We start from the raw sequence: 55331 nt of genomic DNA on the forward strand, positions 1-55331 counted from the left end.
CGTGTCCTGCAGGCACAGCACAACCGGAAGCGCGGCCATGCGTTGCTGCGTCTGCTGCCAGTGCGGCGCCATGATCGCCTGCCAGTCGACGCTGTCGTTGTCGAAGAAGCGATACGCCGCCATCGTCTCGCCCCAGCCTTGGCACGCCTTCGGCACGCTCGCCGTCGGGTCAGCCGCAAATCGCTCCATCAAGATCCTCGCTCGTTTGTTCAGGCGCGCATCGCCCAGGTCGAGTTGCTCAAATTCCGTCTCGGTCCAAGGTGCAGGTGCTCTCGCCAATTCGTCCACGCAAAAGACGAAAGTAAACCTGAAATGCGGCGAATTTACAAGGGGCGCGTTAAGTCATTGAATGTAAACAGGTTTTCAGCACGGTCGGCACCGCGCGCAAGACTTGTGTATAACGAGGTGCGTTATAGCCCAGCGCAGCCGCGGCAGCGGTAATCTTACGCCAGCCTGTGATCACTTTCTGCACACTGGCCTTTTGAAATTTGACAACATCGCCCTTGTGCAGCAAGGTGACACCTGGATTCAACTCGCGCACACCTGGAGAGTGCTTGAATTTGCTGAAGCGATTTTATCGAAATTGTCGCCAAGACCAACTTTGACTTCCTGGACGCGGGAACCAGGTTCGCGTACGCTGACATGAGCGTAATTCGCCATTCGCAACAACAAAAAGCCGATACCACCACGAATATTATGAGACGGGTTGGTACCGATGGATCCGGCGGTCAGACTTGCGCGGATATTCGGCGGCATAATCAGATTTCCACCCTCCTTTTCCCCCAATAACGCCATCATTCCAGCATCGCCAGGCACGCCAATCTGCATCGGCTTTCGCTTCCATTGAGGGCTTGCGCCGCCTGTTTCGGTCCACACCATCGCCTTGATGAAGCGCCAATCCAGGCGAGAAAAACCCGGTGTCGTTCCAAGGTGGCGATTGTATTCGTTCACTGCAAGCTGAATGTCACAGTCATAGTCGTTCCACGACGGATGTTAGCGGGCTTGTAAAAGCGCGCAAATCTGGGTGCCATTGCGCGTGGCTTTTCGCCATGCGCGCGGCCGTAGACGCCTGCCGCGGGCTCCCACTGGGGGAAGATCGTTCCCCAGCGGGCTTGATGCACAAATCGCGAAATAGTCAAGCTACCCCGTCCCGGGCACGGCGGGGAATTTAACAAAAACCGCGTGCAAAGCCCAAATTTGCGCGCTTTTCAAAGCCCGTTCACAACGGATCGCCGGAAGATGTTTTAATTCCTTTTTTTCGGTGCGGTCGAGTGCCTTTGGCTTTGCCCGCTTAAGGTGCGCATTCGTGTCGGCGACAAAGGCCCACTGAATTATCTCGTGCGGGTCGCCAGCAGTGACGCGCGACGAGGCCACATCCGTGTAATGCACTTGGCGGTAAGTAGTGATCGCCATGCTCGGAGCCTGCGCTTCATCCTTGCGTCATGAATGTATCTGGCGTCGTCCGACTTGACGCCCATGGCGGCGGCCGCGATTGGCGGTCCTGCATGCGCTGCGGCCAGCACGATACATTGCTGCAGGATTGCAGTCCTACGTGGCTGGAGGGCTGTCGGGCGACGAGGCGCGCTTGTCACGGGAAAGAACTTGCCGTGGATGGGAATGTACGCTGTCCAGCATGCAAGTTGCTGCGGAACGCTGTTGCGCCCTGCCCCGTATCAGTCGAGGTCGTCCCAGGCATCCTTCAGCGGCCCGACGACGACATCTTCCAGCAAGGTTTGCTGCGTCAGCCAGGCGCCCACCAGGGCGCGATGCTCATCGCCCAAGGGCGGCGATCCCGCCCCCGCCGACACCCAGCCACTGAACGCGTCGCTCAAGCCGCCACCGAAGACCAGGCCATTGCCCTCGATCGCGATGTCGATGAAATCATCCATCATTGCAAACAGCTTGTCCTTGTCCGGCGCGCCCCGGAAGCGGGCCTCGACGGCGAACGTGAACTCCTGAAACTGAGCGACATGCTGTCCCTTTTTTGTGCGCCGGTGCAGGCGCTCGTTGGCACGAATCATCTTCTCTGCTCTCCATTTGGACCATGGGTCGGGCGCTGGCGCAAGGCGCCTGGCCCAAGCTCACACGGGCTGTTCGAGGACACGCCCGTTTACGGCGTGCACACACTATTGCGGCCCTTGCGCGTGAGCCCTAGCGAAAAATTGAGTTTGCGCGTGTAATGCTTGTCGCCGCCCTTGTAGAACAGCGCGATGGAACCGGTGATGACCTTCCGCACTGTGGCTTCCGGAATCTTGAACACCCGACCCTTGCGCAGCACGCGAACGCCCGCGACGCCCGACGAGTTGATCAGACTGTGCCGCCACTTTGCGTCGCCGTCCACGGCGCTCCTCGTGAAATGTCGTCTGAACAACAAACCGTTTGCAAGCTTACCATTTGATGTGAGATGCATGTCACACTGAACAAAAACCAACAAAGGCGCTCACCTGCGTGCCAATACGCCCGTCTCGCTCGCCAGTTCCTGCACGCGCTTCAGATTCTTTTCGGCCACGCAAGTGAGCTGGGTCGTACCGCGCGCATTGCCGGCGCCGCCACCAATGCTGGCCATGGCGAACGCGCACTGATGCAGGCGGTAGGATGCGAACGCCGTGTTCGATGCCAGCAGCCTGGCCCTTGCCTGCTGGATGTAGCTGTCGTCTTCATCCCACCTGGCGATGGCGCCGGCCGCCTTGGCCTCGGCCTTTTTCAGCGCCCGCGCGCTCTTGATGGCCAACTTCTCAATGCATTCATGCTTGCCGGCCATCGAATACTGCTCGCAGTCGTCGAACGGGTTCACTGGCGGCGCCGCGGTGGCCGCTCGCGCCGGCAGTGACAACAGGGGCGCGGCAAGCAGCGCCAGGACGATCCGGGCCACGCCATGGCGGAGCGTAGCGGGATGTTTCACTTTGGATTTCTGGACATGCATACGACTGCCTTTTCAACAAATGAGTGCCGCCGCCAGTGCGCGCGGTCACGGCCGGATCGCCGCTTCTTGCGATAGTTTTGCCGCGTCGAAGCGCTTAATCCGGCTGAAAATGGTCCGTATAGCGCTTTAACTCCAGCGCCCGCTCGGTATTCGCGGCGCCTAAACAGGCAAGCCGGCTGATCTCGTGCGCGTTGCCGATGGCGCCGCCGCGCAGCGAATCGGCAAACGCGCACTTGGCCTCGCGGTAGCGCACAAAGGCGACGCCGGCGGACCGCATTGTGGTCCTGGCAATGTTTTTGTAACGGTCATTTTCGAACCACTGGGCAATTTTTTGCAGCGCAGCGGCCTCGGCCTTCTTCAAGGATACCGTGCTCTTCGCATGCAATTTACTGAAACAATCATGCCTGCCGGCTTGCGAAAATTCACCGCATTGTTCGTCTTCGACGCGTTGTGGCGCCGCAGCGGACGCTTGAGCCTGTACCGCACTCAACGACGAAGCCAACAGCGCCACCAGAATAATGTGTACTACTGTGCGCATGAGGTTTTTTCCTTTATACAGCTGCTGCCGGGAATGCGCATGGCGATGTCATTGCAGCGCACGCTGGATTGACATCCCAACGCGCAGTAAAGATATCACTTTCCATGATAATAATGCCAACACTTAAGAAACAACCAACAAAATTGAGAGTTGCAACCGCAACAATACAGGCCGCATGTCAGCATACATGTTGTATTCATGACCAACAGTGCAGCACGAGCGCACGGGCTACTTGGGCGGCAAGCCGGCCGTCTCGCGCGCAAGATCGATCACGCGAGCGGCATTCATGTTCGCTACGCACGCCAGCCGGCTGATCTCGTGCGAATCCCCGGCGGCGGCGCCCCTCATCGAGGTGGCAAAGGCGCATTGCGCCCGCCTGAAACGCGCAAACGCGATCCCGGAAGCAGCGAGCCTGGATTTTGCTAACCTGGTGTATTTATCATCCTCATCCCATCCAGCGATCGCGGCGACGGCTTTCGCCTCCGCCTGTTTCAGCACCAGCGCGCTGTCGGCAGCCATCTTATCAACGCAATCGCGCCTGTCCGACTGCGAGAACTGATCGCATTTTTCCGCCGCACCGATCGCCGGTGTCGTCGTCTGCGCTTTTGCCTCCAGCGTAGCGATTGCCCCTGCGAGCAGCGCCACGATGAGAAAATCGCTTACGTAGGACATGACGCTCCCTTTACATCGCGCACCCGATCCAGCGTGAAGTTGATTTTGCGGCCATATGGCGGATCGCCTCGGTACTTATAACGTTCGCAGAGCAGGCTGCTGCTAAATACCCGCCAGCCGATGATGATGTCCTGAACCTTCGTTTTCTGATACTTCACAACTGATAGCCCGCTGTACCGCTCAAGTGACATTTTCCCTTCAACATATTGTTGACCGCCAAAATGATGCAATAATATTATCCATTATACCGCTAAATAACTGCTTTCCAGACATGGTGGACACACCGCGGTTTCATGTTCCAGGGCCTCATCAGTTCAGCCAAGAAAGCAATATGTTGTATTTATGCCTAAGAAAAAGCGCCAGATTGACATTGCCTGCCTACATCTCTAGTTGTTGATTGAGTAATATCCGCAAGGGCCTCATACTCTGTTTCTGCCTGCACGTGACGTGTAGCCATCTAATCGGAGAAAACATGTTCATCATCTGGGGCAAACGCGCCTATGGCGCCGTCCACAAGGTCGGCACGACATCGGTACAAACCGTGTTCGGCCATCTGTACTACCTGCCACTCATCCCGATGAGCAGCCATTACGTCGATTTCAAGACCGGCAGTTATTACCAACTCAATAACCTCGATGGCCGCTCGATCCTGTGCGGCTACCTGCGCATCTGGATGCCGCTGGCGTTCGTGATCGCCCTGGTCGCGTTCGATATGCTTGATAACACCGCCAGCAAGGTGCTGTGCGGGCTGATCATGGCGTTGTCCGCCGTGGCCGGAATCGGCTCGTTCATTTTCGACAAAAAGGTCGTCCGCCACGAAAGCGCCCAGGTGCGCGAGATCATGCACCGCCATTTCGGGGTGGCGCTCGATCCCTACCACTGCCAGGCAAGTTTGCAGGCCGAGATCGAAGACCGGGTGCGTGCGCACAGCGACGAGCCGCTCGACGTGTTCTGGTACAAGAGCACGCTCGATGACGCCGTCAGCCAGCCGCACCTGGTCGACATGGCCGTGCTGCGCGCGCGCTGCGACCGGCACGACAAGCCGCTGCAAGCGCGCGCGCTGCAGCGCCTGCCGGGTGTACGCAAGGTCGCCTGAGTCCTGCCTTTGCCGGCGCCACGCCACGCTTAACCCCTTTTTCCGTACTGAATCGTTTAATGGGTGCGGATGCGTTTCTGGTCCCTGCCCGGCAGTGGGCGCCCTGCCGCCCCGCCGCCGTTTTTAATCGATCAACCCAAGGATTGCCATGATGAACCTGACACCCGCCAAGCGCGTCGCCGGCTGCATAACCGTGCTCGCGCTGATGACGGCATGCGGCAAAAAAGAAGAACCGGCAGAGCACGCGAGCCCCGCCGCCGTCGAGACGGTCGATATTGCAAGTTTGCAAGCTCCGGCAGCGCCGCCACCCCCGGCCGAGAAGGCGAGCGCACGCGCGGCGGCAGCGCCGGCGGCCGCGCCGAACCTGAGCGAGAGGCGCAGCGCGGCCAGCGAAGCGACGCCGGCGCCGCCCAAGCCCCTTACCACGGCCAGTGCTGCCCAGCAACTGGGCGGCGGCACGACCGCCTACAACGATGGCGAACGCAAGTTCATCCGCACGGCCAGCGCGAACTTCCGCGTCAAGGATGTGTACGTCGCCGCGCTCGGCATCGAGGACAGCGTCGCCAGCCATGGCGGTTTCGTGGTCAAGAACGAGATCAGTACCGCCAGCACGCGCACCGAGCGCCAGGCGGTCGGGGACGGCAAATTGATCGAGCTGAACGAATATACGGTGGAGGGACAACTGGTGGTGCGCGTGCCCAGCGCCAAGACCCAGGAATTCCTGCGCGCCATCGCCGGCCACGTGGTGTTTCTGGACGAGCGCAAGTACGCGGCGCACGATGCCCAATTCGACCTGCTGCGCCAGCAGCTCGATGCGATGCGCAGCCAGGAGACCCAGGCCGAACTGGCCGAGGCGGTCCGCGAAGGCGGCAGGTTGATGCAGAAAACCGAGGTGATCGCCATGCGCGGCGATGCCAAGTCCACGCGCGATGCTGCCCTGCTGGCAAAAAAAGTGTTCGAGGACCAGGTGGCGTTCAGCACGATCGCGCTGACGCTGAGCCAGCCATCGCGCGTGCTGCAAAGCGAACGCGTGGACGTCGACAGCATGTACCGCCAGTTGCGCCCGGGCTTTGCCAGCCGGCTGCAAGAGCAGTTGCGCGGCGGCTGGGATGGCACGCTGAACGTGTTCCTGGCGCTCGCAGGCCTGTGGCCATTGCTGCTGATCGCCGGCGCAGGCAGCGCGTTGACGTTGCGCTTCCTGCGCCGGAGCCGGAAAGCCGGCACGGCGCATTAAGCGCCCGCCCCGGCGGCCGCACGCGCATGGCGTCGCGCCGCCATGCATTTTCCGCTGGTGTGTTGCGAAACCACGTCAGGCACATTCGGCACGTCGCCGCCCGAGTACCCGGCGCGGGTGGACTGAACGCCAGGCATGTTGCGGATCAGCTCTTGCATGCCCCAAAAACATCCGCCGGCCAGCATTGCTTGTTCCGTATTGATATGCGCATCAGCGTTATTCAAAGTGAATGTTGCAAAAAAGCATCTTTGGGAGCGGGCCGTTTAGCGCACATTCCCCGTCCGATTGACTTGCTGATGAAATATCTGGGTTAGGCCATCGATCCGGCCGCTGGCGCAAGGCGCCAGGGTTAAGCTCACAAGGACTGTTGAGGATATGCCCGTCTATGGCGCGCACACCCCGCTGCGGCCCTTGCGCACGAGCCCCAGCGAAAAATCGAGTTTGCGGACGTAGTTTTTGTCGCGACGGCCGTTGTAGACCTCGTAGATGTGACTGCTGGTGATCGGACGCCAGCCGGTGATGACCTTTTGCACGGTGGCCTGCTGAGTCTTGACCACCTGACCCTTCTGCAACACGTTGACGCCCGGATTGAGCTCGCGCAGCGTCGCGATCGTACTGTGTTCATTGCGCGCAATCCTGTCGAAGTTATCGCGTTGCTTGACTTTCACCTCCTCCACGGTCGTGCCCGGCACGCGCACAGTGATGTGCGCGTAGGTTGCACTGCGCATCAGCAGGTAACCGATGCCGCCGCGAATATTGTGGGACGGGATGGTGCGGATGGTGCCGCCGGTCAGGCGTGCGCGCAACGCCGGCGGCATGACCAAGTCACCACCTTCTTTGTCGCCCAACAGCGACATCATGCCGGGGTCGCCCAATACGCCGATCTGCATCGGCTTAATCTTCCACTGGGCAGCGGCGGCACCCGATTCGGTCCACAGCATCGCCTTGATTATCTGCCAGTCGAGCAAGACATAAGCCGGCGTGCGGCCCAGGTGGCGGTTGTATTCGTTCACTGCTGCCTGGATATCGCAGTCGTAGAAGTCCCAAGCGGGGTCGCCCGACGATTTGAGCAGCCCTTGCTGCGACTTTTCTAGCCATCCATGAAGTTCCTTGTGAAATATCGATAAACAATAGCCGAATTTGCAAGCATTTCGTCAGATATGACATCAATGCCAAAATCCACTAGAAATATGCAAAAGCGGGCTGGATCATTTGCGTGGCAAGCCGTCCGTTTCGCGCGCCAGTTCCTGCGTGCGCTGCAGATTTTTCTGGGCCAGGCAAGTGAGCCGGGCGGTATCGCGTGAATTGCCGGCGCCGCCGCCGACGGTAGCCACGGAGAACGCGCACTGATGCAGACGGTAGGCGGAGAACATCGCATTCGATGCCTGCAGCCTGGCCCTTGCCTGCTTGACGTCCTTGGCGTCGCCATCCCACCGGGCGATGGCGGCGGCCGCCTTGGCCTCGGCCTTGTCCAGCGCCAACGCGCTGCTCCTGGCCAATTTGGCAATGCAGTCGTGCTTGTCAGCCATCGAATACTGCTCGCAGTCGTCGAACGGATCGACGGGCGGCGCCGGTGTGGCGGCGCCCGCTTGCAGAGCAAGCAGTGGCGCGACCAGCAGCATGAGGGCGATGCAGGCGACTCCATGGCGGAGCGTGAGGAAATGTTGCACTATTGACCTCCAATTAATTGGACAAAAGATCGTCCGTGTCGCGCTTTAGTTCCAGCGCCCGTTCGACATTCATGTCAGCCAGGCAAGCAAGCCGGGTGATGTCGTGGTCGTTGCCGATGGCAGCGCCGCGCCGCGCAGCGCGACGATAAAGGCGCACCTGGCCTCGCGGTAACGCACAAAGGCCGCGTCAGCGGCCCGCATCTTAGTCCTGGCAATGTTTTTGTACCGGTCATTTTCGAACCACAGAGCGATTTTTCCGAGCGCATCGGCCTCGGCCTTCTTCAGCGTCAGCGTGCTCTCCACGAATGATTTTCTGAAACAATCGTGCCTGCCGGCTTGCGAGAACTTATTGCATTTATCGACTGTACCAACGTGTGGAGCAACTGCGGGCGATTGGGCCTGCACCGAACTCATCGGAAACGCCAACAGCGCCGACAAGACAATTTTAGATACCGTGCGCATGATGCTTCTTTCCTTTTATACAGCGTGCCTTGGGAATACGGGCGAGCATTCCCAAGCGACTTCGGCGCGTCTCAATATTAAGCAAATGATATCACGAACAATGATAAAAATACCAACATTTAAGCGCCGGGCGGGCAATTCGAGGAAGACAGTTGCACCAATAAAACCGCTAGGAGTCTGCGCGGCAGAACATCTGCAAACGACGGCCCGATTTTTCGACCGCTCAAAGCGCTCCGGAATCGATTTTTTCGATGTGGGCAAGGGGTCAAGGACCGCTGGAAATATCTGAAATCGTAGCAAAATCGTTCTGCCGCGCAGACTCCTGGCTGGCGGCCTTGCGCAGTGCCGGCACGGGGCCGGCCACGCTGTACCGGGTTGACGTTGCGACGGGCGCGGCGGCGCCGTTCAACGGCACGGCCAATCCGGCGAACTCGGTGATCGGCCCGGGCGGCGTGGCCGTGCCCGATATTGCGGTGTTGCTGAAGTAAAGGGAGCCGGGGCGCAGCCGTCGCCGGGCGACGGCTGCGGTCAGCGCTTAGCCTGCGCTCTGGTCGCGCTGCGGCAGGCGCCAGTCCTTGCGCACGAAGTGGCAGGTGTAGCCGCCCGGATTGCGCTCCAGGTAATCCTGGTGTTCCGGCTCGGCGTTCCAGAACGGTCCGGCCGGCGCCAGCTCGGTCACCACTTTGCCGGGCCACATGCCGGAGGCGTCGACGTCGGCGATGGTGTCGAGCGCGGTTGCCTTCTGCGCATCGCTGGAATAATAGATGGCGGACCGGTAGCTCACGCCGGTATCGTTGCCCTGGCGATTCGGCGTGGATGGGTCGTGGATCTGGAAGAAAAATTCCAGCAACTTGCGGTAGCTCATCACATCGGGGTCGAAGCTGATTTCGATCGCTTCGGCATGCGTGCCATGGTTGCGGTAGGTGGCGTTCGGCACGTCGCCGCCCGAGTAACCGACCCGTGTGGACTGAACGCCAGGCATTTTGCGGATCAGGTCTTGCATGCCCCAAAAACACCCGCCGGCCAGGATTGCTTGTTCTGTTTTCATCTGTGCGTCCTCGTTATTCAAGTAATTGTTTGCATCCAGGCATATACTCAAGCCTGCCTTTCCGATCATAGATGGGACGCCAGCGCCATATTGCAATAGTCGATGCCATGCGACTGGCACGCGGGACGGGGTCGCTTGGTAAAATCTGCATGGATCTGGTCACAAGGCGAGTAATGACACAACAACGAGCATCGGACCACGCTGCATTCGGCGCCTTGCTTGCGACGCACCGCAACGAGCATTTTTTCCGTTTGACCGGCAATACCATCGCCACGCTGCTGGCAGCGGGCGGCTTGCTCGCGTTTTGGTTCAGCACGCAGGACGTGGCGAAGTACGAGTACGCCGGCAACGCGTGGATGCTCGGAGCGGCGGGAATCGGCGCTGTGGTCCTGGGCTTTGCCATCGGCTGGGGTATCCGGCGCGTTTCGCTGGCGCAGCAGACCTACCGGCTGTATCAGTACGGCATTCGCACCAGCGGCCCCCAAGGGCGGCACGCCGTCCTGTATCGCGATATCGAAGACATTCTGTATTTTGATAACGGCACCTGCGCCTTTCGGAGCACGCCGCAGCAGCCCTGGATCCTGATCGGCCATCCCATACGCGACTGCGGCGGTTTAACTTACCGCATGCGCTATCTGCATAGAAAACAGCGGGCGGCCAGGCTATACGACCGGCTGAACGCTGGAGAAACAGTCACGTTCCGCTATCTGGACGACAAGGCCGCGCGCAGCGTCAGTCACAGCGTCGCCCATGTCAAGGATTATCCGACGTCCGTACTGAGCATGGATGAACAGCAGGTGCGCATCGGCCGGAAAGTCATCGACATCGAGCACATCGACACAGTTGGATTCAATCGTTGGACAAAAAACATGACGATAAGGAGCATGAAGGATGGCTCGGATTTTCACAAGATGCATGGGAAGGCGATCCTGTCGGGCGAGGTGCTGCATTTCATGATTTTCGATATGCAGGCGCGACGCCGCACGGAGGCCCGCCGGCTGAAAAAGTTGCGCAAGGGCCATGCGAACGAAGTTTGATAGAATCGGCTTGTCAGATTCTTGATCTTGCCATGCTGCGCTCGATGCAAGCGCAGTCACCATCGATGATGAAAGCGAGCGATGATAGCCACTGAGAAAAAGCCGGATGCGGGAAGCGGCGCCACCGGGGCGCTTGGTCCATTGATTGCCACCTATGGCAAAAGCCGTTCGTTTCTTTTCGTCGGCTGGTTCATGGCGGCGCTGTTCGCCGGGGTCGGCTTGTTCGTGCTGTGGCTCACCACGCGCATCGGCCCCAATTTCCGATTCAACGGCGATGTGTCGCTCCTGTACATGGTGGGGTTCGGCTCGCTGGCGCTGGGCATCGCGACCGCGCTGCTTTTCTGGCGCCTGGCGGCATCGCAGCCGACCTTCCAGTTGTTCGAGAACGGCATCCACGCCAGCGGTCCCGATGGCGGCAAGGTCACCTTGTACCGCGACCTGGAAGACCTGTACAGCTTCTTTTACGGCGGTATCGGCTATCGCGCCGCGCCGGGTGCGCCGTGGACGTTTATCGGCAGCCGCATTCACCGCTTTGCCGAATTGAGCGAACGCTTGAACAGCCTGCAGGTCAAGCATCGGGGCGAGGCCTTGCATCAGCAGCTGCGCGCCGGAAAACCGGTGATCTTCCGCTATTTCGAGGACAGCGTGGCGCAATCGAAAAGCATGGTCGCCACGCGGAATATGGATTTCCCGACGTTCGAGATGATCCTGAGCGCGGACCAGTTACAGATCGGGCAAAAAAGCATCCAGATCGCCCGCATCAGCAATATCAAGACCAATTTGTGGACCGAAAAATCGAGCATCATCGATGTCGATGGCAAGGTGTTTCACAAGATTCATCCGAGTTCGATTTTATCGTTCGCACTGCTGCATGCGCTGATCGCACGGCAGCAGCAATCGCTGCCGACCAACGCATGAACACAGCGCTAGCGGCCGCCTTGCCGATCAGCGCGTGCAGATGCCTTTACTATCGATCAGTACAGTCGGCATCGAATGCCCGGCTTGCGGCTTGCCGATCAGCTGCTGTAATCGTGCGTCGCTTTCGCACTGGCGTGTACCCTTGCCGGGCGAACTGGCTGGCGCAACGACCGCGGCGGCGGCTTCACTCGCTCGCGCCGCGCCCAGCAGCTCCGTCGTGGGCGGCTCGGGGGTGACCGTCGCGCCGGCGCTCACCGGCGTGACGGGCTGGACGTCGCCGGTGGAACAGCCGGCGGCCGACAAGGCCAGCACGGCGGCGCCGGCAAGGCCCGGCAGCCGGCGCCATGGCTGGCGCGCGCCGGCGCGTACACTGTCGGCGCTATCGCTGGAGACCACGCTGCCGTCCTGGCGCTTGTCCATGCGCACGCACAGATCGCCATTGAGGTTTTCCGCGATCAGCGCGGCCCCTTCCACGGCCGGCATGGCCGACAGATTGAAGACGTTCTTGTCGCACCCCTTGCAGTGACGGACACGATGATCGCCCGTCATGCCGTCCCATGAGGCGCTGCAAGGTACCGGAATCTCGACAAGGTGCAGTGCAATGGGCTGGTGCTGTGGGCGTGCTGGTTTCATGGTCGGATCCGTTTCGTCAAGTGCGTGGGAAGCCCGGATGGGCGTTTTTCACATCGGCACAGAATGAAACGGCCGTGTCATGCAAACGGGGTTCATGTTATTTTTCGCCAAGCAAAAACTTGTTGCTGATGGCCTTGAAGCTGACATCCGCGCTCAGGCACTTGAAAACGAACCCTTCACGCTCGGTGCCGGCCTTGAGCACACTCTTGCCTTCGGCGCTGGCCAACAGCGATGCAACGCTCGCGCCGGCCAGGTTGTGCGTTCCCAGCACGGGGCAATGCAAGATGCCGGTGCCGTCGAGGAAGGCCATGCGTTCGGCCGACGTCAGGTAGCCGCCGCGGTCGATGTCGTAGACGTCGAACACATGCAGTTGCGGCGCGCCGACCCCGTAAGGATTGCCCTGGACGTTAGGCCCGATCAGCTCACCTTGCACGGCCAGGTTGCGCCCGCTTGCGCGCAGCAACGCTTCCAGCTTGTTCTCGCGTGCGAGCTTCCAATAGGAATTGTTTTCGGTTTCAAGCAAATCGAGATTGCGGCTGCAAACGCCAAATTCGCCCTGGAAAAGATAGGCGGTCAGGCTGGAGCCGTCGAGCTTTTCGGTCACTTCCCACTCCAGTCCGGCGTCCACCCATTCTTCGAGCTCGGCCACGAGATTCTGGATGCGCTCCTGATTGGTCTTGCGCACGAACGACGGGAACGGCCCTTTCACGATCCCCTGCAGATCGGCCGGAATCGGCGGCTCGTACTTTTGAATGCCGAGCATCTCGCTGAGGTCGTCGCCCTCGCCCGCGCCGTCCGGCACGGGCAGCAGCAGGCCCTGGCTGATCTGTCCGCGCAGTTTAACGGTGCGCAAGCGCGCGCCGGACACGCCATTGAACTCGCGCTTGTCCTTGCACAGGAAAGGCGCGAGCGTTTCCGGCACCCAGGAATCGACTTCGAGATACAGGGCGTTGCAGCCGACCTGGAATTCACCCTTCTTCGATACGACCTTCCAGCCGTCGACCGTGACGCATTCGATCGCATCGGCGCCCGGAATCGGCGCGATATCGATGACCTTGCGAACGGTGGCTAATTTACGCATGTACTACTCCTGACTGTTTCATTATGATTCACTTGCGCAAGTATACAACGCTGCCGGATCAGCAGTCGGCGTTGCCGCATTCCGCATATGCGCGCAAGGTCTTGATGCGCGCTTCGGTCATCGACGACTGGCACGCACGTTCTTCCACGCCGTAGGAACGGGCCTCTGCCGTGCTCGTCGCTTCGTACTCGCAACTGGCGCCCCGAAAGATAATCCACGCCTGCTGCGTCCTGGCCAGCTTGTCGCGGTCGCGCGCCTCGGGCAGACGCTTTTGCGCACGCGCATATTGCGTGCGCATCTGGATTTCGCGCGCGGCCAGTTTGACCGACAGGCACTCTTCCGTCGCGCCGAGCCGCCCTGCGCAATTGTTTTCAGTGACGCTTTTCCTGATCTGGGAGGGGGTTTTCCCCATTTCTTTCGCGACCGCGGCCACCAGCCATTGATTCATCGGCGCTTCCGCACGGGCCGGCGTGGCGCTCAGCAGCGCTAGCAACAGCAGCATGGTTTTCATCGCAGGTGTCGGCTCCGGAAATGTTATCAAAGGAGCATAGTAGTGATCCGGCCAGCCTTGGCCGGACTTCCTGAGACAAGCGTAATGCCCCGTCCATGAAAACTCACAGGGCGGCGCAAACCTTACTTCGCCGGCTGGACCGGGGGAGCACCTTCCCAATGGACGCCATGCTTGCGCTGCGCACCCTTGCCTGCCGGCTCAGCCCGATCGTACGCCGCTGCCACCTTGCCCGTGAGTTCGCGATGTGGCCCGGCAGCGTCTTTTTGCCCGATGGCCTCGCTGGCGGACGCCTCCGGCTCGCGTGACGGGCGGGTTGCCGGCGGCGCGCCCATGGTCACCCGCATCGCCGGCGGCTCGGCGGCCGGCGTTGCGGCGGCCGCCGTAGCGGGGGCTGGGGCGGCGGCGAAGGCGGCGCCGGCGGCGGACAGGGCCAGCGCGGCGGCGCCGGCCATGTGCGGCAGGCCCCGCCACGCCTGGCGCACCGTGGCGCGCTGGCTGTCGCCGCAATCGCTGGTCATCACCGTGCCGTCCTGGCGCTGGTAAAACCGGACGCACAGATCGCCTTGATGGTTGTCCGCCAGCAGCCGGGTGGCGTCGGCCTCGGGCATGGCCGAGAGATTGAAAACGTTCTTGTTGCAGTCGTTGCAGTGACGCACGCGTTCGTCGCCTCGCATGTCATCCCATGAGGCCGTGCAAGGCGCGGCGATGTCGATACGCTGCAGCGGGATGGTGTGCTTGTTGGGATGCTTCATGGGGAGATCCGTTTCGTGAGATGGAGGGAGCCGACTGGACAATGTGTCATCGGCTGCATCGTGAAACGGATCGGGTACGCAAACGGGGTTAAACGGACGAAAAAAAAGCTCCCCTTGGGGAGCTGTTTTTCCTGATACTGGCGGAGAGGGTGGGATTCGAACCCACGGATGGGTCGCCCCATCGCTTGATTTCGAGTCAAGTACATTCGACCACTCTGCCACCTCTCCTGCTTACTTCAAAAAAAATCCCCTGGCAGTAGGGGATTCCTTCTTTATTCCTGGCGGAGAGGGTGGGATTCGAACCCACGGATGGGTCGCCCCATCGCTTGATTTCGAGTCAAGTACATTCGACCACTCTGCCACCTCTCCTTTCTCACATTGCTGCGAGAAGGCAAAATTATAGCCCCCCTCCCAAAAAAAGGGAAGCGCTATTTTCAGGGCGTCAACGCGGCCAGGCCACCCATGTACGGACGCAGCACTTCCGGCACGAGCACGCTGCCATCGGCCTGCTGGTAGTTTTCCAGCACCGCCACCAGGGTGCGCCCCACGGCCAGGCCGGAACCGTTGAGCGTGTGCAGCAGTTCCGGCTTGCCGGCCGCGTTGCGGAAACGTGCCTGCATGCGGCGCGCCTGGAACGCTTCGCAGTTCGACAGCGACGAAATCTCGCGGTAGGTGTTCTGCGCCGGCAGCCACACTTCCAGGTCATAGGTCTTGGTCGCACCGAAACCCATGTCGCCGCTACACAGCGACATCACGCGGTACGGCAGGCCCAGCCCTTTCAGGATGGCTTCGGCGTGCCCGACCATCTCTTCGAGCACGTCGTACGAGGTGTCGGGATGGACCACCTGCACCAATTCCACTTTGTCGAACTGGTGCTGGCGGATCATGCCGCGCGTGTCGCGCCCGGCACTGCCCGCTTCCGAGCGGAAGCACGGCGTGTGTGCGGTCATCTTGATCGGCAAGCTGTCGATGGCGACGATTTCGTCGCGCACGGTGTTGGTCAGCGATACTTCCGAGGTGGGAATCAGGTAGAAGGTCTCGCCCTCGCCTTCCGCGCCGCCCTTTTTGACCGAGAACAGGTCGGCTTCGAACTTGGGCAACTGGCCGGTGCCGCGCAGCGAATCGGCGTTGACCAGGTACGGGGTATAGCATTCGGTGTAGCCATGCTCGCCGGTGTGGGTGTCGAGCATGTACTGGGCCAGCGCGCGGTGCAGGCGCGCGATGCCGCCCTTCATCACCGAGAAGCGCGAGCCGGTCAGTTTGACGGCCGTCACCAGGTCGAGCCCGAGCGCGCTGCCGACGTCGACGTGGTCGCGCACCTCGAAGTCGAATACCGGCGGGGCGCCGACCTTGCGCACTTCGACATTGCCGCTTTCATCGTCCCCGGTGGGCACGGAGGCGTGCGGCAGGTTCGGCACCGCTTCCATGAACACGGCCAGCCTGGCTTGCACGTCGATCAGCGCGCTTTCGTCGGCCTTGAGCTGGTCGCCCAGGCCGGCGGCGTCGGCCATCACGGCCGACGTGTCTTCGCCTTTGCCCTTGAGCATGCCGATCTGTTTCGCCAGCGCGTTGCGCTTGCTTTGCAGCTCTTCGGTACGCGTTTGAATCGCCTTGCGTTCGGCTTCGAGGGCGGTGAAGCCGGCCACGTCGAGCTGGAACTTGCGGGTCGCCAGGCGGGCGGCGACGTTGTCGATATCTTTACGGAGAAGTTGAATGTCTATCATTGTCGGAAGTGCCGGTATGTGGAGGGCGGAAGGACCCGTCGCCGGAATCGCGTCGCCCTGAGAACCGCGCGTGCGGATGGTCCCGCGCACGGTTCAAGCAAAATAAAAGCTTCGTGAGGAAGCCGGTTTCACAACGCTCAAATCAAGGCGATGCACTTGATGAGGCAGCCGGGCGGCAGGCCCGTGCCTGCACAACGCGCACTGGCCGGTTGTTCAATGAACAGTTTAACCGATTCCCTGAACAATGGCACCTTGCCGGGCCTGCATCGCGGCGGCTCTCCCGGCCTTAGTGGCCGGAGACCAATGCGTTGAGCTTGCGTTGCGCCTGTGCCACCTTCGCGTTGCCGGCGTTCATGTCCTTCATGAGCACATTCATTTCATCGAGCACTTTTTGATCGTCGACCTCGGCCATGGCGCCGTTGAGCCTGATCTGTGCTTTATGGGCATCCATGAAAGCCGTCAGTTTTTCCGCGCTGTCGATCATGCTTTCGAGCGCCGTCAGCATGTCCTTGACGCCATTGCCCGGATCCGAGACGATACGGCCATAGGCCTTGTCGAAGACCATGCGCAGGTCGTCGGGCTGCTTGAGGGCGACGCGCTTGACGCCGGCGGCGGCCTGTTCGGTATCGATCGTGTTACGCACTTGCACGCTGGTCTTGCGCAAGGTAAGCATATTCTCGCGCCAGGCCGGCAGGTCGGCGATGGTGCGCGGCATGCGCATGCCGGTGACGTTGCGCAAGGGCTGCTCGACCTTGGTATCGATCGTCTTGTTGTAATCGCTGATCACGGCAAAATGCTTGCTGTAGGCGCCGAACGATTTTTCTTCTTCCGGGGTCAGCCTGGGCACATGCACGCCGGGCTTGTCGATAATGCGCGTTTGCAGGAAGGCGATGAACGCCGCGCGCTCCTTGGGTTCGGAACTGCACCCGGCGATGCCGAGGGCAAGCAGGCCGCCCAGCATCCACAACAGGGAACGTTGCGAAAATTTCATGACTGTTTGCATTAATGACTCCTATGATAAGCCTTTTATCATAGTGTAAAAATGCAAATATGGCAGCAATAAGTTGACGCCAGCCGCGTGCTTACTGCTCACTGCTTACTGTTGCGCGGCTTTTTCGGCGGCGCTCAGGCGCTTGGCGCTGACCACCACGACCGTCATCTTGCTGTCGGCGACGGCGGCGGCATGGGCCGGCGCGGCGGTGGCGCGCACCGGCACATCGGCGGTGGCGTAAGCGGCAAACGTGACCATGACGGTTGCAGCGAGGAAAACGGCTTCGAGGTTTTTACGGACTTTCATGATCTTCTCCAGTGGGTGGGGCGAGTTGGTATGGTGTTACTTTATCCACTCGCCCGCCACCCTTCCAGCGCCTTGCGATGAAGCGCCGGAATGCCGGGACAGGATGCGCAAGCCCGCGACGAGCTGTGTTCGGTGCGCAAGAACGCCCGCCGTTGCAGGCTGTGCGCGTCCTAGTCGCCGGCGTCGGCGTCCAGTCCGCGCAGCCAGGCCAGTTTTTCGGCGATCTTGGCCTCGATGCCGCGCGGGACCGGCTCGTACCAGCGCGGCTCGACCATGCCGTCGGGCAGGTAGGTCTCGCCGGCCGCGTAGGCGTTCGGTTCGTCATGCGCGTAGCGATACTCGTGGCCGTAGCCGAGCTCCTTCATCAGCTTGGTAGGCGCATTGCGCAGGTGGACCGGCACCTCGCGCGACTTGTCCTTTTTGACGAACGCCACCGCCCGGTTGTAGGCGTTGTAGCCGGCATTGCTCTTGGCCGCGATGGCCAGGTAGATGACGGCCTGGCCGAGCGCCAGTTCGCCTTCGGGCGAGCCGAGCCGTTCGTAGGTGGCGGCGGCGTCGTTGGCGATCTGGATCGCGCGCGGGTCGGCGATGCCGATGTCTTCCCACGCCATGCGCACGATGCGGCGCAGCAGGTATTGCGGATCGGCGCCGCCGTCGAGCATGCGGCACAGCCAGTACAGCGCCGCGTCCGGATGCGAGCCGCGCACCGATTTATGCAGCGCCGAAATCTGGTCGTAGAAATTGTCGCCGCCCTTGTCGAAGCGGCGCGAATTGAGGGTCAGCGCGTTGTCGACGAATTCGCCGGTGATGTGCGTCAGGCCCGAGGTGGCGGCCGAGGTCTTGGTTTGTTCGAGCAGGTTGAGGAAGCGGCGCGCGTCGCCATCGGCGTAACCGATCAGGGTGGCGATGGCGACCTCGTCGAACGTCAGGTGGCCCAGCACCTTGTCCTGGGCGCGCTTGAGCAACTGCAACAGCTCGGCGTCGGTCAGGGCCTTGAGCACGTACACCTGGGCGCGCGAGAGCAGCGCCGAATTGACCTCGAACGAAGGGTTTTCGGTGGTGGCGCCGATCAAGGTCACCAGGCCGGACTCGACAAAAGGCAGCAAGGCATCCTGCTGCGACTTGTTGAAGCGGTGGATTTCGTCGATGAACAAAATCGTGTGCTTGCCGGTCGCCAGGTGGTGCTCGGCCTGTTCGATGGCGGCGCGGATATCCTTCACGCCCGACAGCACGGCCGACAAGGCGATGAATTCGCAGCCGAAGGCATTGGCCGTCAGGCGCGCCAGGGTGGTCTTGCCGACCCCGGGCGGCCCCCACAGGATCATCGAATGCGGCTTGCCCGACCTAAATACCAGGCGCAAGGGCTTGCCCTCGCCCAGCAAATGGCTTTGGCCGATGACCTCGTCAATCGTTGCCGGACGCAGCGCTTCGGCGAGGGGCGCTGCGGGTTCGGTCTTGAACAAATCGTCCATGCGAAGTCTTCATCAATAGGAAGCGCGTAGTCTAGCGCATGGCGCGAATCGGCGTTCAAGATAAGACCCGCGCGCCGCGCGACAGTTCCCCTCCGATGCGATTATCTTGGCACGCCCGGCCCGGTGACGATGTTGTGCCCGGCGCCGCCAGCCATGTCCACCTCGGCCTTGCGCAGCAAAATGGCGAACGCGGGCGGGAAAACCAGCCAGAAACCCGAGTCCGGCATCAGCAGCACCCCCAGCGCGGCCAGCCCGAGCAAGCCCCAGCCGAACGACTTGGGCAGCGCCACCCCGGCTTTTTCGAGCGCGTGCAGCGGCACCGCCATCAGCGCCAGCGAGAGGCCGAACAGGAAGAACCAGGTGGTCGCGGCCAAGGTCATGCCCTTGACTGTGTTGAACAGGCCGCCACGCAGCATTTCCAGCATGTACGGCCCCATGACGACAAACGCAAACGCCGTATGCAGTAGTGCAACGCCTTTGACATCCTCGCCTCCCTAAAGGAAAGGGATTCCTACGGCGCCGCGTGATGATCTACGGGTCGCTTCGGTGGGTTCCTGCTTCATCGAGCGGCCTGACTGCGCCGACTCTCCACAGGCTAAGACGCGATGTCCTCGCACTAAAACATTCATCGCGCCGACCACATCGGCGTGATTTTCGTAGCCACAATCGACGCACCGGTACCGATGCTTCTTGAATTCAAGTGAGCTCCACGCGCAACGAGGGATCAGTTATTGACGACGTCGGCCCCTTTGGGAATGACGAATTTGAACTGGCTTGCCGTCAAGGGCGGGTTTTTCTCGAATTTCTTGAACGCGAGCACCGACGTCTGGCCGAAGGCGTCGCGCAGTTCCATCGCTTCGGGCGTACCGTTGCGCAGGCCGATGCTGATCTGTTCGAATTGCGAATCCTTGCCCTTGGGCGCGGCGTTGAGCCACTCCAGGCCGTCGCGCGTGCCGGCTTCGGAGAGGGTGAAGTTCTTTTCCAGGTCGTTACTGCCGAACAAGATGGCGGCCGGCGAAGAACCGAGCGCGTCGCCGAGTTTTTTGGTGGTGACCTGGTTCAGGTCTTTATCGTAGATATACAGTTGCTCGCCGTCGGCCTGCAACAGTTGCTCGTAGGGTTTGACGTAGGTCCAGATGAACTTGCCGGGACGGGCGAACACGAAGGTGCCGGACGATGGCGCCGCCACTTTGCCGGCGTCGGCCTTTTTGACCTGGCGCTGGGTGAACTCGCCGCGCGCGGCTTTGGTGCCGGCGACAAAGGACTTGAATTGGTCGAGGGCGGTGGCGTGGGCCATGCCGGCACAAGCCAGGCTCAGGGCCAGGATGGCGCTGGTTTTGTTGAATGAAAATCGCATTCGTATCCTTATGTAATGACGGGCGCGCTCAGTATCGGGCACCCTTGTTCTTGTAACGGTTAAGCGGATGTATTGGTGGACAGCGGCCCTCGCGTTGGCAGACTATGCATCGTCCCGTGCCACCGGCGCGTCGCCCCCGCGGAGGCGGGGGCGACGGAGCACAGGCCAATGGCCAAACGTGTCCCAATTGCCCCGTATGCGCGACGGGCAATCCCTCACTCCGCGCTGGCCGCCGGCACCAGGATATCGCGGTTGCCATTCGACTGCATCGGCGACACCACCCCGCTATTCTCCATCTGCTCCAGCAAACGTGCTGCGCGGTTGTAGCCGATGCGCAAGTGACGCTGCACCAGCGAGATCGAGGCGCGCCGGTTCTTGAGCACCACCTGCACCGCCTGGTCGTACATCGGATCGGCCTCGCCGCCGGCCTCGCCCGACGCGCCACCTTCCGCGCCGCCCTCGCCTTCGAGCGTGCCGCCTTCGAGAATGCCTTCAATATAGTTCGGCGCGCCCGACAGCTTGAGGTGGGCCACCACCCGGTGTACTTCCTCGTCGGACACAAACGCGCCGTGTACCCGCACCGGCAAACCGGTGCCTGGCGGCATGTACAGCATGTCGCCCATGCCCAGCAGCGCTTCCGCGCCCATCTGGTCGAGAATGGTGCGCGAGTCGATCTTGGACGAGACCTGGAACGCAATCCGGGTCGGAATATTTGCCTTGATCAGGCCGGTAATCACGTCGACCGACGGCCGCTGCGTCGCCAGGATCAGGTGCAAGCCGGCCGCACGGGCCTTTTGCGCGATACGGGCAATCAATTCCTCGACCTTTTTGCCGACGACCATCATCAGGTCGGCCAGCTCGTCGATGATGATGACGATGGTCGGCAGTTTTTCCAGCGGTTCCGGCGAATCGGGCGTGATGCTGAACGGATTCGGAATATGTTCCTCGCGCTTGGCCGCCTCGGCGATCTTGGCGTTGTAGCCGGCCAGGTTACGCACGCCGAGCTTGCTCATGAGCTTGTAGCGGCGTTCCATCTCGTTCACCGCCCAGTTCAGCGCATGGCCGGCCTGGCGCATATCGGTCACCACGGGCGCCAGCAAGTGCGGAATGCCTTCGTACACCGACATTTCCAGCATCTTCGGATCGATCAGGATCATGCGCACGTCGGCCGGGTCGGACTTGTACAGCAGCGACAGGATGGTCGCGTTGATCCCCACCGATTTACCCGAACCGGTGGTGCCGGCCACCAGCAAGTGCGGCATCTTGGCCAGGTCGGCAATGACGGCCTTGCCGGCAATATCCTTGCCCAGCGCCACGGTCAATTGCGAAGTGCTGTCGTTATAGACCTTGGAGCCGACGATTTCGGTCAGGCGCACGATCTGGCGCTTCGGATTAGGCAACTCCAGCGCCATGAAATTTTTGCCGGGAATGGTTTCCACCACCCGGATCGAAGTCAGCGACAGCGAGCGCGCCAGGTCGCGCGCCAGGCCGACGATCTGGCTACCCTTCACGCCCGTGGCCGGTTCGATTTCGTAGCGCGTCACCACCGGACCCGGATACGCCGCCACCACCTTGGCATCGACGCCGAAGTCGGACAGTTTCTTTTCGATCAGGCGGCTGGTGAATTCCAGCGTTTCCACCGACACGGTTTCCTGCACTTCCGGCGCGTCGTCGAGCAGGGACAGCGGCGGCAGCGACGAATCGCCCGGCAGGTCTCGGAACAGCGGAGCCTGCCGTTCGGCCGGCTTCTCGATCTTGATCTCGGGCTTGCTCTCGACCTTGCCGGCGAGCGGGCGTGGCGCCAGTTGCTCCACCGGCTTGTCGAGCTGCTTTTCTTTCAGCGCGCGTTCGGACTGGACCACTTCCATCACCTGCGGCTCGATCCGCACCGGCGGCGCCACCCCATGCTTGGCGCGCTCGTGGACCACCACTTCATCGCGCTTGACGGCCGCCACTTCGCCCTGCTTGCGGTCTTCGCGGTCCTGGTAGCGCAGGCGGAACCAGTCGATGGCGTTTTCGATCGCGCCGCCGATGCGCTCGGCCACGCCCATCCACGAGACGTGGAAGAACAGGCTGAAGCCCAGTCCGAACAGCAACAGCAGCAGCAAGGTCGCGCCGGTGAATCCGAACGCCGAATGGGCCGCGTGGCCGATCAACTGGCCCAGCACCCCGCCCGGCGCGCGCGGCAATTGCACCGACAGCGACCACATGCGTAAAAACTCCAGCCCCAGGCTGCCGGCAAACAAGAGCGCGAAGCCGATCCAGCGGATGGTCGCTTCCTGCTGGTGCTCGGGATCTTCTTCCGTTTCCAGCACAAACTTTTGATTCAGCGAGCGATAGCCTTTCCAGAGGATGCGCAGGAAACAGATGCACCACCACCAGGCCGAAAAGCCGAAAATGAACAGCAGCAGATCGGCCAGGTAGGCGCCCGCGCGCCCGCCCAGGTTGCTCACCTGCGATACCTGCACCTCGTGCGACCAGCCCGGATCGCCTTTGTTATAGGTGAGCAGGATCATGACGAAATACAGGAACACCACAGCCAGCGCGATCCAGCGCGCCTCGGACAGCAGGCGCACCACGCGGTTCGGCAAGGGCTGCCGGGTGACGGGCTTTCGGGTGTAACTGGCGTTGGGAGATTGGCTTGTCTTAGGCATTCTTGTTACTTACAGTGCTGCCGCAATGATGCGACATATAGGACGATGTTGGCGATGCGCTCATTCTAAGCCATCCAGAGGGCATCGGGCCCATGATTCATGCTAGGGCGCATCATGGACTATAATCGAGGGTGCGCAATTGAATTTCCGCGCCACTTGATCTGACCGCAATCGACCCCAGTTTCTCTTCATACACATTTCGATTAAAGCCCGCCCCATGACCACTACCAAACACGCCAAAGTTCTGATTCTCGGCTCCGGCCCAGCCGGCTACAGCGCGGCCGTTTATGCCGCGCGCGCCAACCTGCAGCCGATGCTCGTCACCGGCGTGGAACAAGGCGGCCAGCTGATGACCACCACCGACGTCGAAAACTGGCCCGGCGATCCGATGGGCGTGCAAGGCCCGGACCTCATGCAGCGCCTGCTGCAACACGCGGAGCGCTTTAACACCGACATCGTGTTCGACCACATTCACACGACAAAGTTGAATGAAAAGCCGATGCGTTTGATCGGCGACAGCCATGAGTACACCTGCGACGCGCTGATCATCGCCACCGGCGCCTCGGCCCAGTACCTGGGCCTGGAGTCCGAAACCGCGTTCATGGGCAAGGGCGTGTCGGCCTGCGCCACCTGCGACGGTTTCTTCTACCGCAACCAGGAAGTTGCGGTCGTGGGCGGCGGCAACACCGCGGTCGAAGAAGCGCTGTACCTGTCGAACATCGCCAACAAGGTCACGATCATCCACCGCCGCGACAAGTTCCGCGCCGAACCGATCCTGATCGACCGCTTGAATGCCAAGGCGGCCGAAGGCAAGATCGTGATCAAGTACAACCACACCCTGGAAGAAGTGGTCGGCAACGACAGCGGCGTAACCGGCGTACACATCAAGTCGACCGTCGACGGCGCGATCACGCCCCTGTCGGTGCATGGCCTGTTCGTGGCGATCGGCCACAAGCCGAACACCTCGATCTTCGAAGGCCAGCTCGACATGCACAACGGCTACATCAAGACCCGCACCGGTCTTGAAGGCATGGCCACAGCGACCAACATCCCGGGCGTGTTTGCCGCCGGCGACGTGCAGGATCACATCTACCGCCAGGCAATCACCAGCTCCGGCACCGGCTGCATGGCGGCGCTCGATGCCCAGCGCTACCTGGAAAGCCTGAACGATTAATTAGGTAACGAAAACAATGCCGATGAAAGATTTTTCCGATCTGAAATCCTTGCGCGAACAGCTCAAGGGCAAGGACGAAGCGCGCGCGCGCGAAAAAGCCGAGCGCGAAGAACGCGAACGGGTGGCCGCGCAAGAAGCCAACCTGTTCAACAGCGCCATCGGCGGCGTCAAGAAGCTGCCCGAGTCGAACCGCTTCGTGCCCAACGCCCCGCCCGGCATCAAGCTCAAGGTCAAGCCGGCCAAGGTGTTCGGCAGCCAGGCCGAGGACGATGCGGCGGTGCTGCGCGAGTCGCTCTCGGACCAGTTCGAGGTCGACCACCTGCTCGAAGACGATCCCAGCCTGAGTTTTTCGCGCGCCGGGATCGGCACCGACGTGGTGCGCAAGCTGCGCAAGGGCTACTGGCCGGTACAGGACGAGCTCGACCTGCACGGCCTGCGCCGCGATGCCGCGCGCGACGCCATCGGCGAGTTCCTGCACAATGCCGGCCGGCGCAAGCTGCGCTGCGTGTGCGTGATCCACGGCAAGGGCCTCGGCTCGGCCGGCGGCGAACCGGTGCTGCGCTCGATGGTACACAGCTGGCTGGAACAGAAGGATGAAGTGATTGCCTTCTGCGCGGCGAATGTGGACGGGCGCAGTCACGGCGCCCTGATTGTCCTGCTCAAGTCGGCCATCGGCACCTGATTCGATAGCCCGTATGCGCCCGGTATCTTGCCGGGCGCACCTCTTGCGCTGTCCATCATGCCGGGCGCATGTTAGGCTAGCAATATTCGCCACAGTACAGTGCACCGCATGACCCTCATTACGCTCATCGAAATCATGGCGATCCTGGTCGGCGCTTTCTCCGGCTTCATTGAAGCGCGGCGCAAGCGCATGGATCTGGTCGGCGTATTCACCGTGGCCTTCATCACCGCGTTCGGCGGCGGCACCCTGCGCGACATCCTGCTCGACCGGCGGCCGCTGTTCTGGGTCACGCACCAGGAATACGCGATCCTCATTTTCGTCCTGGCGCTGATGGCCGCGCCGCTGATCCGCACCTTGCGCCAGATCGTGTCGGAACGGTTGATCGTGGTGGCCGATGCGGTGGGGCTGGGATTGTTCTCGATTGCCGGGGTGGCCTCGGCGCTGGAAGCGCACATGCCGATTTTCATCGCCTCGATGATGGGCGTGATTACCGGGATTTTCGGCGGCGTGCTGCGCGATATTGTGTGTAATGAGGTGCCGATGGTATTCCGCGATGGCAAACCTTACGCCATTTGCGCGTTTATCGGCAGCTGGATGTATCTGATAATGAAAAAATTCGGGGCCGATCCCGACCTGGCCTTGTGGTCGAGCGCCACGGTGATCAGCGGGCTGCGCCTGCTGACGTGGAAATTCGACATGCGCATGGGGCGCTCGTAGAACTTCCCGTTCACATAGTTCCTGGCCGGGTCAGCGCGGCTGGCGCTTGTGATGACGCTTTCAAGCGCTGCGCTAAAAGTGATGGTAATAGCCGACAGAAGCGGATGCCTTGCAAGGCGCCCGCTGCCGGAAGCTGGACATGACAAGAATTGATGCGCACTGACTTAGCGGGTGTCGACGAAAGAGGACTGCGATTGACCGGCCGGCACCAGTTTGACGACGCGCACGCGCTGCCAGACGGTCCTTGGTCCGCAGCAGGCGCGCCTCAAGTCCAGCGGGTTTCAATCGATTTGAATGCGTTGTCCTTCACGTGGCGCGCCATCCCATCCCACGTTCCCGCGTTGCGCGCAAGGCGGAACTTGATATGAAATTCATCCCTCTGGAGGTCCATCTTTTCAATATTCTCACGTGAGGAGCGGCTGGGATGCATGCCGGCTCCAAGATAGAAGCCTCTGGCGGTTGCGGCAACATTGAATGCCTCGATACGGCCGAGGCAGTTCATCACCGCCTCCAGCGCAGCAAGATAGAGCAATAGGGACCCCAAGCCCGATCCGTGCGGCAAAGCGGTCATGGTGTGAATTTCCAGGGCATTTTCATTGAGCTTATAGTCGAGGTACCCATGGTAGAGGGCAGCGGCACCATCCACTCCGACATAGCTAATGCGGCTTTCGGACCCCGGAATTGGGTTCCTCTCGATTGAAGTTTGCACTCTGATCCCAGAGGGACTTGAGAAAATTGTCATGCTTAGCCTTATTTAATGATACAGGTCTCTCTGTGCATTTCATGCATTAAATGCATTAGATGCAATCGCCGCAGCATACACTCGCGCTGGCACCGAGGTCAATGCGTGCTGCATGCGCAGCGCCAACGCGCGGGTTCGCGCCGGTGCCGAGCAGCTGGCGACCTGCTTCGGCAGACTGTCAGTAAGCGATCAAGCAAGGGGGGGGAGCACATCGCCGACCGGCGTCATGGAGGTCGGACCGTGGCGGATTGCCGGCAAACATCTCTTTCCAGAGCCGTGGCGTGCGCCGATGCACGAGTGATGCCGCATGCTGGCCGACGCGTTACGGCACATCAACGACGTAGTCGACATCGGTGCAGCGCCCTCTGACCCCGGTGAGGAAATTGATTTCTGAGCAGCCTTAAACTGCTTCCGGACCCGTTTCGCCGGTGCGAATACGGATCACCTGCTCCACATCCTGCACGAAAATCTTGCCGTCGCCGATCTTGCCGGTACGCGCCGCCTTGATGATGGCATCCACCACCTGGTCGGCCATGGCGTCGTCCACCACCACTTCAATCTTGACCTTCGGCAGGAAATCGACCACGTACTCGGCGCCACGATAGAGCTCGGTGTGGCCCTTCTGGCGGCCGAAACCCTTGACTTCGGTGACCGTCAGTCCCGTCACATTCACGTCGGCCAGCGCTTCGCGCACTTCGTCCAGCTTGAACGGTTTGATCACACAAGTAATTTGTTTCATGGCTACTCCTAAATAGTTGCTCGTCACGCGATGGAATTACTGGGGTTCGAGATCCCCGCTGTTGCCGCTATTGTAAACGACCGACTGTGCTATTTCCCGACTTCATCCGGAATCCTGGCCAGGTCGGCTTGCCACACGACCGCCTCGGCGTCGCTCGGGGCGCGCCAGTCGCCGCGCGGCGAGAGCGATCCGCCATTGCCGACCTTCGGCCCGTTGGGCACGCACGAGCGCTTGAACTGGCTGATCTTGAAGAAACGGTATACAAACGTACTCAGGTGCTTCTTGATGTCTGCCAGCGCATATTGATTGCGGCTGGCGTGCAGCGCATCGGGCCAGGCGCCCTGCTCGCGGTCCTTCCAGGCCGACCACGCCAGGAACGCCACCTTCGACGGCGCAAAGCCGTAGCGCAGGATGTAGTACAGATTGAAATCCTGCAGCTCGTACGGTCCGATCGAACTTTCCGTGCTCTGCGCCGGCTTGTCTTCGCCCGCCTTGCCCGGCACCAGTTCGGGGCTGATTTCGGTCGCCAGCACCTGCAGCAGCACGTCCGAGCCGCCGCGACCGATCACGCCCGACTCGGCCACCCAGCGCACCAAATGGCTGATCAAGGTCTTGGGCACGCTGGCGTTCACGTTGTAGTGCGACATATGGTCGCCCACGCCGTAGGTACACCAGCCCAGCGCCAGCTCGCTCAGGTCGCCCGTGCCGATCACGATCCCGTTATGGAAGTTCGCCAGCCGGAACAGATGGCTGGTGCGCTCGCCGGCCTGCACGTTTTCGAACGTGATGTCGTAAGTCTCCTGCCCTGCCGCATACGGATGGCCCAAATCCTTGAGCATCTGGATGCAGCTCGGACGGATGTCGATTTCGTGCGCCTCGCAGCCGACCGCCTGCATCAGCGCGCGCGCCTGGCGCAGGGTGCGCTCGCTGGTGGCAAAACCCGGCATCGTGTAGGCGAGGATATGCGTGCGCGGCAGCTTCAGGTGGTCCATCGCCTTGGCGCAGACCAGCAGCGCGTGGGTCGAATCGAGCCCGCCCGACACGCCAATGACGACCTTCTGCATGCCGCTCTGCGACAGCCGCTGCACCAGCGCCTGCACCTGGATGTGATACACCTCGGTGCAGCGCTCGTCGCGCCGTTGCGGGTCCGAGGGCACGTACGGAAAGCGCTCGAGCGCGCGCTCCAGCGCCAGCGTCTTGCCGCCGCCCGGCGCGCCCGGCAGCGCAAAACGCACCACCCGGAACGCCGCCACCTGCTGCGCATGGTGCCGCACCTGCTGCGCGAACGTGGTGGTGTGCATGCGCTCGCGCGAGAGGCGCTCAAGGTCCACATCGCCGTAAATGATGTGCGAGTCGTCCTGGAAGCGCTCGGCCTCGGCCAGCAAGTCGCCTTTTTCGTAGATCAGGGTCTGGCCGTCCCACGCCATGTCGGTCGACGATTCGCCGTTGCCGGCCGAGGTGTACAGGTACGCCGCCAGGCAGCGCGCCGACTGCTGCGACACCAGCTGGTGCCGGTAGCCGCTTTTACCCACCAACACGTTCGACGCCGACAGGTTGACCAGCACCGTGGCCCCGGCCAGCGCGGCAAACGACGATGGCGGAATCGGCACCCACACATCCTCGCAGATCTCCACATGAAAGCGCAGCAGCGCGATGCCCTCGACCTCGAACAGCAGGCCGGCGCCGAACGGCACGCTTTGACCCAGCAGCTCGACCTGGCCGCACGGCGCGCTGTCGGCGGGGCTGAACTGGCGCGCCTCGTAAAACTCGCCGTAGTTCGGCAGATAGCTTTTCGGGACCGCGCCGAGGATCTTCCCGCCCGCGACCACCACGCCGCAGTTGAACAGTTGATGCCCGACCCGCAGCGGCAGCCCGACCACCAGCGCCAGCGGCAGCTGCGCGCTCGCATCGACGACCGTGCGCAGGCTCGCTTCGCAGGCGTCGAGCAGCGCCCCCTGGTGAAACAGGTCCTCGCAGCTGTAGGCCGACAAGCCCAGCTCGGGAAACGCCACCAGCGCCGCACCCTGGCGCGCCGCCGCTTCGGCCAGTGCGATGGTCTGGGCCGCGTTGAAGACAGGATCGGCGATCTTGCAGCGTGGCGTGGCCACCGCGACCCGGGCGAAACCGTGCGAATAGAGGTTGAAGAAGTCGTTCTGCATGCAGTGTCTTTCGTAGGGTGGCGGCGCGCGCGGCAGGGCATCCGAACGCTTCGTGTCTTTTTGCGTAGAATGCAATGGACCGACCCGAGCCACAGCCGGCGTCGCCCGCCAAAATAATGGAATAGCCGATTCGACAAGAATGAATTATCGCACGCATATCGTATCCTCTCTTTCCGAGATCGGCCAGAGCGCCTGGGACGCCCTGGCGTCCTCCCAGGCCGCCGCCAATCCCTTCCTCTCCTTCGCCTTCCTCGACGCCTTGCACGAATCGGGCAGCGCCTGCGCGGACACCGGCTGGCAGCCCCAGTTCCTGACGCTGTACGACGGCGCCGAGCTGGTCGCCGCCATGCCGCTGTACGTCAAGATGCATTCGTATGGCGAATATGTGTTCGACTGGGCCTGGGCCGACGCTTACCAGCGCAACGGCGTCGATTACTATCCGAAGCTGCTGTCGGCGATTCCGTTCACGCCGGTGACCGGGCCGCGCCTGCTGGCGCGCGACGCCGACGCCCGTGGCGCGCTGCTGGCCGCGCTGGTGGCCACCCAAAACGCGTCCGAGGTCTCCTCGACCCACATCCTGTACCCGCCGGAAGACCAGGTAAAGCAATTGGAGGCGGCCGGCTTCGTGCTGCGCAGCGGCGTGCAGTTCCACTGGCTCAACGCCGGCTACACGGACTTCGATGCGTTCCTGGCCACGCTGGAGCAAAAGAAGCGCAAGAACATCCGCGCCGAACGGCGCAAGGTGCGCGACGCCGGCGTGACCATGCGCCGCGTGCGCGGGGCCGATGCGACGGATATGGACTGGCGCCTGTTCAACCGCTGCTACCAGCGCACCTACGCGGCGCACCGCTCCTCGCCTTACCTGAACCTGGATTTTTTCCAGCGCATCGGGCGCAGCATGCCGGACAATATTTTGCTGGTGATCGCCGAACGCGAAGGCCGGCCGATCGCCGCCTCGCTGGTGATCCACAGCGCCGACACCCTGTTCGGCCGCTACTGGGGCGAACTCGAACACGTACACTGCCTGCACTTCGAGACGGCCTACTACCAGCCGCTCGAATTTTGCATCGAGCAAGGCATCGCCGTGTTCGAAGGCGGCGCCCAGGGCGAGCACAAAATGGCGCGCGGCTTCCTGCCGACCCGCACCTGGTCGGCGCATTGGCTGGCACACCCGGCGTTTTCGGACGCGATCGAGCGCTTCCTGGAGCGCGAAAGCGGCGGCATCGACGACTACATCGATGAACTGAACGACCGCAACCCGTTCAAGGACCCCGCATGATCTCGCACGTGTTCATTGGCGTCGGCGACTTTGCGCGCGCGCTCGACTTCTACGCGGCGCTGATGCCGCAACTGGGCCTGGCGCTCAAGTTCAGCGATCCGGCCAGGCCCTGGGCCGGCTGGATGCAGCCCGGCCACCCGCGCCCGCTGTTCCTGATCGGCGCCCCGTTGGCCGGCCGGCACGAGGCCGGCAACGGCCAGATGACGGCCCTGCTGGCGCCCTCGCGCGCGGCGGTCGACAGCGCCCACGCCACCGCCCTCGCCCGCGGCGCCATCTGCGAAGGCGCGCCCGGCCTGCGTCCCGAGTACCACGCCAGCTACTACAGCGCCTATTTCCGTGATCTGGATGGCAACAAGCTGTGCGTCTGCTGTCACGAGTAAATCAATATAGCGGTGCCATCGGCAAATAGGGGCCATAATCGACCGTGTAGCAACTTCGGACACGGAAGGTTCAGCATGGACATCTCCCAGATTACGGCGCCCGCTGCACGCGGCGCCGGCCTTGTCACCCCCATCGCGACCAGCCGTACCGTCGCCGCCGAGCAGGCCCAGAACCTGAGTTTCCTTGGCGTCGCGCCGACCACGGTGGACCTGTCGAGCTCGGGACGCTTCCTGTCGCTGGCCTCCCTGTTCCGGAAAAAGACGCTGGAACTGCACACCTCGGTCCTTGCCAACGCCGATGCCTCGAAGGCCTTTGCCGACGCCACCGTCGCGGCGGCGGCCGTGGCCGGCGCTTTCGACGAACTCCAGAGCGCTGCGGTCGACAGCAACGGCCTGCCGACCGGCACCCTCGATGGCCAATCGCTGCAATCGCAATTTTTCCAGCAGCTTGGCGGTACGCCGGACGATGCCCAAGCCAGCCTGGCCGCCATCGGCCTGGCCTTTACGCCGGCGACCGGCAGCGCTGCCGGCAAGCTGACGCTGGACGACGCGGTGCTGGAAGAGGCCTTCGGTCGCGACCCGGTCGCCACCTCGGCGCTGCTGGAACGCGCCGCCAATGCCTTCGTGGGCGTGGTCGGCACGCAAATCCAGGCGCAGGTCGCCAAGCTCTCCTTCCTTGATGACGACAGCGTGTTCGGCGCCGCCTTGCCGATTCCCGGCGCTGCACCCCAAGAAATTGCCGCCGCGCCAGGTTATCTGACTGCGCAGCCGGCCAGCTATACGGACAATATGTTCCTCCAGAACCTGGTGAACGAGACCTTGCGCAATGACGAGGACGCGCCTGTTGCCGTGGCCGACTTTGTCGACGACAACGGTGTCCCCGTGCAGCCGAACCTGATTGCCTCGCCGCAAACCGAGGCGCCGCCTCCGGGAGCGCGCGTGGCCGCGCCGGCGGACGCACCCGAGCCGCAGGCAATCGCCGGCAGCGCCGTCCAGGCCGAAGCACGCCAGGGCGCAGCGCCCGTGTCCGTGTCGCCAACGTTGCCAGGCGCAGCGGCAGCGCCGCCGCTTGCCTCACCGCTTGCGTCACCGTTGATGAACCAGGACACGGTCCAATCAGCCGCCACGGCGGCCGCGCCCGTCCTCGCCAGACCCGACATTACGGCCAGCAACGCTGTCGGCGTCGCCCAACAGGCAAGCGTCCTTGCGCAACAGTTGCAGGCGGAGCGCGCGGCAGCACGCGAGCTCGACGAGAAAATCGCCGGCGCCAGCGACGCCGTGCGCGCCGCGCTGGCCGACGACATCGCCCGGCGCGACGCCAGCCGGGCCGGCCAGCTCAACGCCGACAGGACCACGGCCCAGCTGCGCGCGGACCCGCTCGATCCAGCCCTCACCGCCCCAATCGCGCCGGACCGATTTGCGCGGCCGGCGGATGCCGTGCGGACAGCTACGACGGCGCAGTCCGCAAGCGCGCCCCAGGACGCGGACCGGAACCTCACCGCGCAGGCGCCGCCTGTGCCGGCGCCCGACCAGGCCCAGCTGGCCGCGCGCGACCCGGCCATTGCCGCCGCCATCGCCGCCTACAACGTCAATACCGGTCCGTTTGCGGCCCAGAACGGCAGGCCCGAGATGCAGCCACCCAAGGCCAAGCCGGTGGCGCCGGTCGCCGCTGTCACCCGGGTGGACGCCGCCGAGGCGCTCGGCACGCCTGGCGACGGATCGGCGCCATTGCGGTAAAACGACGAAGCGACAGTGCATCCACAGAAGTCTGCGCGGCGGAACGATGTCGCTTCAGTTTCCTGACCGGGCTAAGTAAGTGTGCAGACATGATTGTGATTTATAGCGAACAGAAGCGGATGCCTTGCAAGGCGCACGCCGTGACGCAGTGCGTGTACTGCTAGCGGCGGGCAACACAGCAAGGCGCCGCTGCGCCACCCTGCGTCTTGTAGGTGGCATCCTCGATGCCGTTCAGAAATCTCATTTCCTTGCTTGCCTCGCTGCGAAAGAGGAAATCGCCGTAGCTGCCACTCACTATTTCCGGCGCAACAAATTGATGGGCGCCAGTGCTGCAGGTGTATTGCATCAATTCAAGCTTCATGGCATTGCCTTCCTTATACGTGATGCTGACGGATTGCTTCCAGAACAGGGACGACGGCGCACCCGCGTCCCCGTGCAAGTCGCTCAGGCCAGCCCTTCTTTCACTATCACGCCGGCCAAGGCCGCCACGCGCGCATCGATCTGACAGCCAAAAAAGTACGTCTCCCTCAGTTCAGCCCGGCCAAGGTCGACACCGCGCAAATCGCAGTTGTCAAACGTTGCCCCGACCAGACTCGCTTGCGCAAATGACACCGCCGTCATTGCCACGTCGGTGAACTCGGCCCGGTCGAGATGGCATCCGGCGAAGTCAACGCGTGCAAAAAGGCAGTGAGAAAACTGCGCCTTTACCAAATTGGCGGAATGGAACACACAGTTGCGCACCTCACCGTTACTCACATCCAATCCCTCCAGCGAGGCGCCGGTGAAATCGCAGTCCTCGAAGCGCACGCCGGACGCTACCAGGTCGGGAAAATGCGAGCCCTTAAAGCACACGGCGGCAACGTCGACGTCAACCATCACGACACCAGGCGCAACGAGCGTCTCGCCGCTCCTCAGCGCTTTCAATATCTGACCTACTTCTTCATCCATGTCAGCAAACTCCACGTCAACAAGCTTTCCCCATGAATCTTGCAGTTCAAACAATGTCAGAGTACCGTGTGATGCGCCCCGTTTCCGGCAGGTCGAGGCAGCGGCGCGACCTAGCCTGTACGCAGGGTCGATGCGAAAGTATAACCATGCGGCGCGCCCGGTAGCAGATCGAATCAGCAAAAAAAGTCACTCATAGCTTACTTTTTGTCCGACTCATGGTACATTTCATTCATGCAAACCCATATCCGGAGCCAAACATGCACGCCACCAACCCGACCATCGACGACTGCGCACGACAAGGCCGCAGCGTGCTGACAGTGATGTTTGCCGCCTTGCTGCTCGTGACCGCGCTCGTGCTGGCGTCGACCTTCGGCGCGCTCGGCGCATGGAGCGAACGCCTGGATCGGTCCGCGCCGATGGTGCCGCTGGCGATCATCCTGTTCTGCGCATGGGTTCGGCATAAGCAGCATCACCCAGGCGGCAACGGCGCGCGCAAATCGCTGTGGAATGCGCTGTTCCAGGACGAATTCAGGCAGCAAAGCATCGCCCGTGCCGTGCGCGTTGGCTTTGTCGTTGTGCTGCTGGTTCAACTCCCGCTCGCCTTCACACTTGGGCAACAGACAACGCTGCACATGGCCTGCCTGAGCATGCTCGCCGGCGCCCTCGCTTTCCTTGGCGCGTTCCTGTACCTGGGACGCGCCGAAGCATGAGCGACGCCCCCGTACTGCGCAACACCCTCAAGGTCCGGCGCGCCATGCACGAGCTTACCCAGGCTGGACTGGCCGAGCGCATCAACGTCAGCCGCAAGAGCATCAACGCCATCGAAACCGGCAACATGGTGCCATCGGTGGTGCTCGCATTGAAACTGGCGGCCACTTTTAATGTACCGGTCGAAACCTTGTTCCAGCTGGAAGCGGAAAACCCATAACACTTGCATCGCGACATTCCAAACAGTCCGCGAGTTGAGCCAGGTCGGTTTTAACACTGATGCAGGCGGAACTCCGGCGCGCCGTCCCGGACGATGATGACCCTTCACCTTCATCACCGGGAGATATCATGACGCAAGCTACCGCCAATGCCGAGGAACTGTTTCGCTTCGCCACAACCAGGGCGCCCAACCCGACGCCGGCGCCAGCGGGACTGCTCGAACTGCCGGACCAATCGCAGGTCGCCGCGTGGATCGCCACCGCCGCCGAGCTCGATTTCACCGCTGAGCTGGACATCCTGGCCAAGCACTGGAGCGAGCTGGTCAAGCGCACGCCGGAAGCCATCGCGGCCGACCTGGAGGCCGCACGCCAGAGCCAGCTGACCCTGGTCGCCGAGACCCTGTTCCCGATCGCCCAAAACGTGGTGGGCGACGTCCCCGCCTTGCAAACCGCGCTCTGGCAATATTACCTGCAAGGGATCGCCTCCGGCAAAGCCAGCAGCGCCCAGTTGCAGCGTGCCCGGCAGTTGCTGGGCCAGGTCACCCTGCTGCAAAAACTCCTGGCCGGCGACCAGGCCGCCCTGGCGCCGGAATCGGTGCAAGCGGCGCTCAATCCCAACCTCGCCCTGCCGGCCGCGTTCGAAGAACAGATGCGCCTGCGCCGTGAGCAGCAAAGCGCCCGGCAAAGCGCGGCCGGCGACGACGCCGGCGAACAGGACAAGATCCTCGCCGACCTGCTCAAGCAGATCGACACCCTGGTCCAGCTGGAACGGCGCCTCGTCGCCGCGCTCGACCAGATGGCGGCCGGCGGCACCCACGCGCCCGGCACGCCCGGCATGCCCGGCAGCGGCGACCCGTCGGAATTGCAAAAAGTTTTCCTCACCCAGCCCGCCGCTGATATCGACGAGCAATTCCGCGCCGACAACGCCAACCTGATGCAGGAGCTGGCCGACGCCAGGGTGCCCACCACCAAGCAGTGTACCTTCGACCTGCTCGACGAGGTGCGCCATCGCATTGCGGACGGCGTTGCCACGGCCGCCGCCATGCCCGCCACCGGCCCGGCCGCCGCAGCCGTCCTGGCCGACAATCCCGACCTGGCCAGGCTCATTCCCGGCGCACCGGTGTCCAAGCCGGCCCCCCCCGCCGGCATGAAGTTCGGCATTCGTCCGGTCGGCGTGGCCGACCTGCGCGTGGTGCGCCAGGTGCTGGTGGGCTACGAAAAAGGCGAGCTGGCCAACATCCATAACATCCTGCAAGGTGAAGAGCACGAACACTTCCGCTCGCGCCTGAGCCGCGCCGACGAAAGCGAAGGCAAATACGACGAAGCCGACGCCGAAGTCTCGCAAGAAGAAAGCGGATTCGAGCGTTTCGAAATGGGCCAGAACGCCTTCCAGACCGCGCGCAAGCAGCAAGACCGCAACGCCAGCATCAACCTGACCTCCAACTACGGCACCGTCAACGCGCAGGCCTCGACCTTCATGAACAACTCGAACGGCGGCGAGCAGTCGCGCGGCGCCGACCTGCGCCAGTCGCGCGAGATCGTCGAGCGCGCCGTCGCCCTGGTGCGCGAGCGGGTCGGACGCCAGCGCTTGCGCACCCGCAGCGCCGAAGTGTACGAAAGCGACGTGGTGCGCCACAGCGCGCCGGCGGCCACCATCCGCGCCCAGTATCGCTGGGTCGACAAGGTGTATCAGGCGCAAGTGTTCACCTATGGGGCGCGCGCCATGTATGAGGTGATGGTGCCGGCGCCGGCGGCCATGTTCCGCCACCTGCTGGCCCAGCAACCCGGCTTCGGCGGGCATGCCGGCCCGGCCCCGGTCAAGCCGATCGTGCGCCCCGCCGAGATCACCGACGCCACCTGGCTGGCCATCGCCGAACGCTTCAACGTGACCTTGCCGCCGCCACCGACGGCCGCCATCACCGAATACGCCAGCCTGAGCTATCCGGGCGGCGGCGGCGCAACGACGACCCTGAGCGGCATGTTCAACTCGCCGCGCGCGCTGGAACAGGGCTATGCGGCGGCGGCGGCCGGCGTGTCGATGACGTGGTACGGGGTAGACAAGCAGTCCGGCATCAGCGCCAGCGTCGGCACCAGGCTGTTTTCGAGCAGCCCGGCCGGCGCCACGCCGATTGCGGCCCAGGCCATCGGCACCAACAGCGGCGCGGTCAGCTACAACGCCAGCGGCTGGGGCCAGCTCGACCAGTTCACGGTCAATTTCTACCTGGTCTGGGGGCGCACCAAAGTGACGGTCGAAAAATGGCAGCTGGAATGCCACCAGATCATCATGGACCAGTACGAGAGCGACCTGAAACAGCACCGCGCCCTGCTCGCGGCGCGCACGGAAGAAAACGGCCCGTATGCGGCGCTGGACGAAGAACAGATGCGCACCATCGAACGCACCGAGCTCAAACGCGCGGTGCTCGAAATCGTGCGCAGCGGCAGCGGCCAGGGGGCACCGGCCTCGCCCATCGTGACCGGCAGCGCGCCGGCCATCGCGCCGGAGCGGCTCGAGCAGGCCGCGCGCGAAGTGCGCTTCTTCGAGTACGCCTTCGAATGGGATCAGGTGACCTACAGCTTCTTCCCGTACTTCTGGAGCGAGGGGGCGCAGCAGTGGGCCGCTGCGCGCTTCGAGCAACAGGGCGACAGCGTGTTCACAGCCTTCCTCAACGCCGGATTTGCGTCGGTGATCCTGCCGGTGCGCAGGGGGTATGAGGATGCGGCCGCGCTGTACCTGCAGACCGGGATCGTGGCCGACATCGCCGTGGTGCCGGCCGACCGCGCACTGGCCGACCTGAACCGCGAAGTGCAGCTGCTCAACGCCAGCACGCCGATGGAAGGGGCGGCGGAAGGCGCGGCCTGGACCTATCGGGTGCCGACGATGCTGACGGTGCTCGACGACGGTACCGACATCGCGTTTCCGAAGCTGGCGCAGCCGGCCGACCAGGCCCCGACCATCCTGGTGCCGCCGCTGCTGATTGACGATAATCCGGAGGCGTAATCCACTGACGTCCCATCACCCCCGCGCCAAGATGGGCTTCGGCGGGGACCCAGGTTCGCTTCGCTGCCTGTGGATGATCGAGAAACCTGGCGGGACGACTAAACGCCTGTCGCGTCAGGCAATAACAAGCAAGGCCGGGGACACCTGGCCTTGTTCATTGGGGGCAGTGTCGAACGCGCACAGCCCGGAGCAGGACCATCGACTTCCGTCAGTCTCCGGCTTCCTTCTGGTGACGCAGTGCCAGGATGACCACGCTATCGGGCCTGAGCTGGTAGCGCACAACATACCCGCTGTCGCCGAAGTCGATCTCCCATTCCCGGTATGCCTCCACCATGTCCTGCGCAGGCCGGCCAACGTGCGGTTGATGTCCCAATACCTTTACCCCTTGTCTTATGGCTCGGACAGCGCGCTTCGCGGCGTCGGGATTCTTGCTCGCCAAAAAGCGATAGACGCGCTGCATGTCGCGCAACGCGCGCGGCGACCAGATCAGACGTGACATTCAGGCGGCTCGATGTCGTTTCCTTCTTCGAGATTCTGCAGCCACGCATCGGCTTCATCGGCCGTGACATGCAGCCCGGTGGCTTGATACTCCTCCCACGCCTTGAGTGTATCCTGGCGAAAAGTTTCACGCTTTTCCTCGCGCACGACGTACTGCACGATGGCCTCGCGCAGCATCCAGTGAGGGGTTCGGCGACGCGACTCTGCCAGGCGTTCAAGCCGGGCGCGCGTGTCCGCGTCCAGCTTGACCGACATGGGGCGGACAATAGTGGCAGTCATCATGCAGTTCCCGTCAGTTAGTCATAGGTATTACCTTATCATACTTTTTTGCCGACGAGTCAGCGCCGCTCCTCCCGCCCATGCACAAACAAGGACGGCTGCCGGTCCGAATATTCCCGCAGTAAATTCCACACTGCCCGGACCCGCTGCAAGCGGTACAAATCGGTCGGCGCGGCCAGCCAGAACGAGCGCTCGGCGAAAAACTGGTCGAGCACCGGCACCAGCCGGCCGTCGTCCGGCACCGCGTACGGCGGCGCCATGATCAGCCCCATCCCCAGCGCCGCCGCCTCGACCTGCGCGGTCATCCCGGTGCAGCACAGCCTGCGCCGTGGCGTGAACCCCAATTCGTTGAGATAACTGAGTTCGCGGCTGGCCAGCCGGTCCTGCACATAGTCGACAAAGTCGTGGCGCGCCAGGTCGGCATGCTCGCGGATCGGCGGATGGCGCGCCAGATATTCGGGCGATGCGTACAAATAGAAACGGAACGACGCCAGCCGCGTGATCATGTAGCGCCCGGTGCTGGGCGGATCGAGCATCACGCCCAGGTCCGCCTCGCGGTTGGCCAGGTTGGCAAAGCGCGGCAGCACCAGCAGGTCGATGCTCAGGTCGGGGTGGGTCTGCAGCAGCCCGACCAGCAGCGGCGCCACCACCCGCACCCCGAACACTTCCGGCACGCCGAGCCGCACCACGCCGTGCGCCGCCACTTCGGTGCCGCCCAACTGCTCGGTGGCCGCCAGCGCCGCGCTCTCCATCGCTTCGGCGTGCGGCAGCAGGGCCTGGCCCAATTCGGTCAGCTCGTAGCCCTCGCGGCTGCGGTCGAACAAGGTGGTGCCGAGCTGGATTTCAAGCCGGTCGATGCGGCGCGCCACGGTCGTATGTTCGACCGCCAGCCGGCGCGACGCACCCGACAAGGTACCGGCGCGCGCCAGCTCCAGGAAGAATCGCAGGTCTGTCCATTCAGGCAAGGTATTCATCTGATCAATGTCGGATATTCACGCGGAATATTGTGCACCAGCGCACACCGCACACGCAATCTTTTGATTTTTGTGTATTGATAAAACGCAAACTCGCGCCGGAACCTGCTCGTGCAACAACGATAAGTTGTAAAAACCACCACTGTGCATTTTTGCACAGTGCTTGGGCGTTTCGTTATCTTTCGCGCAAATTCGAATCGGGGCACACTGCAAGGCTTCGCTTCCGGCTTACCGCATTGTCCAAAAAATCTCAGGAGACAACATCATGCGTTTGACCACCGTTCGATACTTTCCCTTACATCGCATTGCCTGCGCCGTGCTGGCCCTGTCCGGCGGCGCGATCGGCCCGGCACAGGCGCAAACCGAGTCGGGCGCTCCCGCCGCCGAGACCATCCAGGACGCCGGCGTGGTCACCGTCAGCGCGCGGCGCCGCCCCGAAAACCTGCAGGACGTGCCGGTCTCGGTCACCGCCTTCGGCGGCGACCAGCTCTCCAAGCAGGGCACGCCCGACATCACCGCCCTCGCCCTGTCGATTCCGAACACCACCCTCAAGGCCTCGCGCGCCACCAATTCGACCCTGACCGCCTTTATCCGCGGGGTCGGCCAGCAAGACCCGCTGGCAGGCTTCGAAGCCGGCGTCGGCATCTACCTCGACGATATCTACCTGGCCCGCCCGCAAGCGGCCGTGACCGACATCTACGACGTCGAGCGCATCGAAGTGCTGCGCGGCCCGCAAGGTACCTTGTATGGCCGCAACACCATCGGCGGCGCGGTCAAGTACGTTACGCGCAAACTCGGCTCGAAAACCGACATTCGCGGGCGCCTCACCCTGGGCGACTACAGCCAGCGCGAAGCGGTGCTCACGGCCAGCACGCCCTTGTCGGAGACGGTGCGCGTGGGCGGCTCGGTGGCCCGCTTCAAGCGCGACGGTTACGGGCGCAACCTGTTCACCGGCGCCCACAACTACGACAAGGACATGAGCGCCGGCCGCCTGTCGGCCGAATTCACGCCCACGCCGCAGCTGTTCATCCGCCTGGCGGGCGATGCCACGCAGGACGATTCGAGCCCGCGCAACGGCCACCGCGTCACGGTCGGACGCACCAGCGGCGCGCCCATCCTGGAGAACGTGTACGACACGCGCGCCAACCTGAACCGCGCGCTCGGGCACGAGCAGGAGGTCAGCGCCCACGGCTGGTCGGCGCTGCTGGAATACACCATCAACCCGCAACTGAGCGTCAAGTCGGTCACCGCCTCGCGCCGCGACAAGTCGTACGCGCCGATCGATTTCGACTCGCTGTCGGTGGTCGACTTCGAAGTGCCCGCGCTGTACAAGAACAAGCAGTTCAGCCAGGAATTCCAGTTTACCTACACCGGCGACAAGGTCCAGGGCGTGGCCGGCGTATATTACATCGACGCCAACGCCTTCAACGTCTTCGACACCGTCCTGGCCGGCGCCTTCCCCAGCTCCACCTACACCTTGGGCGATATCGACACCAAGGCCTGGGCCGCCTTCGCCGACGCCAACTATAAAGTCAACGATGCGCTGAGTTTCTCGCTGGGCGGGCGCTACACGGTCGACAAGCGCGACGCGACCATCCTGCGCCAGATCTACCTGGGCCTGAATGGCTCGCCGGCGCTGGGCAAGCCGGACGCCGTACTGTTCCGCACCGACACCGACTTCACCCATGGCGAGCTGAAACGCGAAGACAAGAAGTTCACCCCGAAAGTCGGCATGGCCTACAAGGCTGCCGCCAACCAGAACATTTACGCCAGCTGGGCGCGCGGCTTCAAGGGCGGCGGCTTCGACCCGCGCATGAATGTGGCCGGCACCAAAATCAGCGCTGCCACCGCGCGCGCCGGCTACCTGCCGGAAACCATCGACACCCTGGAGCTGGGCCTCAAATCGTCGTACAACAACAAGCGCATCCTGACCAACATCGCCCTGTTCGACAGCAAATACAAGGATGTCCAGATTCCCGGCTCGGTGGAGGTCGACACCAACAACGACGGCCGCCCCGACAGTTTCGCCGGGGTGACCACCAACGCCGGCAAGGCCAAGATCCGCGGCGCCGAAATCGAGGCCAGCGCAAAATTGAGCGACGCCCTGAGCGTGACCGGGATGTATAGCCACATCAACGCCGAATACACCCAGTTCCTGACCTCGCAACTGGTCGGCGGGGTGCCGGCCCTGGTCAACGTGGCCGGCGAGCGCTACTTCCAGAACACGCCGAAGAACTCGGCCAACCTGCGCGCCACCTACGACCTTGCCCTGCCGCTGATGGGGCGCGGCGGCAGCGCCAGCATCAGCGCCAGCGCCGCCTACAAGGACGACACCAGCCAGTTCGAATACGTCTCGGTGCTCGACCAGCCAGCCTATACCCTGTACGACCTGAGCCTGACCTGGACCAGCAGCGACAACAGGATCCGCGCCGGCCTGCACGGCAAGAACCTGGGCGACAAGCGCTATCGCACCGGCGGTTACGTCTTCCCCAACCTCGGCAAGGAGGGCGTGCTGACGGCCTTTTACGGCGCCCCGCGCACCGTCTCGGCCACGTTCGAATACCGGTTCTGAGCATGGGAGTCCAGGTGCATGAACACGATGGCGTCCACGCCGCCCACTTCCCCCCGGCCGCCAACGAAGCGCCCGGGGCCCGGCCATTCCAGGACGTCAGCTACCTCAGCGACGACGGCCTGACCCTGTACGCGCGCGACTACCCGGGCCACGGCGCTCGCGCGCGCCTGCCCGTGATCTGCATCCACGGGCTCACGCGCAACTCGGGCGACTTCGACGAGCTGGCGCCGTGGATCGCCAGCCTCGGGCGGCGCGTGCTGGCGCTCGACGTGCGCGGGCGCGGCCAGTCCGCGCGCGACCCCGACCCGGCCCACTACAACCCGATCGTCTACGCCGGCGACGTGATCAAGCTGGCGCACGACCTGGGCATCGAGCGCGCCGTGTTCGTCGGCACCTCGATGGGCGGCATCATCACCATGACGCTGGCGCTGCGGCGCCTGAAACTGATCGCCGCCGCCATCCTCAACGATGTCGGCCCGGTGATCTCGCAAAAAGGCTTGTCGCGCATTGCCACCTACGCCGGCAAGGGCGCCACCATGCTCAGTTGGGAACAGGCGGCCGAGTACATGCGCGACATCAACCAGCCGGCCTTTCCATCGAACGACATGAGCGAATGGAACAAGTGGGCGCGCCGCGCTTTTTCCGAAAACGATGCCGGCCACCTGGTGCTGCGCTACGACCCGAACATCGCCCTGCCCCTGCAAAACGGCAAGCTCAAGCCGTCGTCGTGGACCGCGCGCCTGGCGTTCCGGCGCCTGGCGCGCAACCGCCCCACCTTGCTGGTGCGCGGCAGCCTGTCCGACCTGGTCGAGCCGGAACAGGCCAGCTACATGCAGCGCGCCGCGCCAGCCATGCAATACGCCGAGGTGCCCGGCGTGGGCCACGCGCCGATGCTGACCGAGGCGCCGGCGCGGCAGGCGATCGAACGCTTCCTGGCGCAGGTCGACTGACCCGCATCAAGCCCACCATATAAAACAAGACAGCCATCCCAAGAGGAGACACGATGTACAAACCGAACACCCTGGCAGCGGCCGTCCTGGCCACCCTCGCGAGCACCCTGGCAACGTCCGCGCTGGCCGCGGCCGACCTGAAAATCGCCCTCATCGCGGGCAAGACCGGGATACTTGAATCGTACGCCAAGGAAACCGAAACCGGCTTCATGATGGGCCTCGAATACCTCACCGGCGGCAAGATGGAAATCAACGGCCGCAAGCTGAAGGTGATCGTCAAGGATGACCAGAGTAAACCCGACCTGGGCCGCACCCTGCTGGCCGAAGCCTACGGCGACGACAAGGCCGACATTGCGGTCGGCACCACCTCGTCCGGCTCGGCCATCGCCATGCTGCCGGTGGCGCAGGAGTACAAGAAGGTCCTGATCATCGAGCCGGCCGTGGCCGACGCCATCACCGGCGACAAATGGAACCGCTACATCTTCCGCACCGCGCGCAGTTCGATGCAGGATGCGCTGGCCGCCGCCAGCACGCTCAAGGCCGGCAGCGTGGCCTTCCTGGCCCAGGATTACGCCTTCGGCAAGGATGCGGTCAAGGCCGGCCGCGAAGCGCTGGCCGCCACCGGCAGCAAGGCCCAGGTGGTGCATGAGCAATATGCGCCGCAAAGCACCAGCGACTTCACGGCGCCAGCCCAGCGCATCTTCGACGCCCTGAAAAACAAGCCCGAGCCGCGCGTGCTGCAAATTGTCTGGGCCGGCCCGAATCCGATGAACAAGCTGGCCGACATGAAGCCCGAGCGCTACGGCATCATCCTCTCGCCCGGTGGGAACATCTTGCCGGTCATGAAAACCTGGAAGAACTTCGCCGGCACCCAGGGCACCATCTATTATTATCACGGCTTCCCGCAGAACAAGATGAACGACTGGTTCGTGGCCGAGCACAGCAAGCGCCACAAGGGCCCGCCCGACATGTTTACCGCCGGCGGCTTTGCGGCCGCCAGCGCGGTCGTCACGGCCTTGACCAAAGCGAACTCGGGCGACACCGAAAAGCTGATCGCGGCCATGGAGGGCATGGAGTTCGACACGCCCAAGGGCAAGATGAGCTTCCGCAAGGAAGACCACCAGGCCTTGCAATCGATGTACCACTTCAAGATCAAGAAAGACCAGAAGAACGAGTGGGACTTGCTGGAACTGGTGCGCGAGATCCCGGCCAGCGAGCTGCCGCTCCCGCTGAGGAACAAGCGATGACGCCGGCGGCCATGCCGTCGCTGTCGACGCGCGAACTGAGCATCCGCTTCGGCGGGCACCTGGCGGTCGACCGGGTCAGCGCCGATTTCTATCCCGGCACCCTGACCGTGATCGTCGGCCCCAACGGCGCCGGCAAGACCACCTACTTCAACCTGATGTCGGGCCAGTTGCCGGCCACCTCGGGCACGGTCCTGCTCGACGGCGCCGACATCACCCGCTTCGGCGCCGCCAGGCGCACGGCGCTCGGTATCGGGCGCGCCTTTCAGCTGACCAACCTGTTCCCCCACCTGACGGTGGCCGAAAACGTGCGCCTGGCGGTGCAAAGCCGCTCCGGCGCCGGCCTCGGCCTGCGCTCGATGCTGACGCGCTGGTCCAGCCACCAGGACCTGATCGTGCGCGCCGACTATTACCTCGAACGCATCGCCATGGCCGCCCGCCGCGACACCCGCGTGGCCGCCCTGTCGCACGGCGACAAGCGCAAGCTGGAAGTGGCGATCCTGCTGGCCCTGGAGCCGGGCGTGATGATGTTCGACGAGCCGACCGCCGGCATGAGCGTGGACGAAGTGCCGGTCGTGCTCGACCTGATCCACCAGGTCAAGGCCGAACGCAACAAGACCATTTTGCTGGTCGAACACAAGATGGAGGTGGTGCGCTCGCTGGCCGACCGCATCATCGTGCTGCACAACGGCGCCCTGGTGGCCGACGGCAATCCGGCCGAGGTGATGGCCTCGGCCATCGTCCAGGAAGCCTATCTGGGCACGCCCGAGGGGACGCCCGAGCATGCATGATCCGATCCTGCAACTGAGCGCCGTCCACACCCACATCGGCGAGTACCACATCCTGCAAGGGGTCGAGCTGACGGTGCCGCGCGGCGGCCTGTCGGTGCTGCTGGGCCGCAACGGGGCCGGCAAGACCACCACCCTGCGCACCATCATGGGGCTATGGAAAGCGTCCGCCGGCACGGTGCGTTTCGAGGGGCGCGACATCGCGGCCCTGTCCACGCCCGACATCGCCCAGCTCGGCATTGCCTACGTGCCCGAATCGATGGCCGTGTTTTCCGAGCTGACCGTGCGCGAAAACCTGTACCTGGCCGCGCGCAACGGGCCGCTCCAGGAAGCGCGCGTGGAATGGATCTTCGGCTTCTTTCCCGCCTTGCGCAAATTCTGGCACTACCCGGCCGGCAATTTGTCTGGCGGGCAAAAACAGATGGTGGCGATCGCGCGCGCCATGGTCGAACCGCGCAAGCTGCTGCTGATCGACGAGCCGACCAAGGGCCTGGCCCCGGCCATCATCCAGAGCCTGATCGCCGCCTTCGCCGAACTGAAGCAAACCGACACCACCGTCTTGCTGGTCGAGCAAAACTTCAGCGTCGTCAAGCACCTGGGCGACACGGTCTCGGTGATGGACGACGGCAAGGTGGTCCACGCCGGCGCCATGCGCGCGCTGGTCGAGGACGACAGCTTGCAGCAACGCCTGCTCGGGCTGTCACTGAGCGCACATCAATAATGAACCCGGAGACCACCCACGTGACCACCCAATCGCCTCCAGTGAGCGCGGCCACGGCGCTGCCGGCCGCGCCGCCCGCATCGAACGACACGCCCTTGCCGGCAGCCAAGCGCGACCTGGCGCCGCTGCTGCTGGTGCCGGCGCTGATCCTGTTCACCCTGCCGCTGGTGGGCAGCTTTCCCACCTGGGTCACCCTGACCATCGCCGGCCTGGCGATGGGCATGATGATCTTCATCATGGCCAGCGGCCTGACGCTCGTGTTCGGGCTGATGGACGTGCTCAACTTCGGCCATGGCGCCTTCGTCTCGGTCGGCGCCTACGCCGCCACCATGGTCCTCATTCCCATGCGCGACTGGCTTGAGATCGATTCCCTGGCGCTCAACCTGGGCGTACTCGGGCTGGCGATCGCGCTCGCCATGCTGGCCACCGCGCTGCTCGGCTGGGCCTTCGAGCGCATCATCATCGCACCCGTGTACGGCCAGCATCTCAAGCAGATCCTGATCACCATGGGCGGCATGATCGTGGCCGAGCAACTGATCGGCGTGATCTGGGGCGCCGAGCAGATTCCCCTGCCGCTGCCGGCCAGCCTGCGCGGCGCGCTGCTGCTGGGCGACGCGGCGGTCGAAAAATACCGCCTGGTGGCGGTCGTGATCGGGCTGGTGGTGTTCGTCGCCATGTTCCTGGTGCTCAACCGCACCAAGATCGGCCTCTTGATCCGCGCCGGGGTCGACAACCGCGAGATGGTCGAAGCCCTCGGCTACCGCATCCGCCGCCTGTTCGTGGCCGTGTTCGCCGCCGGCTCGGCGCTGGCCGGCCTGGGCGGCGTGCTGTGGGGCTTGTACAAGGAAACCCTGAACGCGGCCATGGGCGGCGACATGATGGTGATGATCTTTATCGTCGTCATCATCGGCGGGCTCGGCTCGGTCGGCGGCTGCTTCATCGGCGCGCTCCTGATGGCCCTGGTGGCCAACTATGCCGGCTTCCTGCTGCCCAAGTTCGCGCTGGTGTCGAACATCGCCCTGATGATCGCCATCCTGCTGTGGCGCCCGGCCGGCCTGTATTCCACACTGCGCCGCTAAGGACACACGATGCTCAATCAATTGCTCTCGGGCGACTTGCCGCGCAGCCGGGCCTTGTCCGCCACCCTGCTGCTGATCCTGCTGGGGCTGGCGCTGGCGCCCTTCATCACCAGCGGCGCGCGCCCCCTCAACACCGCCGCCACCATCTGCGTCTACATCGTGCTGGTGGCTTCCTACGACTTGCTGCTCGGTTACACCGGGATCGTGTCCTTCGCCCACACCATGTTCTTCGGCATCGGCGCCTACGGCGTCGGGCTGGGACTGTCGCACGGCGAGCCGGGCTGGGGCGCGCTGCTGGGCGGGGTCGCGCTGGCCCTCTTGCTGACCCTGGCGCTGGCCCTGGTGGTGGGCCTGTTCGCGCTGCGCGTGCGCGCCATTTTCTACGCCATGATCACCCTGGCGGTGGCGGCCTCGTTCGCCGTGCTGGCCTCGCAACTGTCCGACCTGACCGGCGGCGAAGACGGCAAGACCTTCGGCGTGCCGGAATGGCTCACGCCGGGCTTTCGCCTGTTCGAGGCCGAGCTGTTCGGGCGCGCCATCGACGGCAAGCTGATCACGTACTACATCGTGTTCGGCGGTTGCCTGCTGCTGTTCCTGTTCCTGCTGCGCGTGGTCAACTCGCCGTTCGGGCGGGTGCTGCAAGCGATCCGCGAGAACGAGTTCCGCGCCGAGGCGCTCGGCTACCGCACCGTGCTGTACCGGATCTGGGCGAATGTGCTGGCGGCCCTGGTGGCGGCCCTGGCCGGCGCGCTGATGGCCCTGTGGCTGCGTTACGTCGGCCCCAAAACCATGCTCGGCTTCGAAGTCATGACCGACATCCTGCTGATCGTCGTCATCGGCGGCATGGGCACCATGTACGGCGCGGTGGTCGGCGCCACCCTGTTCATCCTGGCCCAGAACTACCTCAAGGCGCTGATGGCGCAAGGCTCGGCCGCGCTCGAGGGCGTGCCGCTGCTGGCCCAGGCCCTGCATCCGGACCGCTGGATGCTGTGGCTCGGCGTGCTGTTCGTGCTGTCGATCTACTTTTTCCCGATCGGCATCGTCGGCAAACTGCGCTTGCGAAAGATTGCCGCGCGAACCGCCGCCAACTGATCGTCCCGCTCTCTCCTTGGCGTCCCTGGGCTGGCAGGGACGCTTTTTTTGTCCCTCTTTTTCGTCTCCCTGCGCGCTCCATCAAGCTTCGTCGCGCTTGTTCATCGAAGTACCCCGGATCAGCCCGAAAACCCCGTCTGTTCATTAAGCGCACATCAATGCTGGCGCCACCTCCACTCCTATGATGAGTCTACCGTGGCCTCGCGCCTGCCAGCGCGAGTGGAAGTGCCATCCTTCTGGCAACTGCTGAAAGAACGACCATGAAACTCCATCAACACCTGATTGCCACGGCGGCCATCGCCGTAGCCGCCGCGCTGCCCGCCGTCTCGCACGCCGCCGATCCGATCGTCGTCCTCAACGAAAACTTCAACGACGTCGGCGCCCTCAGCAACTGGCAACTGATCAACAACAGCGTGCCGCCGGGCCTGGCCTGGTCGCAGGGCAACGGGGGCATCTTCCCCGCCCCGTCCGGCCCGGCGTCGTCGTATGCCGCCGCCAATTTCCTGAGCGCGCAAAACGGCATGGGCAGCATCGACAACTGGCTGATCACGCCGGTCGTGACCCTGCTCGGCCCCAGCGAGCTCGCGTTTTTTACGCGCTCGGCCAGCGCCTCCGGCTTCGGCGACACGCTCGAAGTGCGCTTTTCCCCCGGCAACGGCAGCGGCACCGCCGGTTTCGACACCGTGCTCGGCGTGCTGGGCGGCATCTCGGACTACCCCACTGCCTGGCAGCAAGTTATTTCCAGCGTCGACTACAACGGCCAGGGCCGATTCGCATTTCGTTACATCGGAGACGCTTCGGCGGCGAACTATATTGGCCTCGACGCGGTCATAGTTACTACGGTGCCCGAACCGGGCGCCTACCTGATGCTGCTGGCCGGCTTGGGCAGTCTGGTATTGCTTCGCCGCAGGCAGCTAATGTGACCTCATCCAGGAGAATCCCGATATGTTGAGTAAAACCCTGATCAGCTGCTGCGCGCTGGCCGTCCTCTCGACGGCTGCCGTGGCGGCAGAGCAATCCGCCGGCATGGCCGTGGTGCGCGACAAGCAAACCGGACAACTGCGTCCGGCCACCGCCGCCGAACTGCGCGCCATGCGCGGCAAGCTGCCGCAGCCGCAGGTTGCGCTCCCGCAGCCGCAGGTCAGCGTGCGCGCCGACGGCACCCGCAGCGCGCCGCTCGGCCAGCGCGGCGTGGTGTATTCGGTGGCCGCGCGCGCGCCGGACGGCAAGCTGGTCCAGCGCTGCGTGGAAGGCGCAAGCGACGCCCTGCATGGCGCCCATCACGATGCCGCCACGCCGGCCGGGGAGCACCAGAATGAGCAATAAGCGCGCCCACCTGCGGCAGGCCGCCCTCGCCCTCGCCTGCTGCGCCTTCGGCGGCGCGCAGGCCGCCACCACCATCACCATCGTCAACGGCAACGCGCCCAACGTCGGCTTCAACGATCCCACCCCGCTCGATCCGGTCGGCGGCAACAGCGGGCGCACGCTCGGCGCGCAACGCCTGATCGCCTTCCAGCACGCGGCCGACATCTGGGGGCGCACCCTGAACAGCCCGGTGCCGATCAGGGTGGCCGCCTCCTTCGAGCCGCTCGAATGCAACGCCGACGGCGCGGTGCTCGGCTCGGCCGGCGCGACCGAAGTGTTTTCCGACTTCCCCAAGGCGCCCATGGCCAACACCTGGTATCCGGGTGCGCTGGCCAGCAAGCTGGCGGGCCATGACATGGCCTCGCCGGGCCAGGCGCACATCCGCGCGCGCTTCAATTCGCGCCTCGGGCTGTTCCCCGACTGCCTGCCCGGTTCCGGCTTTTACCTCGGGCTGGACCGCAAGGCGGGCGAGCAGATCGACCTGGTCGCCGTCTTGCTGCACGAAATGGGGCATGGACTGGGATTCCAGAACTTCACCGACGAGAGCACCGGCGAGTTTTTCCTCGGCACGCCATCGGTCTGGGATCATTTCCTGGTCGACATCCGCAACAACAAAACCTGGATCAACATGAAGGATGAAGAACGGCGCCTGTCGGCCATCGGCGGCGCCACCCTGTCCTGGAACGGCGAGCGCGTCTACAAGGCGGCCGCGCGCGTCCTCGCGTCCAAACCCCAACTGCTCATCAGCGGCATGGCGGCGGGCACGGCCGGCGGCGAGCACCCGATGGGCGACGCCTCGTTCGGCCCGCAACTGGGGCAAAACGCCGTGACGGGCGAGCTGATGCCGGTGATCGACCAGGCCAACGGCAGCGGCCTGGCCTGCACCCCGCTCAGCGCCGCCAACGCCATGGCCGTCCGGGGCAATATTGCCCTGGTCGACCGGGGCGCCTGTCCCTTCGTGACCAAGGCGCGCATCGTGCAGAACGCGGGCGCGCGCGGCATGGTGGTGATGGAAAACACGGGCGACCCGGCCAGCCCGCTCGGCGGCAGCGACCCGGCCGTGCGCATTCCGGCGGTACGCATCGACAGGGCCACCGGCGAGCAGCTCAAGTCGGCCATGTACCGGCGCTCGCGCACCTCGTCCGGCGTGATCGCCAGCCTGGGCGTCGATCCCGACAAACTGTCGGGCACCGACTCGGTGCGGCGCGTGCGCATGTACAGTCCCGAAGAATACTCGCCGGGCTCGTCGGTGTCGCACTACTCGGTCGATACCAAGCCAAACCAGCTGATGGAGCCGGCCATCAACGCCGACCTGCTGCACGATGTGGTTCCGCCGCATGACCTGACCTATCCCTTGTTGCAAGATATCGGTTGGTAACACGGCGCTGTAAACGCACAACGCGCTCCCTGGGGAGCGCGTTGTCGACCGTCTGATACCGCCGCTGGCAGCGGCGGTGGCTGGCTTACGCCTTGTCGGCTTTGTCTTTATCGTAGGCGGCGATGCCGTTCATGATTTCCGCCTTGGCATCGTCAGGACCGCCCCAGCCTTCGATCTTGACCCACTTGCCTGGCTCCAGGTCTTTGTAGTGCTCGAAGAAGTGCTGGATCTGCTGCAGGCGCAGCTCATTCATGTCTTCCGGTTTCTGCCAGTGCTTGTAGATCGGCAAGATCTTGTCGACCGGAACGGCCAGCACTTTGGCGTCGCCGCCGGCTTCGTCGGTCATTTTCAGCACGCCGATGGCGCGGCAACGGACCACGACGCCAGGAATGAGCGGGAATGGGGTGATGACCAGCACGTCGCACGGGTCGCCGTCATCGGCGATGGTGTTCGGCACGTAGCCGTAGTTGCACGGGTAGTGCATGGCGGTGCCCATGAAGCGGTCGACGAAAATCGCGCCCGATTCCTTGTCCACTTCGTACTTGATCGGATCGGCATTCATCGGGATTTCGATGATCACGTTGAAATCGTTCGGCACGTCGCGGCCGGAGGAGACTTTATTCAAACTCATGGGATATCCTTAGATTGCGGAGGGGGTCAGTGGCCGACATTATAACGATATTTCACGCAGGCTTGTGCATTGCAGCAAGCGGTGAAACCTGTGCGATGTGGATCAATGAGCTGGGGAGGCCCTGAAAATTGGCTGACGGTTGAAATATCGTCGCTCTTACTGATACTGTTAACCTCAACCGTCGTCCCCGCGAAGGCGGGGACGACGGTTGAGGTTAACAACTAATCAAAATGCCTTTAGCCAGGGGAGCTGCCTACAAAATACTCGCCAGCGCACACTGCCTGAAGTGCGCATTCGCCTCGTCCCGCTGCCCCAGCGCTTCATGCATCTGCGCCAGTTTCAGGTGCGCCTCGCGCACCATGCGCGGCTCGGTCGCGTCCGACAAAGCCTGTTCCAGGTAACGCTGCGCCTTGCCCCACAGTTTCTGTTTCAGGCACAGCGAACCGAGCGTCAGCGCCAGCTCGGCGTCGGTCGGACGCTGTTTCATCCACGTTTCGCAATGCTCGATCTGGGCCAGCAAGGCGGGCGAACCGGCCTGCGCCGCGGACTCGCGGTAGGCCCGCACCACGCGCTCGTCCCAGTCGGCGCGCAGCGCTTCTTCGGCGCTGGCGCGCGCTTCGTCGTGCAAGCCGCGCGCATTCAAGGCCGCCGCCGCCCGCGCCGCCACGTACGGCTTGACCCGGTCGGCCGTCGGCACGCTCGCCCACACGCGCAGGATCGATTCGGCGTCGTGCGAACTGTCCGACAGCAAGGCGTCGTACGCCAGCTCGCGCAGGCGCGCCGACAAGGCCGGATGCAGCGCCTTGTGCTTGTCGAGCGAACGCACCAGGCGCAGCACTTCGGGCCAGTTTTTCGCTTGCTGGTGCGCCTTCATCGACCATTGCAGCGCGTGGATGTGGCGCGTGCCGCTGGCGTTCAGTTCGGCCACGGCGTCGAGCGCCGCCTGCGGCTGGTGGTCGTCCACCAGCAGTTCGGTCATGGTCATCAGGCGCGCGGTTTTCAGCGCATTGTCGTGTACCACCCCGGCCAGCCAGCGGTCGCGCCGCGCACCCTGGCGCATGCGGTGCGCCGCGCGGGCGCCGATCAGGGCGGCGATGCCGGCGTTTTCGGGCAGTTCGGCGGCGCGCATGGCGGCTTTTTCGGCATGCCCGAAGCGCCCTTCGAACAGGGCCTTGAGCGCGTCGCGCAAGCCCTTGTTGCCATCGCGTTCGCGTTTGCTCTTGCGGTAGGCGGCCACGCGGGCCGGCATGCCGAAGGTGGCGCGGGCCGCGCGCAGCAGCGCGTACACGACCAAAAACAGCAGCGCCACGACCACCACGAAGAAATTGAGCGACATGTCGATCCGGTGCGGCGGGTAGAAAAACACCACGTTGCCAGGATTAAAGCGTGCCGTCACGGCAATGCCGATGGCCGCTGCCATCAGCGCGACTAACCAGAGAAGAAGGCGCATGTTATGGCTTCGCCTTGTAGTTGCGCACCGCGTTCAGGCTGTCGGACAGGGACGGCATCTCGATCGCCAGATTGCTGGCCTGGACCTGGCGCAGCAGCGCTTGCGCGGTCTGGGTGCTGCCGGCACGCGTATCGAAATACTTGGCCAGCGCATCCTGCGCCGCCACCAGGTCGTTGCGGAAGGCCACTTCATTGCGCGCCAGCAGCGCCATGCGCGCGTTCAGCAGGCGCAGCTTGACGTTTTCGCGCACAAAGTAGGTTTCCGACGGCGAGAGCATCAGCGCTGCGGGCGTGTCGACCCGGCGCACGCGGATCAGCTGGCGCATTTCATCCCACATGTCGCCAGTCCAGCCCTGCCACACGTCCTGGACCTTGTCGAGCATCGATTCCTTGACCACGAGCGGGGCCGCAACGCCGGCCACGCCCGCTTTGAGCGCCAGCGGCGCGGCGGCCGGCTTGTCGGCCCGGGCCGGCTTGGCCGGCAGCGCCGGTTTTTCATCGGCCAGCATCGGCAGCGTATTGACTTGCGTAATCACGTTGTCGAGGCGCAGCGCCACGCCGGTCAGGTCCAGCGCCGGCAAGGCCTTGAGCTTGTCGATGTCGGCGGCGATCGCGCGCCGGATGGTGATGAATTGCGGCTTGTCCGAGCGCGACAGCGAACGGTCGGCGTTTTGCAGCGCGATCAGCGCGCCCTGCACGTTGCCGGCCAGTTGCAACTGCTGGCTGGCGGTCGAGAGCACCTGTTCGATTTCGGCCAGCGCCCATTCGTCGCGGTTCTTCGACAAGTCCTGGTACAGCTGTTCCAGCGCCAGTTGCTGGCTCTGGGCTTCGACCTGGCGGTTTTCGAGCAGGCTCACCTTGGCCTGCAAGTCCTTGGTCTGGTCTTGCACGGTACGCGCCAGCACGCTCGTTTCGGTATTGACGACATCGCCCTTTTGCAGGCGGTTGGCCATTTCCATGCGCAGCTTGAGCAGATTGCTGCGCGTCGACCAGGCGTGCGCGGCCAGCAGCAGGGCCAGCAGGATCACCACCACCGTCATCGGGCGCTGCAAGATGTCGCTCATGCTCTCACCGCCCGCGCGTGCGCGCGCAGGCGGCGCGCTGTACTGGTCCGCGGGAGCTGGCTGGGGTGCGGCGCCGGGCGCTGCGTTGTGTTCAGGTAATGTAGGCAATTCGTTCATGCTCGTGATTGTAACGCGGCAAGCAAACGTTCGTCGCCTGATCCGCACAGCGTCAAGCTGGTCAGGCCCAGCCCGCTTGCCGTCTCGGCAATACGGGCATGCGGCACGATCAGGTGCTGTTGTTGCATTTTCCCCACAAGGGCCGGGTCGCCGATCTGCGCCACCAGCGCCACCAACCCGCGCAGGGCTTCGGAACTGGTGATGATCCAGTCGTTGTCAACCTGCAAAAGCGTGCGCAACTGCTGCGCCAGCGCCGCCGTCAGAGGCGGCACGGTGCGCCGGTAGGCCGGCACGGTGGCGACCATCACGCCGGCCGCGCGCAGCCCGTCGGCCATCAGCTCGCGTCCGCTTTCGCCGCGCACGATCAGCACTTTCTGGCCGGCCAGGGCCGCCAGGTCGAGCGTCTCGAGCAGGTTTTCGGAGTCGCTGCGGCTCGGGTCGCGCGGGCTGACGATGGTCGCCGTGTTGTTGTTGATGCCATGCCGCTCCAGCGCCGCGCGGCTGCCTTCGCCCAGCACGGCCAGCGTCACCCAGGTCGGCCACACGGTAATGTGGGCAAACGCCGCATCGATCGCGTTGGGCGACACAAAGGCCACCATGGCACAGTCGTGCATGCCGGCCAGCGCCGCCTTGAGCGGCCCCTGGTCGTCCAGCGCCGCAATATCGAGCAGCGGCAGCAGCACCGCCTCGCGCCCGAGCGCCCTCACCTGCTCGGCCAGCGCGCCGGCTTGCGCCAGCGGACGGGTGATGATGACAGGATCAGGCATCGGCTGCGGGCGCGCTGGGGATGGCGGGCGCGGCGGCGGCGGCGTCCGCCACGGCGGCATCGGCCTTGCACTCGGCCAGGATGGCGCGCGCGTCCTGGGTGTCGAGCAAGTCCGACACTTGCTGGCCGAGCAGTTCCGGATCGTCGGCCGGGCCGCGCAGTTCGGCGTGCGCGCTGCGCTTGCCGTCCGGCGTGGCCACCATGGCGCGCAAGTGCATCACGTCGCCCTCGATGGTGGCGAAGGCCGCCAGCGGAATCTGGCAACTGCCGCCGAATACCTTCGACACCTTGCGCTCGGCCGCCACCCGCTGCGCCGTCGGCACGTGGTTCAGGGGCGCGAGCACGTCGCGCAGGTCGATGCCATTGGTGCGGCCGGAGACGATTTCGATCGCCATCGCGCCCTGGCCGGCCGCCGGCAGCGAGTGCGCCGGGTCCATCAGCGAGCGGATCCGCTGCGGCAGCCCCAGGCGCTTGAGCCCGGCGGCGGCCAGGATGATGGCGGCATACTCGCCGCGATCGAGCTTGCCCAGGCGCGTATCGAGGTTGCCGCGCAGCGGCTTGATCACCAGCTGCGGGTAACGCGCCGCGATCAGCGACTGCCGGCGCAGGCTGCTGGTGCCCACCACCGCGCCCGGCGGCAGTTCGTCCAGGCTGGCGAAGTCGTTCGACACGAAGGCGTCGCGCGGGTCTTCCCGTTCCAGCACGGCGGCCAGTTCGAACCCTTCCGGCAAGTCCATCGGCACGTCCTTGAGCGAATGCACGGCCAGGTCGGCGCGTCCTTCGGCCATGGCCACCTCGAGTTCC

General features: G+C 63.6%; 63 protein-coding genes, 2 tRNA genes and 1 pseudogene (1 of these 66 running past the window's edge). 24 read left to right on the forward strand and 42 right to left on the reverse strand.

What is annotated here, in order from left to right; all coding sequences use genetic code 11:
• The 10 genes from F1735_RS13800 to F1735_RS13845 form a co-directional block, all read right to left on the reverse strand.
• Positions 1 to 279, reverse strand: a 279-nt coding sequence (locus F1735_RS13800; RefSeq protein WP_267876664.1) for an IS4/Tn5 family transposase DNA-binding protein, incomplete at its 3' end; no start/stop codon positions are given.
• 58 nt (positions 280 to 337) lie between these two features.
• The gene (locus F1735_RS13805; RefSeq protein WP_167237473.1) at positions 338 to 532 is read right to left on the reverse strand and encodes a hypothetical protein; all 195 of its coding nucleotides are present in this window, start codon (positions 530 to 532) and stop codon (positions 338 to 340) included.
• Positions 529 to 951, reverse strand: coding sequence for a hypothetical protein (locus F1735_RS13810; RefSeq protein ID WP_167237474.1), 423 nt, complete (start codon positions 949 to 951; stop codon positions 529 to 531). Before F1735_RS13810 ends, F1735_RS13805 begins: the two co-directional genes overlap by 4 nt.
• 189 nt (positions 952 to 1140) lie before the next feature.
• Entirely contained in the window at positions 1141 to 1413 is a 273-nt protein-coding gene (locus tag F1735_RS13815) for a hypothetical protein (RefSeq protein ID WP_167237475.1), read from the reverse strand.
• Between the two features lie 260 nt (positions 1414 to 1673).
• Entirely contained in the window at positions 1674 to 2021 is a 348-nt protein-coding gene (locus F1735_RS13820) for a 50S ribosome-binding protein YggL (protein ID WP_167224543.1), read from the reverse strand.
• An 89-nt stretch (positions 2022 to 2110) separates the two neighbouring features.
• Entirely contained in the window at positions 2111 to 2341 is a 231-nt protein-coding gene (locus F1735_RS13825) for a hypothetical protein (protein ID WP_167237476.1), read from the reverse strand.
• Positions 2342 to 2440: 99 nt separating this feature from the next.
• Positions 2441 to 2902 (reverse strand): lysozyme inhibitor LprI family protein, encoded by a 462-nt coding sequence (locus F1735_RS13830; RefSeq protein ID WP_167237477.1) that lies wholly within the window; start codon positions 2900 to 2902, stop codon positions 2441 to 2443.
• Positions 2903 to 3017: 115 nt separating this feature from the next.
• Complete coding sequence (locus F1735_RS13835; protein ID WP_167237478.1) at positions 3018 to 3461, reverse strand: lysozyme inhibitor LprI family protein; 444 nt, start codon at positions 3459 to 3461, stop codon at positions 3018 to 3020.
• A gap of 228 nt (positions 3462 to 3689) precedes the next feature.
• Positions 3690 to 4133, reverse strand: a complete 444-nt coding sequence (locus F1735_RS13840) for a lysozyme inhibitor LprI family protein (RefSeq protein ID WP_167237479.1) — start codon at positions 4131 to 4133, stop codon at positions 3690 to 3692.
• On the reverse strand, positions 4121 to 4363 hold the full coding sequence (locus tag F1735_RS13845) for a hypothetical protein (RefSeq protein ID WP_167237480.1): 243 nt from the start codon (positions 4361 to 4363) through the stop codon (positions 4121 to 4123). Before F1735_RS13845 ends, F1735_RS13840 begins: the two co-directional genes overlap by 13 nt.
• Before the next feature lie 242 nt (positions 4364 to 4605).
• Here F1735_RS13845 and F1735_RS13850 point away from each other — a divergent pair, with 242 nt between their 5' ends.
• Together F1735_RS13850 and F1735_RS13855 are read left to right on the forward strand one after the other, a co-directional pair.
• On the forward strand, positions 4606 to 5229 hold the full coding sequence (locus tag F1735_RS13850; protein WP_167237481.1) for a hypothetical protein: 624 nt from the start codon (positions 4606 to 4608) through the stop codon (positions 5227 to 5229).
• A gap of 151 nt (positions 5230 to 5380) precedes the next feature.
• Complete coding sequence (locus F1735_RS13855) at positions 5381 to 6463, forward strand: DUF4349 domain-containing protein (protein ID WP_167237482.1); 1083 nt, start codon at positions 5381 to 5383, stop codon at positions 6461 to 6463.
• 83 nt (positions 6464 to 6546) lie between these two features.
• Here the strand turns inward: F1735_RS13855 and F1735_RS13860 are convergent.
• From F1735_RS13860 to F1735_RS13875, 4 genes and pseudogenes are all read right to left on the reverse strand, one after another.
• Positions 6547 to 6648: pseudogene (locus tag F1735_RS13860) on the reverse strand (peptide-methionine (S)-S-oxide reductase); the annotation flags it as partial.
• A gap of 198 nt (positions 6649 to 6846) precedes the next feature.
• The gene (locus F1735_RS13865; protein WP_373888520.1) at positions 6847 to 7476 is read right to left on the reverse strand and encodes a LysM peptidoglycan-binding domain-containing protein; all 630 of its coding nucleotides are present in this window, start codon (positions 7474 to 7476) and stop codon (positions 6847 to 6849) included.
• 195 nt (positions 7477 to 7671) lie between these two features.
• Positions 7672 to 8133: a lysozyme inhibitor LprI family protein gene (locus tag F1735_RS13870; protein ID WP_167237483.1), complete on the reverse strand. Its 462-nt coding sequence runs from the start codon at positions 8131 to 8133 to the stop codon at positions 7672 to 7674.
• A 69-nt stretch (positions 8134 to 8202) separates the two neighbouring features.
• The gene (locus tag F1735_RS13875; RefSeq protein WP_167237484.1) at positions 8203 to 8595 is read right to left on the reverse strand and encodes a hypothetical protein; all 393 of its coding nucleotides are present in this window, start codon (positions 8593 to 8595) and stop codon (positions 8203 to 8205) included.
• A gap of 251 nt (positions 8596 to 8846) precedes the next feature.
• Between F1735_RS13875 and F1735_RS13880 the strand changes: the two genes are divergently transcribed.
• Positions 8847 to 9083, forward strand: a complete 237-nt coding sequence (locus F1735_RS13880) for a hypothetical protein (RefSeq protein ID WP_167237485.1) — start codon at positions 8847 to 8849, stop codon at positions 9081 to 9083.
• 47 nt (positions 9084 to 9130) lie between these two features.
• Here the strand turns inward: F1735_RS13880 and msrA are convergent, their stop codons facing one another.
• Positions 9131 to 9643, reverse strand: a complete 513-nt coding sequence (msrA, locus tag F1735_RS13885; protein WP_167237486.1) for a peptide-methionine (S)-S-oxide reductase MsrA — start codon at positions 9641 to 9643, stop codon at positions 9131 to 9133.
• 173 nt (positions 9644 to 9816) lie between these two features.
• On the opposite strand from msrA, the gene F1735_RS13890 reads away from it, so the two are divergent.
• Positions 9817 to 10680 carry a hypothetical protein gene (locus F1735_RS13890; protein WP_167237487.1) on the forward strand — a complete coding sequence of 288 codons (864 nt, stop codon included), beginning with the start codon at positions 9817 to 9819 and terminating at the stop codon, positions 10678 to 10680.
• An 81-nt stretch (positions 10681 to 10761) separates the two neighbouring features.
• Positions 10762 to 11598, forward strand: a complete 837-nt coding sequence (locus tag F1735_RS13895; protein ID WP_167237488.1) for a hypothetical protein — start codon at positions 10762 to 10764, stop codon at positions 11596 to 11598.
• A 27-nt stretch (positions 11599 to 11625) separates the two neighbouring features.
• On the opposite strand, the gene F1735_RS13900 is transcribed toward F1735_RS13895, so the two are convergent.
• From F1735_RS13900 to F1735_RS13965, 14 genes are all read right to left on the reverse strand, one after another.
• Positions 11626 to 12231, reverse strand: a complete 606-nt coding sequence (locus F1735_RS13900; RefSeq protein ID WP_167237489.1) for a hypothetical protein — start codon at positions 12229 to 12231, stop codon at positions 11626 to 11628.
• Positions 12232 to 12328: 97 nt separating this feature from the next.
• A complete protein-coding gene (locus tag F1735_RS13905; RefSeq protein WP_167237490.1) occupies positions 12329 to 13312 on the reverse strand; it encodes an RNA ligase (ATP) in 984 nt (327 codons plus the stop codon).
• Positions 13313 to 13370: 58 nt separating this feature from the next.
• Positions 13371 to 13814, reverse strand: coding sequence for a lysozyme inhibitor LprI family protein (locus F1735_RS13910; protein ID WP_167237491.1), 444 nt, complete (start codon positions 13812 to 13814; stop codon positions 13371 to 13373).
• A 131-nt stretch (positions 13815 to 13945) separates the two neighbouring features.
• The gene (locus F1735_RS13915) at positions 13946 to 14575 is read right to left on the reverse strand and encodes a hypothetical protein (protein WP_167237492.1); all 630 of its coding nucleotides are present in this window, start codon (positions 14573 to 14575) and stop codon (positions 13946 to 13948) included.
• Between the two features lie 138 nt (positions 14576 to 14713).
• A tRNA-Ser gene (locus F1735_RS13920) sits at positions 14714 to 14803 on the reverse strand.
• Between the two features lie 51 nt (positions 14804 to 14854).
• A tRNA-Ser gene (locus F1735_RS13925) sits at positions 14855 to 14944 on the reverse strand.
• 65 nt (positions 14945 to 15009) lie between these two features.
• Entirely contained in the window at positions 15010 to 16299 is a 1290-nt protein-coding gene (gene serS / locus F1735_RS13930) for a serine--tRNA ligase (RefSeq protein ID WP_167237493.1), read from the reverse strand.
• A 286-nt stretch (positions 16300 to 16585) separates the two neighbouring features.
• The gene (locus tag F1735_RS13935) at positions 16586 to 17290 is read right to left on the reverse strand and encodes a DUF3053 family protein (protein ID WP_167237494.1); all 705 of its coding nucleotides are present in this window, start codon (positions 17288 to 17290) and stop codon (positions 16586 to 16588) included.
• Between the two features lie 105 nt (positions 17291 to 17395).
• The gene (locus F1735_RS13940; RefSeq protein WP_167237495.1) at positions 17396 to 17596 is read right to left on the reverse strand and encodes a hypothetical protein; all 201 of its coding nucleotides are present in this window, start codon (positions 17594 to 17596) and stop codon (positions 17396 to 17398) included.
• A 170-nt stretch (positions 17597 to 17766) separates the two neighbouring features.
• Positions 17767 to 19068: a replication-associated recombination protein A gene (locus tag F1735_RS13945; RefSeq protein ID WP_166882150.1), complete on the reverse strand. Its 1302-nt coding sequence runs from the start codon at positions 19066 to 19068 to the stop codon at positions 17767 to 17769.
• 101 nt (positions 19069 to 19169) lie between these two features.
• A complete protein-coding gene (locus F1735_RS13950; protein ID WP_267876665.1) occupies positions 19170 to 19532 on the reverse strand; it encodes a DUF6463 family protein in 363 nt (120 codons plus the stop codon).
• A gap of 30 nt (positions 19533 to 19562) precedes the next feature.
• The gene (locus F1735_RS13955; protein ID WP_167237534.1) at positions 19563 to 19796 is read right to left on the reverse strand and encodes a zinc ribbon domain-containing protein; all 234 of its coding nucleotides are present in this window, start codon (positions 19794 to 19796) and stop codon (positions 19563 to 19565) included.
• Positions 19793 to 20425, reverse strand: a complete 633-nt coding sequence (lolA, locus tag F1735_RS13960) for an outer membrane lipoprotein chaperone LolA (RefSeq protein WP_167237497.1) — start codon at positions 20423 to 20425, stop codon at positions 19793 to 19795. The genes F1735_RS13955 and lolA overlap by 4 nt, the downstream gene beginning before the upstream one ends.
• A gap of 215 nt (positions 20426 to 20640) precedes the next feature.
• Entirely contained in the window at positions 20641 to 23079 is a 2439-nt protein-coding gene (locus F1735_RS13965) for a DNA translocase FtsK (RefSeq protein WP_167237498.1), read from the reverse strand.
• A gap of 217 nt (positions 23080 to 23296) precedes the next feature.
• Between F1735_RS13965 and trxB the strand changes: the two genes are divergently transcribed.
• The 3 genes from trxB to F1735_RS13980 all read left to right on the forward strand — a co-directional run bounded on the left by trxB (position 23297) and on the right by F1735_RS13980 (position 25652).
• A complete protein-coding gene (gene trxB / locus F1735_RS13970; RefSeq protein ID WP_167237499.1) occupies positions 23297 to 24253 on the forward strand; it encodes a thioredoxin-disulfide reductase in 957 nt (318 codons plus the stop codon).
• A gap of 16 nt (positions 24254 to 24269) precedes the next feature.
• Positions 24270 to 24935, forward strand: a complete 666-nt coding sequence (locus F1735_RS13975) for a Smr/MutS family protein (protein WP_167224589.1) — start codon at positions 24270 to 24272, stop codon at positions 24933 to 24935.
• A 108-nt stretch (positions 24936 to 25043) separates the two neighbouring features.
• Positions 25044 to 25652, forward strand: coding sequence for a trimeric intracellular cation channel family protein (locus tag F1735_RS13980; protein WP_166886062.1), 609 nt, complete (start codon positions 25044 to 25046; stop codon positions 25650 to 25652).
• 265 nt (positions 25653 to 25917) lie between these two features.
• Here the strand turns inward: F1735_RS13980 and F1735_RS13985 are convergent, their stop codons facing one another.
• From F1735_RS13985 to F1735_RS13995, 3 genes are all read right to left on the reverse strand, one after another.
• A complete protein-coding gene (locus tag F1735_RS13985) occupies positions 25918 to 26361 on the reverse strand; it encodes a hypothetical protein (protein ID WP_167237500.1) in 444 nt (147 codons plus the stop codon).
• A 433-nt stretch (positions 26362 to 26794) separates the two neighbouring features.
• On the reverse strand, positions 26795 to 27133 hold the full coding sequence (locus F1735_RS13990; protein ID WP_166882158.1) for a P-II family nitrogen regulator: 339 nt from the start codon (positions 27131 to 27133) through the stop codon (positions 26795 to 26797).
• 89 nt (positions 27134 to 27222) lie between these two features.
• Positions 27223 to 29292 (reverse strand): NAD(+) synthase, encoded by a 2070-nt coding sequence (locus F1735_RS13995; protein ID WP_167237501.1) that lies wholly within the window; start codon positions 29290 to 29292, stop codon positions 27223 to 27225.
• A gap of 139 nt (positions 29293 to 29431) precedes the next feature.
• On the opposite strand from F1735_RS13995, the gene F1735_RS14000 reads away from it, so the two are divergent.
• From F1735_RS14000 to F1735_RS14010, 3 genes are all read left to right on the forward strand, one after another.
• On the forward strand, positions 29432 to 30571 hold the full coding sequence (locus F1735_RS14000; RefSeq protein ID WP_167237502.1) for a GNAT family N-acetyltransferase: 1140 nt from the start codon (positions 29432 to 29434) through the stop codon (positions 30569 to 30571).
• Positions 30568 to 30951: a VOC family protein gene (locus F1735_RS14005; RefSeq protein WP_167237503.1), complete on the forward strand. Its 384-nt coding sequence runs from the start codon at positions 30568 to 30570 to the stop codon at positions 30949 to 30951. The genes F1735_RS14000 and F1735_RS14005 overlap by 4 nt, the downstream gene beginning before the upstream one ends.
• Before the next feature lie 75 nt (positions 30952 to 31026).
• Positions 31027 to 32688 (forward strand): hypothetical protein, encoded by a 1662-nt coding sequence (locus tag F1735_RS14010; protein WP_167237504.1) that lies wholly within the window; start codon positions 31027 to 31029, stop codon positions 32686 to 32688.
• 160 nt (positions 32689 to 32848) lie between these two features.
• On the opposite strand, the gene F1735_RS14015 is transcribed toward F1735_RS14010, so the two are convergent.
• On the reverse strand, positions 32849 to 33049 hold the full coding sequence (locus tag F1735_RS14015) for a hypothetical protein (protein WP_167237505.1): 201 nt from the start codon (positions 33047 to 33049) through the stop codon (positions 32849 to 32851).
• An 83-nt stretch (positions 33050 to 33132) separates the two neighbouring features.
• Positions 33133 to 33690, reverse strand: coding sequence for a pentapeptide repeat-containing protein (locus F1735_RS14020; protein WP_167237506.1), 558 nt, complete (start codon positions 33688 to 33690; stop codon positions 33133 to 33135).
• A gap of 203 nt (positions 33691 to 33893) precedes the next feature.
• On the opposite strand from F1735_RS14020, the gene F1735_RS14025 reads away from it, so the two are divergent.
• The 3 genes from F1735_RS14025 (at position 33894) to F1735_RS14035 (ending at position 37560) form a co-directional block, all read left to right on the forward strand.
• Positions 33894 to 34346, forward strand: coding sequence for a hypothetical protein (locus F1735_RS14025; RefSeq protein WP_167237507.1), 453 nt, complete (start codon positions 33894 to 33896; stop codon positions 34344 to 34346).
• The gene (locus F1735_RS14030; protein WP_167237508.1) at positions 34343 to 34564 is read left to right on the forward strand and encodes a helix-turn-helix transcriptional regulator; all 222 of its coding nucleotides are present in this window, start codon (positions 34343 to 34345) and stop codon (positions 34562 to 34564) included. Before F1735_RS14025 ends, F1735_RS14030 begins: the two co-directional genes overlap by 4 nt.
• 128 nt (positions 34565 to 34692) lie before the next feature.
• Complete coding sequence (locus F1735_RS14035; RefSeq protein WP_167237509.1) at positions 34693 to 37560, forward strand: hypothetical protein; 2868 nt, start codon at positions 34693 to 34695, stop codon at positions 37558 to 37560.
• A 208-nt stretch (positions 37561 to 37768) separates the two neighbouring features.
• Here the strand turns inward: F1735_RS14035 and F1735_RS14040 are convergent, their stop codons facing one another.
• Genes F1735_RS14040 through F1735_RS14050 form a run of 3 tightly spaced genes read right to left on the reverse strand, consistent with a single transcriptional unit; the run spans position 37769 to position 39311 of the window.
• Entirely contained in the window at positions 37769 to 38059 is a 291-nt protein-coding gene (locus F1735_RS14040) for a type II toxin-antitoxin system RelE/ParE family toxin (RefSeq protein ID WP_167237510.1), read from the reverse strand.
• The gene (locus F1735_RS14045; protein ID WP_187364242.1) at positions 38047 to 38340 is read right to left on the reverse strand and encodes a CopG family ribbon-helix-helix protein; all 294 of its coding nucleotides are present in this window, start codon (positions 38338 to 38340) and stop codon (positions 38047 to 38049) included. Before F1735_RS14045 ends, F1735_RS14040 begins: the two co-directional genes overlap by 13 nt.
• 56 nt (positions 38341 to 38396) lie before the next feature.
• The gene (locus tag F1735_RS14050) at positions 38397 to 39311 is read right to left on the reverse strand and encodes a LysR family transcriptional regulator (RefSeq protein WP_167237511.1); all 915 of its coding nucleotides are present in this window, start codon (positions 39309 to 39311) and stop codon (positions 38397 to 38399) included.
• Positions 39312 to 39576: 265 nt separating this feature from the next.
• On the opposite strand from F1735_RS14050, the gene F1735_RS14055 reads away from it, so the two are divergent.
• From F1735_RS14055 to F1735_RS14100, 10 genes are all read left to right on the forward strand, one after another.
• Complete coding sequence (locus F1735_RS14055) at positions 39577 to 41883, forward strand: TonB-dependent receptor (protein ID WP_167237512.1); 2307 nt, start codon at positions 39577 to 39579, stop codon at positions 41881 to 41883.
• 14 nt (positions 41884 to 41897) lie between these two features.
• Positions 41898 to 42833: an alpha/beta fold hydrolase gene (locus F1735_RS14060; protein WP_373888521.1), complete on the forward strand. Its 936-nt coding sequence runs from the start codon at positions 41898 to 41900 to the stop codon at positions 42831 to 42833.
• 53 nt (positions 42834 to 42886) lie between these two features.
• Entirely contained in the window at positions 42887 to 44080 is a 1194-nt protein-coding gene (locus F1735_RS14065) for a substrate-binding domain-containing protein (RefSeq protein ID WP_167237514.1), read from the forward strand.
• Entirely contained in the window at positions 44077 to 44868 is a 792-nt protein-coding gene (locus F1735_RS14070) for an ABC transporter ATP-binding protein (protein WP_167237515.1), read from the forward strand. Before F1735_RS14065 ends, F1735_RS14070 begins: the two co-directional genes overlap by 4 nt.
• Complete coding sequence (locus F1735_RS14075; RefSeq protein ID WP_167237516.1) at positions 44861 to 45586, forward strand: ABC transporter ATP-binding protein; 726 nt, start codon at positions 44861 to 44863, stop codon at positions 45584 to 45586. The genes F1735_RS14070 and F1735_RS14075 overlap by 8 nt, the downstream gene beginning before the upstream one ends.
• Positions 45587 to 45627: 41 nt before the next feature.
• Positions 45628 to 46665 carry a branched-chain amino acid ABC transporter permease gene (locus F1735_RS14080; RefSeq protein ID WP_373888523.1) on the forward strand — a complete coding sequence of 346 codons (1038 nt, stop codon included), beginning with the start codon at positions 45628 to 45630 and terminating at the stop codon, positions 46663 to 46665.
• A 9-nt stretch (positions 46666 to 46674) separates the two neighbouring features.
• Complete coding sequence (locus tag F1735_RS14085) at positions 46675 to 47757, forward strand: branched-chain amino acid ABC transporter permease (RefSeq protein ID WP_167237518.1); 1083 nt, start codon at positions 46675 to 46677, stop codon at positions 47755 to 47757.
• Between the two features lie 260 nt (positions 47758 to 48017).
• Positions 48018 to 48680, forward strand: a complete 663-nt coding sequence (locus tag F1735_RS14090) for a choice-of-anchor J family PEP-CTERM protein (protein WP_167237519.1) — start codon at positions 48018 to 48020, stop codon at positions 48678 to 48680.
• A 22-nt stretch (positions 48681 to 48702) separates the two neighbouring features.
• The gene (locus F1735_RS14095; RefSeq protein WP_167237520.1) at positions 48703 to 49083 is read left to right on the forward strand and encodes a post-PEP-CTERM-1 domain-containing protein; all 381 of its coding nucleotides are present in this window, start codon (positions 48703 to 48705) and stop codon (positions 49081 to 49083) included.
• Complete coding sequence (locus tag F1735_RS14100) at positions 49073 to 50500, forward strand: PA domain-containing protein (RefSeq protein WP_167237521.1); 1428 nt, start codon at positions 49073 to 49075, stop codon at positions 50498 to 50500. The genes F1735_RS14095 and F1735_RS14100 overlap by 11 nt, the downstream gene beginning before the upstream one ends.
• An 85-nt stretch (positions 50501 to 50585) precedes the next feature.
• On the opposite strand, the gene ppa is transcribed toward F1735_RS14100, so the two are convergent.
• From ppa to hemC, 5 genes are all read right to left on the reverse strand, one after another.
• On the reverse strand, positions 50586 to 51131 hold the full coding sequence (ppa, locus tag F1735_RS14105) for an inorganic diphosphatase (RefSeq protein ID WP_166886100.1): 546 nt from the start codon (positions 51129 to 51131) through the stop codon (positions 50586 to 50588).
• A 253-nt stretch (positions 51132 to 51384) separates the two neighbouring features.
• Positions 51385 to 52581 carry a heme biosynthesis protein HemY gene (locus F1735_RS14110; RefSeq protein ID WP_167237522.1) on the reverse strand — a complete coding sequence of 399 codons (1197 nt, stop codon included), beginning with the start codon at positions 52579 to 52581 and terminating at the stop codon, positions 51385 to 51387.
• Position 52582: 1 nt separating this feature from the next.
• On the reverse strand, positions 52583 to 53761 hold the full coding sequence (locus F1735_RS14115) for a uroporphyrinogen-III C-methyltransferase (protein ID WP_167237523.1): 1179 nt from the start codon (positions 53759 to 53761) through the stop codon (positions 52583 to 52585).
• The gene (locus tag F1735_RS14120) at positions 53758 to 54528 is read right to left on the reverse strand and encodes a uroporphyrinogen-III synthase (protein ID WP_167237524.1); all 771 of its coding nucleotides are present in this window, start codon (positions 54526 to 54528) and stop codon (positions 53758 to 53760) included. The genes F1735_RS14115 and F1735_RS14120 overlap by 4 nt, the downstream gene beginning before the upstream one ends.
• Positions 54521 to 55331, reverse strand: the 3' portion of a protein-coding gene (hemC, locus tag F1735_RS14125) for a hydroxymethylbilane synthase (RefSeq protein ID WP_373888522.1). The gene runs 230 nt beyond the window's last position; only the last 811 of its 1041 coding nucleotides appear in the window; the start codon falls outside the window, past its right edge — the gene reads right to left on this strand; its stop codon occupies positions 54521 to 54523. Before hemC ends, F1735_RS14120 begins: the two co-directional genes overlap by 8 nt.

It is taken from the genome of Massilia genomosp. 1 (assembly GCF_011682185.1).
Lineage (GTDB): Bacteria > Pseudomonadota > Gammaproteobacteria > Burkholderiales > Burkholderiaceae_D > Telluria_A > Telluria_A rubra.

Coding starts and splice junctions, on each gene's coding strand:
- F1735_RS13815 (WP_167237475.1), bottom strand. CDS start 1,413: ATGGCGATCACTACTTACCGCCAAGTGCATTACACGGATGTGGCCTCG.
- F1735_RS13820 (WP_167224543.1), bottom strand. CDS start 2,021: ATGATTCGTGCCAACGAGCGCCTGCACCGGCGCACAAAAAAGGGACAG.
- F1735_RS13835 (WP_167237478.1), bottom strand. CDS start 3,461: ATGCGCACAGTAGTACACATTATTCTGGTGGCGCTGTTGGCTTCGTCG.
- F1735_RS13840 (WP_167237479.1), bottom strand. CDS start 4,133: ATGTCCTACGTAAGCGATTTTCTCATCGTGGCGCTGCTCGCAGGGGCA.
- F1735_RS13850 (WP_167237481.1), top strand. CDS start 4,606: ATGTTCATCATCTGGGGCAAACGCGCCTATGGCGCCGTCCACAAGGTC.
- F1735_RS13855 (WP_167237482.1), top strand. CDS start 5,381: ATGAACCTGACACCCGCCAAGCGCGTCGCCGGCTGCATAACCGTGCTC.
- F1735_RS13875 (WP_167237484.1), bottom strand. CDS start 8,595: ATGCGCACGGTATCTAAAATTGTCTTGTCGGCGCTGTTGGCGTTTCCG.
- F1735_RS13880 (WP_167237485.1), top strand. CDS start 8,847: ATGTGGGCAAGGGGTCAAGGACCGCTGGAAATATCTGAAATCGTAGCA.
- msrA (WP_167237486.1), bottom strand. CDS start 9,643: ATGAAAACAGAACAAGCAATCCTGGCCGGCGGGTGTTTTTGGGGCATG.
- F1735_RS13890 (WP_167237487.1), top strand. CDS start 9,817: ATGACACAACAACGAGCATCGGACCACGCTGCATTCGGCGCCTTGCTT.
- F1735_RS13895 (WP_167237488.1), top strand. CDS start 10,762: ATGATAGCCACTGAGAAAAAGCCGGATGCGGGAAGCGGCGCCACCGGG.
- F1735_RS13900 (WP_167237489.1), bottom strand. CDS start 12,231: ATGAAACCAGCACGCCCACAGCACCAGCCCATTGCACTGCACCTTGTC.
- F1735_RS13905 (WP_167237490.1), bottom strand. CDS start 13,312: ATGCGTAAATTAGCCACCGTTCGCAAGGTCATCGATATCGCGCCGATT.
- F1735_RS13910 (WP_167237491.1), bottom strand. CDS start 13,814: ATGCTGCTGTTGCTAGCGCTGCTGAGCGCCACGCCGGCCCGTGCGGAA.
- F1735_RS13915 (WP_167237492.1), bottom strand. CDS start 14,575: ATGAAGCATCCCAACAAGCACACCATCCCGCTGCAGCGTATCGACATC.
- serS (WP_167237493.1), bottom strand. CDS start 16,299: ATGATAGACATTCAACTTCTCCGTAAAGATATCGACAACGTCGCCGCC.
- F1735_RS13935 (WP_167237494.1), bottom strand. CDS start 17,290: ATGAAATTTTCGCAACGTTCCCTGTTGTGGATGCTGGGCGGCCTGCTT.
- F1735_RS13940 (WP_167237495.1), bottom strand. CDS start 17,596: ATGAAAGTCCGTAAAAACCTCGAAGCCGTTTTCCTCGCTGCAACCGTC.
- F1735_RS13945 (WP_166882150.1), bottom strand. CDS start 19,068: ATGGACGATTTGTTCAAGACCGAACCCGCAGCGCCCCTCGCCGAAGCG.
- lolA (WP_167237497.1), bottom strand. CDS start 20,425: ATGCGATTTTCATTCAACAAAACCAGCGCCATCCTGGCCCTGAGCCTG.
- F1735_RS13965 (WP_167237498.1), bottom strand. CDS start 23,079: ATGCCTAAGACAAGCCAATCTCCCAACGCCAGTTACACCCGAAAGCCC.
- trxB (WP_167237499.1), top strand. CDS start 23,297: ATGACCACTACCAAACACGCCAAAGTTCTGATTCTCGGCTCCGGCCCA.
- F1735_RS13975 (WP_167224589.1), top strand. CDS start 24,270: ATGCCGATGAAAGATTTTTCCGATCTGAAATCCTTGCGCGAACAGCTC.
- F1735_RS13980 (WP_166886062.1), top strand. CDS start 25,044: ATGACCCTCATTACGCTCATCGAAATCATGGCGATCCTGGTCGGCGCT.
- F1735_RS13990 (WP_166882158.1), bottom strand. CDS start 27,133: ATGAAACAAATTACTTGTGTGATCAAACCGTTCAAGCTGGACGAAGTG.
- F1735_RS13995 (WP_167237501.1), bottom strand. CDS start 29,292: ATGCAGAACGACTTCTTCAACCTCTATTCGCACGGTTTCGCCCGGGTC.
- F1735_RS14000 (WP_167237502.1), top strand. CDS start 29,432: ATGAATTATCGCACGCATATCGTATCCTCTCTTTCCGAGATCGGCCAG.
- F1735_RS14005 (WP_167237503.1), top strand. CDS start 30,568: ATGATCTCGCACGTGTTCATTGGCGTCGGCGACTTTGCGCGCGCGCTC.
- F1735_RS14010 (WP_167237504.1), top strand. CDS start 31,027: ATGGACATCTCCCAGATTACGGCGCCCGCTGCACGCGGCGCCGGCCTT.
- F1735_RS14015 (WP_167237505.1), bottom strand. CDS start 33,049: ATGAAGCTTGAATTGATGCAATACACCTGCAGCACTGGCGCCCATCAA.
- F1735_RS14025 (WP_167237507.1), top strand. CDS start 33,894: ATGCACGCCACCAACCCGACCATCGACGACTGCGCACGACAAGGCCGC.
- F1735_RS14030 (WP_167237508.1), top strand. CDS start 34,343: ATGAGCGACGCCCCCGTACTGCGCAACACCCTCAAGGTCCGGCGCGCC.
- F1735_RS14035 (WP_167237509.1), top strand. CDS start 34,693: ATGACGCAAGCTACCGCCAATGCCGAGGAACTGTTTCGCTTCGCCACA.
- F1735_RS14040 (WP_167237510.1), bottom strand. CDS start 38,059: ATGTCACGTCTGATCTGGTCGCCGCGCGCGTTGCGCGACATGCAGCGC.
- F1735_RS14045 (WP_187364242.1), bottom strand. CDS start 38,340: ATGATGACTGCCACTATTGTCCGCCCCATGTCGGTCAAGCTGGACGCG.
- F1735_RS14050 (WP_167237511.1), bottom strand. CDS start 39,311: ATGAATACCTTGCCTGAATGGACAGACCTGCGATTCTTCCTGGAGCTG.
- F1735_RS14055 (WP_167237512.1), top strand. CDS start 39,577: ATGCGTTTGACCACCGTTCGATACTTTCCCTTACATCGCATTGCCTGC.
- F1735_RS14065 (WP_167237514.1), top strand. CDS start 42,887: ATGTACAAACCGAACACCCTGGCAGCGGCCGTCCTGGCCACCCTCGCG.
- F1735_RS14070 (WP_167237515.1), top strand. CDS start 44,077: ATGACGCCGGCGGCCATGCCGTCGCTGTCGACGCGCGAACTGAGCATC.
- F1735_RS14075 (WP_167237516.1), top strand. CDS start 44,861: ATGCATGATCCGATCCTGCAACTGAGCGCCGTCCACACCCACATCGGC.
- F1735_RS14085 (WP_167237518.1), top strand. CDS start 46,675: ATGCTCAATCAATTGCTCTCGGGCGACTTGCCGCGCAGCCGGGCCTTG.
- F1735_RS14090 (WP_167237519.1), top strand. CDS start 48,018: ATGAAACTCCATCAACACCTGATTGCCACGGCGGCCATCGCCGTAGCC.
- F1735_RS14095 (WP_167237520.1), top strand. CDS start 48,703: ATGTTGAGTAAAACCCTGATCAGCTGCTGCGCGCTGGCCGTCCTCTCG.
- F1735_RS14100 (WP_167237521.1), top strand. CDS start 49,073: ATGAGCAATAAGCGCGCCCACCTGCGGCAGGCCGCCCTCGCCCTCGCC.
- ppa (WP_166886100.1), bottom strand. CDS start 51,131: ATGAGTTTGAATAAAGTCTCCTCCGGCCGCGACGTGCCGAACGATTTC.
- F1735_RS14110 (WP_167237522.1), bottom strand. CDS start 52,581: ATGCGCCTTCTTCTCTGGTTAGTCGCGCTGATGGCAGCGGCCATCGGC.
- F1735_RS14115 (WP_167237523.1), bottom strand. CDS start 53,761: ATGAACGAATTGCCTACATTACCTGAACACAACGCAGCGCCCGGCGCC.
- F1735_RS14120 (WP_167237524.1), bottom strand. CDS start 54,528: ATGCCTGATCCTGTCATCATCACCCGTCCGCTGGCGCAAGCCGGCGCG.